Source organism: Gaetbulibacter jejuensis (assembly GCF_039524015.1).
Classification (GTDB): Bacteria; Bacteroidota; Bacteroidia; order Flavobacteriales; family Flavobacteriaceae; genus Gaetbulibacter_B; species Gaetbulibacter_B jejuensis.
The window spans coordinates 57672-115342 of the sequence record NZ_BAAAGF010000005.1; the positions used below are offsets into that span (position 1 = coordinate 57672).

General features: G+C 33.6%; 54 protein-coding genes and 2 riboswitches (2 of these 56 cut by a window edge). Of the genes, 8 read left to right on the plus strand and 46 right to left on the minus strand.

From position 1 onward, the window contains the following. The 7 genes from ABD011_RS14295 to ABD011_RS14325 all read right to left on the minus strand — a co-directional run. On the minus strand, nt 1–467 hold the 5' portion of the coding sequence (locus ABD011_RS14295; RefSeq protein ID WP_343799346.1) for an enoyl-CoA hydratase-related protein. The gene continues 313 nt to the left of window position 1, outside the view; 467 of the gene's 780 nt are visible here — the first part of the coding sequence; the start codon lies at nt 465–467; the stop codon falls past the left edge of the window. A 47-nt stretch (nt 468–514) separates the two neighbouring features. Next, nucleotides 515–1018 carry a 1,2-phenylacetyl-CoA epoxidase subunit PaaD gene (paaD, locus tag ABD011_RS14300; protein WP_425545561.1) on the minus strand — a complete coding sequence of 168 codons (504 nt, stop codon included), beginning with the start codon at nt 1016–1018 and terminating at the stop codon, nt 515–517. A 126-nt stretch (nt 1019–1144) separates the two neighbouring features. Then, nucleotides 1145–1900, minus strand: coding sequence for a 1,2-phenylacetyl-CoA epoxidase subunit PaaC (gene paaC, locus ABD011_RS14305; protein WP_278006174.1), 756 nt, complete (start codon nt 1898–1900; stop codon nt 1145–1147). 98 nt (nt 1901–1998) lie between these two features. Continuing rightward, nucleotides 1999–2289 carry a 1,2-phenylacetyl-CoA epoxidase subunit PaaB gene (paaB, locus tag ABD011_RS14310; protein ID WP_343799352.1) on the minus strand — a complete coding sequence of 97 codons (291 nt, stop codon included), beginning with the start codon at nt 2287–2289 and terminating at the stop codon, nt 1999–2001. A gap of 76 nt (nt 2290–2365) precedes the next feature. Continuing rightward, complete coding sequence (gene paaA, locus ABD011_RS14315; protein ID WP_343799353.1) at nt 2366–3322, minus strand: 1,2-phenylacetyl-CoA epoxidase subunit PaaA; 957 nt, start codon at nt 3320–3322, stop codon at nt 2366–2368. A 95-nt stretch (nt 3323–3417) separates the two neighbouring features. Then, on the minus strand, nt 3418–4491 hold the full coding sequence (gene paaE / locus ABD011_RS14320) for a 1,2-phenylacetyl-CoA epoxidase subunit PaaE (protein WP_134200949.1): 1074 nt from the start codon (nt 4489–4491) through the stop codon (nt 3418–3420). Between the two features lie 151 nt (nt 4492–4642). Then, on the minus strand, nt 4643–5221 hold the full coding sequence (locus tag ABD011_RS14325) for a TetR/AcrR family transcriptional regulator (protein WP_343799355.1): 579 nt from the start codon (nt 5219–5221) through the stop codon (nt 4643–4645). Nucleotides 5222–5268: 47 nt separating this feature from the next. On the opposite strand from ABD011_RS14325, the gene ABD011_RS14330 reads away from it, so the two are divergent. Further along, entirely contained in the window at nt 5269–5574 is a 306-nt protein-coding gene (locus tag ABD011_RS14330; protein WP_343799357.1) for a rhodanese-like domain-containing protein, read from the plus strand. Here the strand turns inward: ABD011_RS14330 and ABD011_RS14335 are convergent. The 3 genes from ABD011_RS14335 to gldB form a co-directional block, all read right to left on the minus strand. Next, nucleotides 5569–6183, minus strand: a complete 615-nt coding sequence (locus tag ABD011_RS14335; RefSeq protein WP_343799359.1) for a DUF4230 domain-containing protein — start codon at nt 6181–6183, stop codon at nt 5569–5571. The two genes, ABD011_RS14330 and ABD011_RS14335, sit on opposite strands and share 6 nt — an antisense overlap. Before the next feature lie 143 nt (nt 6184–6326). Further along, complete coding sequence (gldC, locus tag ABD011_RS14340; protein WP_129761058.1) at nt 6327–6662, minus strand: gliding motility protein GldC; 336 nt, start codon at nt 6660–6662, stop codon at nt 6327–6329. Next, nucleotides 6662–7621: a gliding motility lipoprotein GldB gene (gene gldB, locus ABD011_RS14345; RefSeq protein ID WP_343799362.1), complete on the minus strand. Its 960-nt coding sequence runs from the start codon at nt 7619–7621 to the stop codon at nt 6662–6664. Before gldB ends, gldC begins: the two co-directional genes overlap by 1 nt. A 92-nt stretch (nt 7622–7713) precedes the next feature. On the opposite strand from gldB, the gene nadE reads away from it, so the two are divergent. After that, complete coding sequence (gene nadE, locus ABD011_RS14350; RefSeq protein ID WP_343799364.1) at nt 7714–8502, plus strand: NAD(+) synthase; 789 nt, start codon at nt 7714–7716, stop codon at nt 8500–8502. A 125-nt stretch (nt 8503–8627) separates the two neighbouring features. Beyond that, nucleotides 8628–9257 (plus strand): response regulator, encoded by a 630-nt coding sequence (locus ABD011_RS14355; protein ID WP_129761061.1) that lies wholly within the window; start codon nt 8628–8630, stop codon nt 9255–9257. On the opposite strand, the gene dnaG is transcribed toward ABD011_RS14355, so the two are convergent. After that, the gene (gene dnaG, locus ABD011_RS14360; RefSeq protein ID WP_343799366.1) at nt 9254–11224 is read right to left on the minus strand and encodes a DNA primase; all 1971 of its coding nucleotides are present in this window, start codon (nt 11222–11224) and stop codon (nt 9254–9256) included. The two genes, ABD011_RS14355 and dnaG, sit on opposite strands and share 4 nt — an antisense overlap. Before the next feature lie 173 nt (nt 11225–11397). On the opposite strand from dnaG, the gene ABD011_RS14365 reads away from it, so the two are divergent. Together ABD011_RS14365 and ABD011_RS14370 are read left to right on the plus strand one after the other, a co-directional pair. Next, nucleotides 11398–12279, plus strand: coding sequence for a hypothetical protein (locus ABD011_RS14365; RefSeq protein ID WP_343799368.1), 882 nt, complete (start codon nt 11398–11400; stop codon nt 12277–12279). Between the two features lie 160 nt (nt 12280–12439). Then, nucleotides 12440–13504, plus strand: coding sequence for a hypothetical protein (locus ABD011_RS14370; RefSeq protein ID WP_343799370.1), 1065 nt, complete (start codon nt 12440–12442; stop codon nt 13502–13504). Nucleotides 13505–13535: 31 nt separating this feature from the next. Here ABD011_RS14370 and ABD011_RS14375 read toward each other — a convergent pair whose 3' ends face one another. The 4 genes from ABD011_RS14375 to ABD011_RS14390 all read right to left on the minus strand — a co-directional run bounded on the left by ABD011_RS14375 (nt 13536) and on the right by ABD011_RS14390 (nt 17045). Continuing rightward, entirely contained in the window at nt 13536–14612 is a 1077-nt protein-coding gene (locus tag ABD011_RS14375) for a hypothetical protein (protein WP_129761064.1), read from the minus strand. A gap of 37 nt (nt 14613–14649) precedes the next feature. Next, entirely contained in the window at nt 14650–15441 is a 792-nt protein-coding gene (locus tag ABD011_RS14380; RefSeq protein ID WP_343799372.1) for a hypothetical protein, read from the minus strand. Beyond that, entirely contained in the window at nt 15428–16003 is a 576-nt protein-coding gene (locus ABD011_RS14385; protein WP_243832985.1) for an RNA polymerase sigma factor, read from the minus strand. The genes ABD011_RS14380 and ABD011_RS14385 overlap by 14 nt, the downstream gene beginning before the upstream one ends. A gap of 64 nt (nt 16004–16067) precedes the next feature. After that, complete coding sequence (locus tag ABD011_RS14390) at nt 16068–17045, minus strand: polyprenyl synthetase family protein (RefSeq protein ID WP_343799374.1); 978 nt, start codon at nt 17043–17045, stop codon at nt 16068–16070. A 157-nt stretch (nt 17046–17202) separates the two neighbouring features. Between ABD011_RS14390 and ABD011_RS14395 the strand changes: the two genes are divergently transcribed. Then, the gene (locus ABD011_RS14395; RefSeq protein ID WP_262733453.1) at nt 17203–18360 is read left to right on the plus strand and encodes a T9SS type A sorting domain-containing protein; all 1158 of its coding nucleotides are present in this window, start codon (nt 17203–17205) and stop codon (nt 18358–18360) included. 56 nt (nt 18361–18416) lie between these two features. Here the strand turns inward: ABD011_RS14395 and rlmN are convergent, their stop codons facing one another. The 15 genes from rlmN to ABD011_RS14470 form a co-directional block, all read right to left on the minus strand. Then, complete coding sequence (gene rlmN / locus ABD011_RS14400; RefSeq protein WP_129761068.1) at nt 18417–19457, minus strand: dual-specificity RNA methyltransferase RlmN; 1041 nt, start codon at nt 19455–19457, stop codon at nt 18417–18419. Between the two features lie 84 nt (nt 19458–19541). Then, complete coding sequence (gene queA / locus ABD011_RS14405; protein WP_343799377.1) at nt 19542–20591, minus strand: tRNA preQ1(34) S-adenosylmethionine ribosyltransferase-isomerase QueA; 1050 nt, start codon at nt 20589–20591, stop codon at nt 19542–19544. Between the two features lie 73 nt (nt 20592–20664). Further along, complete coding sequence (locus tag ABD011_RS14410; RefSeq protein ID WP_343799379.1) at nt 20665–21891, minus strand: 3-phosphoshikimate 1-carboxyvinyltransferase; 1227 nt, start codon at nt 21889–21891, stop codon at nt 20665–20667. A 51-nt stretch (nt 21892–21942) separates the two neighbouring features. After that, entirely contained in the window at nt 21943–22269 is a 327-nt protein-coding gene (locus tag ABD011_RS14415; RefSeq protein ID WP_129761071.1) for a nucleotide pyrophosphohydrolase, read from the minus strand. Between the two features lie 2 nt (nt 22270–22271). Next, entirely contained in the window at nt 22272–24293 is a 2022-nt protein-coding gene (locus ABD011_RS14420) for a DUF3857 domain-containing protein (protein ID WP_343799382.1), read from the minus strand. A 3-nt stretch (nt 24294–24296) separates the two neighbouring features. After that, the gene (locus tag ABD011_RS14425) at nt 24297–26216 is read right to left on the minus strand and encodes a DUF3857 domain-containing protein (protein ID WP_343799384.1); all 1920 of its coding nucleotides are present in this window, start codon (nt 26214–26216) and stop codon (nt 24297–24299) included. Nucleotides 26217–26266: 50 nt separating this feature from the next. Further along, a complete protein-coding gene (locus ABD011_RS14430) occupies nt 26267–26791 on the minus strand; it encodes a metal-dependent hydrolase (RefSeq protein ID WP_343799386.1) in 525 nt (174 codons plus the stop codon). Further along, nucleotides 26791–27243, minus strand: coding sequence for a D-aminoacyl-tRNA deacylase (dtd, locus tag ABD011_RS14435; protein ID WP_343799388.1), 453 nt, complete (start codon nt 27241–27243; stop codon nt 26791–26793). The genes ABD011_RS14430 and dtd overlap by 1 nt, the downstream gene beginning before the upstream one ends. A gap of 3 nt (nt 27244–27246) precedes the next feature. Then, nucleotides 27247–28197, minus strand: a complete 951-nt coding sequence (gene rsgA, locus ABD011_RS14440; protein WP_343799390.1) for a ribosome small subunit-dependent GTPase A — start codon at nt 28195–28197, stop codon at nt 27247–27249. A gap of 80 nt (nt 28198–28277) precedes the next feature. Then, entirely contained in the window at nt 28278–29939 is a 1662-nt protein-coding gene (locus ABD011_RS14445) for a hypothetical protein (RefSeq protein ID WP_343799392.1), read from the minus strand. A 144-nt stretch (nt 29940–30083) separates the two neighbouring features. Then, nucleotides 30084–30722 carry a T9SS type A sorting domain-containing protein gene (locus tag ABD011_RS14450; protein ID WP_343799394.1) on the minus strand — a complete coding sequence of 213 codons (639 nt, stop codon included), beginning with the start codon at nt 30720–30722 and terminating at the stop codon, nt 30084–30086. A 129-nt stretch (nt 30723–30851) separates the two neighbouring features. Then, on the minus strand, nt 30852–31934 hold the full coding sequence (locus ABD011_RS14455) for a bifunctional 3-deoxy-7-phosphoheptulonate synthase/chorismate mutase type II (RefSeq protein ID WP_129761074.1): 1083 nt from the start codon (nt 31932–31934) through the stop codon (nt 30852–30854). A 13-nt stretch (nt 31935–31947) separates the two neighbouring features. Continuing rightward, nucleotides 31948–32799 (minus strand): prephenate dehydrogenase, encoded by an 852-nt coding sequence (locus ABD011_RS14460; RefSeq protein WP_131508934.1) that lies wholly within the window; start codon nt 32797–32799, stop codon nt 31948–31950. Then, the gene (locus ABD011_RS14465; protein WP_343799397.1) at nt 32796–33944 is read right to left on the minus strand and encodes a pyridoxal phosphate-dependent aminotransferase; all 1149 of its coding nucleotides are present in this window, start codon (nt 33942–33944) and stop codon (nt 32796–32798) included. Before ABD011_RS14465 ends, ABD011_RS14460 begins: the two co-directional genes overlap by 4 nt. Then, on the minus strand, nt 33941–34768 hold the full coding sequence (locus tag ABD011_RS14470) for a prephenate dehydratase (protein ID WP_343799399.1): 828 nt from the start codon (nt 34766–34768) through the stop codon (nt 33941–33943). The genes ABD011_RS14465 and ABD011_RS14470 overlap by 4 nt, the downstream gene beginning before the upstream one ends. A 282-nt stretch (nt 34769–35050) precedes the next feature. Between ABD011_RS14470 and gldA the strand changes: the two genes are divergently transcribed. Then, a complete protein-coding gene (gene gldA, locus ABD011_RS14475; protein WP_129761078.1) occupies nt 35051–35944 on the plus strand; it encodes a gliding motility-associated ABC transporter ATP-binding subunit GldA in 894 nt (297 codons plus the stop codon). A 45-nt stretch (nt 35945–35989) separates the two neighbouring features. Here the strand turns inward: gldA and ABD011_RS14480 are convergent, their stop codons facing one another. The 16 genes from ABD011_RS14480 to ABD011_RS14555 form a co-directional block, all read right to left on the minus strand. Continuing rightward, nucleotides 35990–36733, minus strand: coding sequence for a head GIN domain-containing protein (locus ABD011_RS14480; protein ID WP_343799402.1), 744 nt, complete (start codon nt 36731–36733; stop codon nt 35990–35992). Between the two features lies 1 nt (nt 36734). Beyond that, nucleotides 36735–37826 (minus strand): acyloxyacyl hydrolase, encoded by a 1092-nt coding sequence (locus ABD011_RS14485; RefSeq protein WP_343799404.1) that lies wholly within the window; start codon nt 37824–37826, stop codon nt 36735–36737. Between the two features lie 34 nt (nt 37827–37860). Beyond that, nucleotides 37861–38814 carry a methylenetetrahydrofolate reductase [NAD(P)H] gene (gene metF, locus ABD011_RS14490; RefSeq protein ID WP_343799406.1) on the minus strand — a complete coding sequence of 318 codons (954 nt, stop codon included), beginning with the start codon at nt 38812–38814 and terminating at the stop codon, nt 37861–37863. Nucleotides 38815–39009: 195 nt separating this feature from the next. Continuing rightward, complete coding sequence (gene metH / locus ABD011_RS14495; RefSeq protein WP_343799408.1) at nt 39010–41739, minus strand: methionine synthase; 2730 nt, start codon at nt 41737–41739, stop codon at nt 39010–39012. 3 nt (nt 41740–41742) lie between these two features. Further along, nucleotides 41743–42756: a homocysteine S-methyltransferase family protein gene (locus ABD011_RS14500; RefSeq protein ID WP_270005445.1), complete on the minus strand. Its 1014-nt coding sequence runs from the start codon at nt 42754–42756 to the stop codon at nt 41743–41745. 48 nt (nt 42757–42804) lie between these two features. Beyond that, a riboswitch (SAM riboswitch) is annotated at nt 42805–42922 on the minus strand. Between the two features lie 59 nt (nt 42923–42981). After that, complete coding sequence (gene cysM / locus ABD011_RS14505) at nt 42982–43872, minus strand: cysteine synthase CysM (RefSeq protein ID WP_343799412.1); 891 nt, start codon at nt 43870–43872, stop codon at nt 42982–42984. After that, a complete protein-coding gene (epsC, locus tag ABD011_RS14510; RefSeq protein ID WP_343799415.1) occupies nt 43869–44600 on the minus strand; it encodes a serine O-acetyltransferase EpsC in 732 nt (243 codons plus the stop codon). The genes cysM and epsC overlap by 4 nt, the downstream gene beginning before the upstream one ends. A gap of 134 nt (nt 44601–44734) precedes the next feature. Then, entirely contained in the window at nt 44735–45784 is a 1050-nt protein-coding gene (locus ABD011_RS14515) for an NAD(P)/FAD-dependent oxidoreductase (RefSeq protein ID WP_343799417.1), read from the minus strand. Nucleotides 45785–45786: 2 nt separating this feature from the next. Next, the gene (locus ABD011_RS14520) at nt 45787–46374 is read right to left on the minus strand and encodes a precorrin-2 dehydrogenase/sirohydrochlorin ferrochelatase family protein (RefSeq protein ID WP_343799419.1); all 588 of its coding nucleotides are present in this window, start codon (nt 46372–46374) and stop codon (nt 45787–45789) included. Nucleotides 46375–46376: 2 nt separating this feature from the next. Then, a complete protein-coding gene (gene cobA / locus ABD011_RS14525) occupies nt 46377–47147 on the minus strand; it encodes a uroporphyrinogen-III C-methyltransferase (RefSeq protein ID WP_343799661.1) in 771 nt (256 codons plus the stop codon). 2 nt (nt 47148–47149) lie between these two features. Further along, a complete protein-coding gene (locus tag ABD011_RS14530; RefSeq protein WP_343799421.1) occupies nt 47150–49240 on the minus strand; it encodes a HEPN domain-containing protein in 2091 nt (696 codons plus the stop codon). Between the two features lie 15 nt (nt 49241–49255). After that, nucleotides 49256–49882 carry a phosphoadenosine phosphosulfate reductase domain-containing protein gene (locus ABD011_RS14535; RefSeq protein ID WP_343799423.1) on the minus strand — a complete coding sequence of 209 codons (627 nt, stop codon included), beginning with the start codon at nt 49880–49882 and terminating at the stop codon, nt 49256–49258. Nucleotides 49883–50032: 150 nt separating this feature from the next. Continuing rightward, complete coding sequence (locus ABD011_RS14540; RefSeq protein ID WP_131509000.1) at nt 50033–50440, minus strand: RrF2 family transcriptional regulator; 408 nt, start codon at nt 50438–50440, stop codon at nt 50033–50035. 27 nt (nt 50441–50467) lie between these two features. After that, nucleotides 50468–51637 carry a trans-sulfuration enzyme family protein gene (locus tag ABD011_RS14545; protein ID WP_262733476.1) on the minus strand — a complete coding sequence of 390 codons (1170 nt, stop codon included), beginning with the start codon at nt 51635–51637 and terminating at the stop codon, nt 50468–50470. Nucleotides 51638–51656: 19 nt separating this feature from the next. Beyond that, nucleotides 51657–55052 carry a bifunctional aspartate kinase/homoserine dehydrogenase I gene (thrA, locus tag ABD011_RS14550; RefSeq protein WP_343799425.1) on the minus strand — a complete coding sequence of 1132 codons (3396 nt, stop codon included), beginning with the start codon at nt 55050–55052 and terminating at the stop codon, nt 51657–51659. 129 nt (nt 55053–55181) lie between these two features. Beyond that, a riboswitch (SAM riboswitch) is annotated at nt 55182–55315 on the minus strand. Nucleotides 55316–55413: 98 nt separating this feature from the next. Further along, nucleotides 55414–56958, minus strand: coding sequence for a hypothetical protein (locus ABD011_RS14555; protein WP_129761094.1), 1545 nt, complete (start codon nt 56956–56958; stop codon nt 55414–55416). Nucleotides 56959–57103: 145 nt separating this feature from the next. Between ABD011_RS14555 and ABD011_RS14560 the strand changes: the two genes are divergently transcribed. Then, nucleotides 57104–57671, plus strand: the start of a protein-coding gene (locus ABD011_RS14560; protein WP_134200873.1) for a 2-isopropylmalate synthase. Its footprint extends 608 nt past the window's final position; 568 of the gene's 1176 nt are visible here — the first part of the coding sequence; its start codon is at nt 57104–57106; its stop codon lies off the right edge, out of view.

A 57671-nucleotide genomic window follows, 5' to 3' on the forward strand; every position in this document is an offset into this window, starting at 1 on the left:
TTTTGAAAACCTATTAAGCGAGGTAAAAAAAAGGTTCCTGCGCTGTCTGGTATTAAACCTATTAAGCTAAACGCTTGAATGAAACTTACTTTTTCGTGAGCCACAACAATATCACAAGCCAATGCGATGTTTGCTCCTGCTCCTGCTGCCACACCATTTATCGCACCAATGATTGGTTTTTTAATGTTTCTAATTCTGGTGATAATTGGATTGTAATGCTCTTCTAGAATTTTCTTGAATCCTGGGTTTAATTCCGGACTTGTTACTTCTTTTAAGTCTTGACCTGCGCAAAATGCTTTTCCGTTTCCGGTTAGCACGATTGCTCTTACTTCAGAATTACTTTCGCAATCGTCAAAAACTTGCTGTAGATTTAATGCCATTTCTCGATTAAAGCTATTAAAAACTTCTGGTCGGTTTAGTGTGATATAGGCTATGTTGTTTTTTATTTTAAGCTGAATGCTTTCCATATTTTTTTCTTTTATTTTGGATTCCGCATCAAGTGCGGAATGACAAATCACTTCAAACATTTAAAATAATCAAATGGTTCTTGGCAGTCGTTGCACTGGAATTGTGCTTTACAAGCTGTTGAACCAAATTGACTTATCATTTTAGTATTTGTGCTTCCGCATTGCGGACATTTTACTAATTGTTTTCCTTCCAGTAACACGGACTTGTCGGCTTCTTCATCTAATGGTGCTGCGATACCGTAATCTTCGAGTGCTTTTCTGCCTCTTGGTGTAATCCAATCGGTTGTCCAAGCTGGATGTAAAATCAAATCTACTTCAGCGGTATAACCTGCTTTTTGCATTGCGCGTTTGATATCATCTCCGATAACATCCATTGCAGGACAGCCGCTGTAGGTTGGTGTGATTTCGATTTTTACAATATCATTTTCGATAACAGCAGAACGCACAACTCCCATATCCATAATGGATAATACTGGGATTTCTGGGTCGCTTACACTTTCCAGTATTTTATATAACTTTTGGTCTATTTGTAATTTGTCTTTTGTCAAAATTAAATCTTAAAACACCCCTAAAGTCCCCTCAAGGGGACAATTAAAATTACAATATTGATACTCTCTTCTTCGACTTCGTCTTCAGTTTCGATTTCAATTTAAGATTCCTGCTTTCGCAGGAATTTGTTACCATTCCATATTTGGATAGGTGCGTTGCATATATTGTAAATCGGCTAGCAAGTAACCCATATGTTCGGTATGAATGCCTTGCTTTCCTCCTTTTTGAAAGTATTTGCTTTCTGGAACGCTTAACGTCGCTTCTTCTAAAACTGCATTTACTTCTTCGTAATAGGCATCTTTTAATTTAGTGACATCTACTCCAACGCCTTCAGCAACCATAGCTTTATCAGCTTCGGTTTGATGAAATAATTCATCGGTATACGTCCATAAATCATTTATTGCTGTTTGAATACGACTATGACTTTCTTCAGTACCATCTCCTAACCGCTTAATCCAATCGGATGAGAAACGCTTATGGTAACTCACTTCTTTGATGGATTTTTTTGCGATAGCTGATAAGTTTAAATCGGTACTTTTTTCTAATTCGGTTAGCATTAAAAAATGATATACATCGAATAAGAATTGTCTTGCCATTGTGTACCCAAAATCGGTATTTGGTTGCTCTACCAATAACACATTGAAGTACTCGCGTTCTTTACGAAGCATCGCGATATCATCTTCTGTTCTGCCATCTCCGGCAATTTTTGTTGCATATTGATAATAACTACGTACTTGCCCTAATAAATCTAACGACATATTGGTGCACGCGATATCGGTTTCTAAACTTGGTCCGTGACCGCAAAGCTCTCCTAATCTCTGACCGAGAATTAGGCTGTTGTCTGCGATACCTAGGATGTAGTTGTATAAGTTTTCATTTTTCATTTTTAATCAAATTGAGACCTTTCGACTGCGCTCAAGGTGACATTTAACATAAATAAAGAGATCCTGAAACGAGTTCAGGATGACAAAGCCTTGCTTTGTTACATATGTTTTACGTCGTCTGGTAAATCATAAAATGTTGGATGACGATACACCTTGTCTTGTGCTGGTTCAAATAATTCGCCATTATGCTCTGGATTTGATGCTGTAATATGCTTACTTTCTACAATCCAAATGCTTACACCTTCGTTACGTCTTGTGTAAACGTCCCTTGCATTTTCTAAAGCCATTTCTGCATCTGCTGCATGAAGACTTCCGAAATGACGATGTTCTAATCCGTTTTTACTTCTTACGAAAACCTCCCAAAGTGGCCAGTTCTTTTTATTAGACATTAGATATTAGATATTAGATGTTAGACTTTATCAGAGTACTTCTCTCATTTCTCATTTCTCGAGTCTAACCTTCTGATTATACTACTTGTTTGTTTTTTCTTTCTTGTTGTTTTTCTGCATGAGCCATAGCTGCGTCTCTAACCCATTCGCCACGTTCCCAAGCACCAACTCTTGCTTTCATTCTTGCTTTGTTCATTGGTCCGTGACCTTTAACAACTTGCCAGAATTCATCCCAATCAATCTCACCGAAATCGTAGCTCTGACGCTCTTCATTCCATTTTAAATCTGGGTCTGGAATTGTTAATCCTAAAATATCAGCTTGTGGCACGGTTTGATCAATAAACTGCTGACGCAACTCGTCATTGGTTTTTCGCTTCAGTTTCCATTTCATTGATTGTTCGGTATGAACAGACATATCATCAGTTGGACCTAACATCATTAAACTTGGCCACCACCAACGGTTGAGTGCATCTTGCGCCATTTCCTTTTGTTCTGGTGTTCCATTACAAAGCTTTAGCATAATTTCGTAACCTTGGCGCTGGTGAAAACTTTCTTCTTTACACACGCGTACCATTGCTCTTGCATAAGGTCCGAAAGAGGTGCTACAAAGTGGCACTTGATTGATAATGGCTGCACCATCTACCAACCAACCGATAGCTCCCATATCTGCCCAAGTTACTGTTGGATAATTGAATATGGAAGAATATTTTGCTTTACCTGAATGCAATTGCTCATATAACTCGTCTCGCGAGATTCCTAATGTTTCGCAAGCACTATATAGGTATAATCCGTGACCAGCTTCGTCTTGTACTTTTGCCAATAAGGCTACTTTACGACGTAAGGATGGCGCACGAGTAATCCAGTTACCTTCTGGCAACATTCCTACAATTTCGGAATGTGCATGCTGACTAATTTGCCTAATATGCGTTTGGCGATATTTTTCTGGCATCCAGTCTTTCGGTTCAATTTTTTCGTCGCGAGCGATACGCGCTTCAAATTGCTCTTCTAGGCTTTTTATTTGTTCTTCACTCATTTCTTTTAGCTTTTGGCTATTAGCATTTTGCTGTTAGCTAGTGAAACTTAATTTTTCTTTTTCAATATTATGAGATTCCTGCTTTCGCAGGAATTTTACACGTCGAAATCGACCACCACTTTTTTAGTAGTTGGAACGGCTTGACAACTTAACACATAGTTTTGTGCGACTTCATCTTCTTCTAATGCGTAGTTGATTTTCATTTCAACTTCGCCTTCCATTACTTGGCACTTACAGGTACTGCAAACGCCCCCTTTGCATGCAAATGGCAAATCTGCTCCGGCAGTTAGTGCGCCATCTAAAATATTATCATCGTCTTGCTGCATTGTGAAACGGAATTCTTTTCCGCCATCGATAATAACAACTTCGACACCATCAATTTTTTGTTCTGATAAACGCTCAACACGTTTTTTATCTTCTTCGGTTAGGCCTTTTACAAATAATTCGAAATGAATTAAATCTTTTGGCAAACCGGCTTCAGCCAGATAATTACTCACGTAATTGACCATATCTTCTGGCCCACACAAAAACACTTCGCTTGTATCTGGAATATCAATGAATGTTTTGGTGAGAACTTTCATTTTCTCATCATCAAAACGACCATTGAACAACTCAATATCTCGCTTTTCTTTGGTTAGGAAATAATAGATTTCTAAACGACCGAAATAGGCATTTCTTAATTGCTCTAACTCTTCCTTAAAGATAATGGATTTTGCTGTTCTATTGACATAAAACAACTTACAAGTTGAGTTTGGCTCTGCTGCCAAATGCGCTTTAATCATTGAAAGAATTGGCGTAACACCACTTCCTGCTGCAAAAAACAAATAGTTTTTAGCATTGTCTGCATTACAATCTACGCCAAATGTTCCGCTAGGTGCCATAACATCTAGCTCGTCTCCTGCTTTTAATGTGCTATTGACAAAGGTTGAAAACTTCCCTCCTGGAATTTCTTTGACTGCCACTTTCCATTCGTTATCAAATGGACTAGAACATAGCGAATATGAACGGCGTACATCTTCGCCATTAATTAATGCCTTAAGCGTTAAATGTTGCCCTTGCGAGAATTTAAATTCGTCTTGCAATGCTTCAGGAATATCAAAAGTTACAACTGATGTGTCTTTTGTTTCCTTGTAAATATCTTTTATTCTTAATTTATGAAAATCTGCCATAAGCCCCTTCTGTCCTTCGGACATCTTCCCCAAAAGGGAAGAATTTATTTTATCTTTAATTAAGGTCTGTTTTACACAATCACCCGAAAACGATTTCGAGTCCTGATCTCAAAACTAACGCTTGTTAGTTTACCAGACAAATTTACAAAAATTAATCGATTTTTTTGTTAATACCGTTAATTAACACTTCACTTAATTGTTGAGACAACTCTTCAGTGTTTAAGTCTTCTTTTTTAGGAATCCATAGGTAGAGAGAACGCAGTGTTGATAAAATTGAAAAGAGCATGACTTCGATATTTTCATTTATTATCTCTTCCTTTTTGATGCCTTGTTGAATAATATTTCTGAATTCATCTTCATAATTAGAACGCAGTTGCAAGTAATACTCTAATTTTTCTTCAAGATGCATCCAATCGTTATTAAGAGAAGCCATTCCATAGGTATTATGAGAGGTAATATTAACATGCAGTTTAACAATATCTCTAAGCTTTTCGATATTTGACTTATTGGATTTTTGGATTTCCTGCAATCCAGTAGTAAATTCTTCTGCCAAGGAAATTATTATCTCTTTCAGAATTTGTTGCTTAGAATTTATATGATTATAAAGACTTGCCGCTTTCATACCCATTTCTGTAGCCAAATCGCGCATAGTTACAGCACTATATCCTTTTTCTTTAAATAGTTTAGCTGCAGTTTTTATGATTTCGTCTTTACGAGTTTCGTTTTTCAATTTCAAAAGTTAATATTTAACCGTAAATTTATACAAAAAGAAAAACTATGGGATTTTTGGATTTTATTTTTGGCGCAAAAAAAAGACAAGTTGACTTTTACATGAAGAATGGTGCCGAAATACTAGACGTGAGAACGCAACGTGAATGGGACAATGGTCATATTGAAGGCTCCAGACACATACCTTTAGACAACTTAAAAAATCACGTTGATGAATTAAAAGCTCTAAACAAACCCCTTGTTGTTTGTTGCGAAAGTGGTGTTCGTTCTGCTAAGGCAGCAAAATTTTTAAACCTCAATAACATTGACGCTATAAATGGAGGTGGTTGGGTTTCTTTGAAAAGCAAGCTATAATTTAAGATTATTGAAGACTTCTAAACTTTCAATTGGTGCTTGATTATACTCTAAAGCCCAACCTAAAGAGTTAGTTAAAATATAAAACTTCGAAAGTTCGCTTAGCAATCTGTTTTGTGCATTAGACTTTAAATCGGAAGCTTCAATTTTCTTCATTAATTGTTCGCGTACTGTTTTTTTAATTTCGTTATAGTCTTTTGCTTCAAATGGATTGAGATAATCAGCTTGTATATCGTAGTATTCGAAATCTGGGTTGATTTTTATTTCTTCTTTTGGGATAGTTAATATTTGAAGTGTTTTTGTAGTCTCGTCAATATTATATTCAATTTTAGACAAGTCGTAAGCTATAGTTACATCAGCATTTACAACTACCAAAGCTTTCTTTTCAACTTCAATTAAATCGCCAAACATACGCTTGGAATTTTCATAAGAAAACACTTCGCTAAAATGACCTTCGGTTACCACCAGTTTACTGACGTTTTTTAACTGCTCTTGTATTAAAGCTGAATTTTCCTTTAGGATTATTTGCTCTTCTTTTTTATCACCACAATACTTAAAGGTAAAAAGAACAATAAGCGTGATTATGACTCCAAATAAAATTTTTCTCATACCTCTAAAATACAAAAAAGCACTGGTTGCTTCGACATTGAAGCCTAACCAATGCTTTAAATACCTTAATAGATTAATAGCATTACAAACATAACTATTAACTTATTTTCTTAAGTTATAAAAAGATTAAAGTAGTATTAAATTTACTTTTTAAGCTCTAATTTTTCAGCAAAATAATCACAAAAATCTTTCATTGTTGCTGTCATTTTTTCATCTTGAGTTGCTCTATTAAAAGTATCACTCATAGCAACTAAGGTTTGATGAAAAAAGACTTTCATCTCATCAACAGGCATGTCTTTAGTCCACAAATCAATTCTTAGTGTTTCTTGAGCTTTACTATCCCAAACCGATAGCAACATTGCTTTTGCCTCTTCGTTTTCAACACCTCCATCCTTAGCAGTCCATCGTAGCGTTTCAGGAATGTGATTTTCGTCTAATTCAACATTTAACTCTATAGTTGATTTTTTATTTTCACTCATTATCTGTTCGGTTTATATTTTGCATTATTAAAAATTTCAACTGCATCTTTTTGCAGCATATCCATGAAGTCATCGTTATTATTCTCCATGTAGGATTTTACAATTTGCCAACCTATAAATTGCCCTAATTTACCAGGAGACTCAGTATCTAGTTCTAGATAAAACTTTGTAAAAGGCGCTGGAGCAGTAAATCTTGCAGGCAAGCTAGAATCGGTATTATACAATAATTCCTTTGAAATAAAATACCTCCAAATTTGGTCTTCATTAGAAATTGCCCACTCTAGTTGCTCTTTGGTGTAACCAATTTTTTCAGCATCAGTTTTAAACGGAATTATCTTATCCATAAAATACAATGTCTTACCAAAATAAATCATTTCGTCTAGTAAGGTTTTTCTTTGTGATTGATAAATATACCTGTCAGCATAAGCAGCAGCCAAATCTGGTGTGATTTGAGAAGGCTTCATGTTTTCTGAAATGTATTTTGGAATTCCACCATAAAATTCGTGGTCAGCTCCCAAATAAGTATCAAGAGCCACCAGAGCGATTGTATCAGTTACATACACTTTGTCTCTATACCTTACATAATCAGAAAAAGTTACCACTCTTGGCGCTGAAAATGTTTTGTCGTAATACTTTAAATGCTGAAATAGCTTTTTGATTTCGTGTTCCTGAGACGCAAAATTATTGAACACTTTATCAATCTCAACAAACAACTGCTGTTGTAAAGTATCAGACATTCTATGTGTTAAGACCGAATCGTTTTCGGTTTTTGAAAACATAAACGGAAAAGCCGCTTTTAGCTTAGGTAAGTCTTCGGGTTTTGAACTAGCAAACGCTTTATCAAATCGTTCTACCACAACATCAATATCTATAGCAGCAATTTCTTTTTCAACTTTGCTTTCATCTGCACATGAAAACACAAAAGCAAAACCCACAAAAAGTAAAATCAATTTCTTCATAAAAACTTAAACCTTGTTTATTTTTATTACTAATGCGATTAGTTTATTTTTGTTTGCAAAGGTACTATTCTTAGAATTAAATCGTATACAAAATGCAAACAGAAAAAGTTGTCACTCACATTGTAAATTGGTTAAAGGATTATGCAACAAACGCAAAAGTAAATGGATTTGTTGTAGGTGTTTCTGGCGGAATTGATTCTGCTGTAACTTCTACGCTATGCGCAAAAACAGGATTAGATGTTTTGTGTGTAGAAATGCCTATTCACCAAGCGCAAAGCCATGTAACTCGCGCACAAGAACATATTGCACAACTAAAACAACGTTTTTCTAATGTAAAAGACACCAGAGTAGACCTTACTCCTGTATTTGAAGAGTTTAAGACCGAAGTTTCTCTTGAAGGCAAACAAGCTACAGTTGACATGGCATTAGCAAACACCAGAGCTCGTTTAAGAATGACAACTTTATATTACCATGCTGGACTTTTAGGACTTTTGGTTGCAGGAACTGGAAATAAAGTTGAAGATTTTGGTGTTGGCTTTTACACTAAGTATGGTGATGGAGGTGTTGATTTAAGCCCAATTGCTGATTTAATGAAATCGGAAGTTTATAAAATAGGTGAATTATTACAAGTACCTGAATCTATAATGAATGCAGCTCCTAGCGACGGACTTTTTGGTGATGCTAGAAGTGATGAAGATCAAATAGGAGCTTCTTATCCAGAACTAGAGTGGGCAATGCAAATGAAAGACGAAGGAAAAACAATTGCTGATTTTGAAGGTCGTGAGCAAAAAGTGTTTGAAATCTTTATGAGATTTAACTCTTCTAATATGCATAAAATGACACCGATTCCTGTTTGCGAAATTCCTAAAAATTTAAAATAATTTTTAATGATTTAACCTTAAAAATGTTAAAGTTGTTAATTTTTTCCTTATTTTTATATCATAAATCTCCCCTTATAGAGCTTAACCATCTTAAGTTCTAACACGAATTTATAATTCAACTCATTATGATAAAGGTATTAGTTGTAGACAATCATCCTATTATTAGAACTGGCTTAAAATTACTTTTTGAGCACAGTCATGAGATTGATGTTATTGGTGGTGTTGGAAGTGGAATCGAGATTTTTGAATTTGTAAGACGTTATCCTGTTGACGTTATTATCTCAGAAATTGACCTTCCTGAGCTTAATGGTATAACTGCGTTACGCGCCATAAAAAAAGAACATCAAAACCTTAAGGTAATAATGTACAGTCATCATCCTGAAGAAATTTACGCTATAAGCGTACTTAAAGCAGGCGCATCGGCTTATGTATCTAAAACAGTAGATACTGACACTCTTAAAGAAGCTATTCTTAAAGTGCATCAAGGTGATATTTACTTAAGCAACAATATGGCTAAACATCTTACATTTGATGAAGCTAAAAAAACCACAAGCAGACTCTACAAGCGTTTATCTACAAGAGAAGTTGAAGTTTTAAAGTTATTATCTTCAGGTAAAAAGAATAAGGAAATTGCAATGGAATTGGACATTAATGAAAAAACGGTTAGCACCTATAAAGCACGTCTTTTTAAAAAATTGAAAGTTACCAACCTTGTAGATTTAATTCATCAAGCGAAACATTTGGAGCTTACTTAAATTTTACCTCCTACTACTTTCCCAAGTTTTCTAGACAGTAACATTTTAAGCCCTAAATAATCCCTAACATCTTCTAGCACACCTTTTACATTGACATCTTCTCGCAAGGTATCGTTTTTATATTCAGCTACTTTTTTATCAATTAAATAACAACGTAAACTCAAAATGGTTTGACTCACCAATTGCGCAATAGTTTCATTTTTGTCTTTAGGTACAATATGGTTTCTTTCCCAATCATGAAGATTGTAACGCTCGTCGTTCATTAAAATAGTTGTGACCTCACTAGCCATATCCTGACTAAGTTTACTCACAAAATCGCGTGTTGAAAAGTCTTGGTTTTGATGTAAATTATCAATTAAAGTATAGTACAGACTTTTAAAGTTTGGGTTAGTAAACTGCATTTCGTCTTCCTGCAAATCGAGGTAAATTTTCTCAAATACTTTACTAGTATTAATTACAGGTTCTAGCTTTAACTCATTGGTGTTTTCATCTTCCTTTAATACCAAATCTTCAAAATCTTCGGTTTCATTACCATACAAAAGTAGAATTTCAATAATCTTACGTTCTAGCTCATATTGAATATCAATTTTTTGTTTGGGTTGTTCTTGTCTTACAACTTCAAAAGCTTTTTGTTCCTTTTTGAAATCCTTATTGGCTTGCTGATGTTCTTTTTTACTTATTTGCGCCAAAGTACTAAACAGTACATTTTCGCTAATATCCATAATTCTAGAACACTCCTGGACATAAACTTCTCGCTTAATACTATCAGGAATTTTAGAGATACTATTTACAATATCTCTAATGGTTTCAGCTTTTTTTATTGGATCATTTTTAGCTTCTTCAACTAAAATTGAGGCTTTAAACTGAATGAAGTCCTTAGCATTTTCATTTAAAAACGTATTGAGCTCTTCATAAGTATTTTGCTTTGCAAAACTATCAGGATCTTCACCATTAGGAAATGTGCAAACCCTTACATTCATTCCTTGTTCAAGGATTAAATCGATACCTCGAAGCGATGCTCTTATACCTGCTGCATCACCATCAAAAAGCACAGTTATGTTTTTGGTTAATCGGTTTATAAGCCTTATTTGCTCTGGTGTTAACGCAGTACCAGAAGAAGCCACTACATTTTTTATTCCTGACTGGTGAAATTGAATGACATCAGTGTAACCTTCAACCAAAAAGCAGTTGTCTTCTTTAGCAATACTTTGTTTTGCATGATACAAACCATACAACACTTTACTCTTATGATATATGGTACTCTCTGGCGAGTTTAGGTATTTTGCAGCTTTTTTATCGTTAGTGAGTATTCTACCTCCAAACCCTAAAACACGACCACTCATACTGTGTATAGGAAACATCACACGACCTTTAAAACGGTCGAAAGTTTTATTGTCCTTTACAATGGTAAGTCCTGTTTTTTCGAGGAATTCCATTTGATAGCCTTTTTTTACAGCTTCGTCAGTAAAGGCTTGCCACTCATCTGGTGAGTATCCTAATTGAAACTTTTTAATGGTTTCGTTGGTAAACCCACGCTCTTTAAAATAGCTTAATCCAATGGCTTGACCTTGGTCTGTTTTAAACATGACTTTTTGAAAATAGTCATTCGCAAACTCGCTAACCAAATACATGCTTTCCCTTTCGTTGGCTTCTTCTTTTTGCTCATTGGTTTGTTCGGTTTCTTCAACGTCAATATTATACTTTTTTGCTAAGTATTTTATAGCCTCAGGATAAGTAAAATGCTCGTGTTCCATCAAAAATGTTACCACATTACCACCTTTACCACTACTAAAATCTTTCCAGATTTGTTTTACTGGAGACACCATAAAGCTAGGTGTACGCTCGTCACTAAAAGGACTCAACCCTTTAAAGTTAGTGCCTGATTTTTTTAAGGTAACAAAATCGCCAATAACCTCCTCTACACGAGCGGTTTCAAAGACATGTTCTATGGTAGATTTTGATATCAACGTTGAAAAAAATTTGCAGACTGTAAATGTACTATAAAACTCCTTGTCTAAAAAATTTAAGCTGAGAGTAAAAACTTGACTTTATAAAATAAAAACCGAACTTCGTTTAACTGTCGATATAAATTATTAAAACAATTCATATCTTTATTTTGTACACAATTTAACTGAACCATATGAAAAAAACCTTAACTTTAATTATTCTGATTGCATTATTTAGTTGCGAAAAAGATGATGGGTATGATTCTATTGAAATTGATAATAGTCCATTAGAGCACGCTGAATTGGGGTTTAAATTAGATGAACCCAATATAATTTTAAACGAACTCTGCAAAGGAGAGCTGAATAGACAAATAATTTCTATTTTATTAGTGAGTTATGGAAATACATACAGAAAGTGGGAATTTGAATATGTAAATAATACAGACTTATTGTCAAAAATGACATTTTATTTACCACATTATCAAGGTTGTGAACAAAACGTCTATGAATTTTTATATAATGAAAATAACCTAATTGATAAAGTAGTTTCAACAAGAGAAAATGTTTGTAATGAATATGAAGTAATTAAAACTTACACTTTCAATTATAATGACAACGGATTGTTGAAAAGTATTTTTATGGATAATGACTTTTTTGTCGAAGAAAATTATTTTGGATATTATCCAAATGGTAAAATAAAGGAAATTTACAATGACCACAGAGGTAGAGGTGTTGAACCGAGTTTTGGCGTACAAAAATTCACTTATAACGATTCATTTACAAATGTAATCAAAGTAGAATCTATTGGAACAAATACACATTACACTTATAGATATTCTTATGACAATAATATAAATCCATTTAAGAATGTTTTTATTGCAACATCAGTTTTTATGCCTTTTATTGGTCCTGCATATTTGTCGGAAAATAACGTGATTGAAGTTATCGAAAAAAACGAAAACAACATACATAATCAAGAATTTACTTATCCTTATTTCTTTGAATACTCAAATAATCAGCACCTTTTTAGATATAGAGACGGCGAAGATGATGTTGTTTACTATATTAATCAATAAAAAACTGTGTACAACAATGGCTATAAGTAATTGCTTGTTCTCGCCTACTTCTCTGAAAATCCGCGAGGATTTTCAGTTTGGTGTGTACTTGCAAAGTTTCGTGCTAAACCACGCAACTACTCATAGCCGAAACTGTTAAACGAAACCACAAAAAACTTCAATGTCGTTTTTTAAAAAAGTTATATATATTTTAACTGCTTTTATAAAGTTTATATTCTACAAGCCAAAAGCTATTGAGCAATCTAAACAGGTTTATTTTAACATTTCGGACCCAAGAATTTATAATAGATATTTATATACGCTTGTTAAAGCTTTTCTTATTGAAGGTTATACTGTTGTTTTCCCAAAAACCTTTAATCAGTTTAGGTTTTTACATCATCCAAAAGAATATTTAGGATTATTAAGTAATGAAGCACAAGTTGTTTTTAAAACCATAACGAAGTCATTTAATGGTATTGAAATTAACTCAACCAACTTAACTGCAGACTACTTCTCAAAAATTGAAACAGCACACGAGAATAGTGCTTTTTATTACATACCAATAGCTCAACATCCACTTATGTACCATAGGCAATTATGGAACAGCGACATTAACTACGTGCCGCGAAAAACTTCAATTTTTATGATTGGAAATTTTGATGCTATAGGGTATAAGCAAATTGAAAAAACATCTACAAATATTATAAGCAGAGTAGCTATTTTCAATTTTTTAAACAATCATAAACTACTAACTAATTACAAAAAACCATATGAGTTTAAATCTTTTTTAACTAGTGATGAAGACCATAAATGCATTTTGATAAAACGTGAAGATTTTTCATTACCTATGCAAGAATTAAGACCAACGTTTTCAAAGTTTCATTTCTTTTTAGCTTGTCCTGGTTACGTTATGGCTTTATGCCATAATATTAACGAGGCAATGTCAGTTGGTACAATTCCTATTTTACAGCGTGATTATGCCAACTTATTTGTCCCCAAATTAAAACATGAAGTTAACGCCATTATTTTTGATAATCTTGATGATTTAGCACAAAAAATTAAGAACAGTTACAACTATACTTATACCAAGTTAGATGAGATGCATAATAATGTATTTTACTATTACGAGTCTTATTTAACCCCCAAAAAAGTAGTTGAGAGTATTGAAAAAAATCACCCTAATACTATTTATTTATTAGCAGAAGGACATAGTGTTGCTCTTAAAAACAACAAAGCCTCCAATTAAGGAGGCTTTTTTACTAACTCAAATAATTGTTTTAATCTAAATCAAAGCGTAAACCCATTGATAAATTGTGTTGATCAAACGCTTGGTCTTTAAATAAAGGGTTTAAATCGTATTTCATATACAATCCCATACTGCCATAACCAACATAAGCGCCAAGACCATATACAAAATCGGAAGTATTGTAGTTACGCTTTATTTTTTCTTTTACTCTATCTCCATCTTGCTTGTATCTTAGTTTTTGCTGCGTACCAATGTTAAATCCTGCGTAAGCACCAACACCAATTTTAAATTTGTTGTGTGTTGAATAACGGAAATAATCGTCTTTTTCGATTTTTTTAGATGGACCAAACTCAAAATACACTGGCACTACCAAATTGGTTACTCTAAACTCTGACTCTTTTAACTCATACGGAAATTCCTCTAATGTAGTTACGTTACCATTTTGCACAAAGTACCTATCATCTTTTGGCGATAGTTTGTTCCACTGAAAAGAGAATCCGTACTTTAAACGTAAGGCATTTGAGTTTTTAAATACTCTGGTTTTCCAAGCCCAACCTAACTCTACAAATCCTGAGTTCATAAAACCGTATTCATCACCTATTTTTTGTCCGTCACCAATAGCGTTGTTAAAACCTGCAGCAAACACAAGGTCGCTAGTTGTGCGTTTGTCGTATTTTCGAAACTTTTTTCTGTTCTTTATTCTAAAACCTGCAAAGCTTTCGCCATCGCCTCCAAAACTGAATCCGAAATAATCTCCTTTATCGTCGTCCAAATTATCATAACCTATTTCATTACGCTTTAGCAACTCTATTTTGTTATCTATAATTGCAATACGATTTTCAATATTAAGCGCACGCTTTTTGGCTACTTCTTTTTTAAGCGCATCGGCTTTTTCTTGAGTGATTTCGCCATTTTCCAATCGAAGATTTATAGCCTCAACTTCTTTTTTAAGATACTCGCGTTCTTCTTCTTCAATTTTTTTCTTTAACTCATCAAGGCTCTCAATTTTAAACTGATTTTTAGACTTTTGAATTGTGTCTTGTGCGTTCATTTTACCTACAACTAGGCATAAGATTACTAGCACTACGCATTTTGTAATAGTGTTCATAACTGTTCGTTTTGTGATTAATGTTTCTTTTTAAGTGTTAATGATTTCGTTCAGCAACTGCAGTTTTTACTGTGTCGAAACTATTTTTAAGAGCATCAAATACTTTTGCTCTAAACGATTGCTCTAGCTCATCTTCAACGTCTTGAAGCAAAGCATCAGCACTTACCGTTCTTGTGGTTTCGTTGTATAATCTGTTTTTAAGTATTTCTCGTTCTGCTTGTTTTAAAAGCGAATCAATTTCGGCATTACTAACTGTAACATCTTCGAGGTTGAGCTTCTTTATTTCGTCAACTACATCATTAATTTTAGCTTTTTCAAACTCTAGTGAGTTCAAAGGAGTCTCTAAGTGCTTAACTTTTTCTTGCTCGTTAGTAGTGGTTGCAGCCACAGCTTCTTTAATTGTAACCGTTGTATTAGGACTTACAATTCTTGTTGATTTTTGTACTACTACTCCACTTTTTGGGTTAGGAATTATTTTTTCAGTTGAAGCTTTAATGTCTTCAACTTGTTCTACAGCAACAGTATTTTCTTCTTTTTTGCTTTCAACAGGATTTAAAACTTCTTCTTTTACTTGTTCTTCTTTAGTTTCAGTATCTACAATTGCTGGTGTGCTGTTTTCAAATTCTGAATTATTAAAAAACAATGTCGTTACTAAAGCAACACCTACAATGCTTGCTGCAATACCAACCCAAAAATATACTGTTTTGGGTTTTCTTTTATCTTGATTATCTAAACGTTTTGCCAAAACATCCCAACTTGCCTCAGATGGCTGTATGGTACGCTCCTCAATCTTCTCCTTAAGATTTTCCTCAAACTTAATTGGTGCCATAACTAGATGTGTTTAATTTTTTAATGTTTTCTTGAAGCATTTGTCTTGCTTTGAAGAGTTGCGATTTTGATGTTCCTTCTGATATATTTAATAGTTCTGCAATTTCGTGGTGCTTATAACCTTCTATAGCATACATTACAAAAACCATTTTATAACCTTCTGGCAATTCATCAATCAATTGTTGTAGTTCAGCCATTTCAATTTCGGTATTGATATTATTTGCATAATCGTGAGGCATTGTTACCTCTTCAACCGAAAACTCAATTTGCTTTTGCTGTCTTAAAAATGATATTGCTTCTCGTACCATTATTTTTCTCAGCCAACCTTCAAAACTTCCCAGATTTTTAAAGCTCTTTAAATTTGTAAATGCTTTAAAAAACCCATTTAGCATTACCTCTTCCGCTTTTTGAACATCTTTTATATAATACCTACAAACACTCAACATTTTAGGCGCATGTATTTCGTACAACACATGTTGCGCTTCGCGATTGTTTTTCGCAGCTTTACTGATAAGCTCAGTGTTATTATTATGCAATTGAATAACTTTCAAAATAGCTTTCATAAGGTCTTCTATTTATAAAGACGAAAGTTTTTTTAAAATGGTTGCCTGAAGTATGAAAAAAAAATTATTTTTTTCTGTCAATCACGTAATTCACCATAAGTTCTAGTGAATCTTTAAATTCAGATTTTGGATATGTATCAAGAATTTGAAGTGCTTCTGTTTGAAACTGTTTCATTTTATCAATTGCATAATCCAATCCTCCATTAGCTTTCACAAAAGCTATAACCTCTTTAACACGCTTTGTGTTTTTGTTATGATTTTTAATGGAGTTTATTAACCATTTTCTTTCCTTATCTGAACTATTGTTAAGCACATAAATGAGTGGCAAAGTCATTTTTTGCTCTTTAATATCGATTCCTGTAGGCTTACCGATAGCTTCATCTCCATAATCGAACAAGTCATCTTTAATTTGAAATGCCATCCCAATAAGCTCTCCAAATTTTCGCATGGTTTCTACTTCGGGTGAATTTGGTTTTACCGAAGCTGCACCTAAACTGCAACAAGCCGCAATAAGTGTTGCTGTTTTTTGACGGATAATCTCGTAATAGACATCTTCAGTAATATCAAGTTGTCTCGCTTTTTCAATTTGGAGCAACTCACCTTCGCTCATTTCCCGAACAGCTACTGAAATAATTTTAAGTAAATCAAAATCATTATTATCAATTGACAGCAACAATCCTTTAGACAATAAAAAATCACCTATAAGTACTGCAATTTTATTTTTCCAAAGTGCATTTATAGAAAAGAAGCCTCTACGTCTATTACTATCATCAACAACATCGTCATGCACTAAAGTAGCTGTGTGTATCAATTCAATTACCGAAGCTCCTCTGTAAGTTCGCTCACTAACTTCGCCATTTTTAATCATTTTAGCTACCAGAAACACAAACATAGGTCGCATTTGCTTCCCTTTTCTATTAACAATGTAGTGTGTAATTCTGTTGAGTAATGCAACCTTAGAAGACATTGACAAACGGAACTTTTCTTCGAAAAGATCCATTTCATAAGCGATAGGTTGTTTTATTTGTTCTGTAATTTTCAATTAAAAAGCTACTAAAATTGATAACAACAAACGTACTAAAAAAGCTTGTGATATGCTATTTTAGGTGTTTTTTAGTTTTTCTTAACATAAAAGAGTAGGATAACTATTCATTATTTGGTAGCTTTAAAAATTCTATTAATCATATAAATACTAGCTTATGAAAAAAATTACTTTATTACTTACTTTATTTTTCACTTCCTCTATAATTTTTGGACAGGTATTAATATCTGAAGATTTTGAGGGCGGACTTACAGTACCTACTGGTTGGGTTAATAATGATATAAACGGAGGAGGAAACGTATGGACCTTTGAAAACACAGGTCAAACTCCTGCTGGTTTTACAACTCCAAACAGCTACCTCTATGATCCTGCTGGCTTTTCTGGCTCTTATGCCATTTTTAATAGCGATGCTTATGGTGGTGGCCCAGAAGAAGCAGCATTAGAAAGCCCTACATTTGACTGTTCGACATTAACAACTATCAAATTAAGCTACAATCACTTTTACCTATCTGGATATAGTGGTTATGGTTATGTTGAAGTTTACAATGGATCTAGCTGGATAACAGTTGCAACATATGATGATGCCGCCGCCGCAACAGATGGATACCTTTATGGAAGTGAAATTATTGATGTTAGTACAGAATTAGCTGGCGTATCTAATGCCCAAGTAAGGTTTAGATGGGTAGGAGACTACTCTTGGTGGTGGGGTTTTGATAATGTTGTTGTACAACAACCAACTGTTTCAGCCCCTGATGCTGTTATCGAACCAAGTCCTGCAGATGAAGCAACTGATGTTCCTCTTGTACAAGATGACATTGATTATCCCAACAAAATATATTTCTCTTGGACAGAGCCTACTACTGGAGATCCAGCAACTAGCTACAGACTAGTTCTTGGTACAGAAAACCCTCCTGTACAAGAATTTAACAATTTCCCTAATGGAGATTTCATATACAATATTTCTTTCGACACAACTTATTACTGGCAAATTATTGCTGTAAATATTGGTGGCGAAACCGCTTCTGAAATTTGGAGTTTCACAACCGAAGCTGACCCTACCGCTTCTATTGATGAAGTTACAAACGATACTTTCTCTCATTTCTACAACAAAGACACAGACGTTTTAACTTTAGAATCTTCTAGCACTCCTCTAGAACATGTTGAAATATTTAACATCTTAGGTCAACAAGTAATAAATAATAACTTAAGTTTAAATAGAGAAACAATTAATATGTCTGATTTAAAAGACGGAATTTATTTAACTAAAGTTACTATAAACGGAAACACCAAAACTATTAAAGTCTTAAAGCAGTAATGTTTTAAAACCTTATGAAAAATCAAAAGAGCGACTATTAAGTCGCTCTTTTTTTTTTATGTTTTATTTGCTAATTGCCCACATGCAGCATCAATATCCTTACCTCTAGATCTCCTTACTGTAACAGTAATATTATTGGCTTCGAGCATATCAATATACATTTGCAATGCTTTATTATCTGCTTGCTGAAACTCACCATCGTCAATTGGGTTGTATTCAATTAAATTGACTTTACTTGGCGCAAATTTGCAAAACTCAATAAGTGCGTCTACATCTTTTTTAGTGTCATTAATACCATCCCAAACCACATACTCATAAGTGATTCTATTTTTGGTTTTAGCATACCAATACTCTAATGCTTCACGTAAATCTTTTAATGGAAATGTTGCATTAAACGGCATAATAGAAGTACGAACCTCATCAATTGCTGAATGAAGTGAAACGGCTAGCTTAAACTTCACCTCTTCATCAGCCATTTTTTTAATCATCTTAGGAACTCCTGAAGTAGAAACTGTAATTCGCTTTGGAGACATCCCTAAACCTTCAGGAGAGGTAATTTTATCAATTGCTTTTAGTACGTTATTATAATTCATGAGTGGTTCTCCCATTCCCATAAATACAATATTACTCAAAGGTCTATCAAAATACAGTCTGCTTTCATTATCAATAGCAACGACCTGATCAAAAATCTCATCAGGATTTAAGTTTCGCATACGCTTTAATCTAGCCGTAGCACAAAATCTACAGTCTAAACTACAACCTACTTGCGAAGACACACATGCAGTAGTTCTTGTTTTAGTAGGAATAAGAACCGACTCCACAACCAAACCGTCGTGTAAACGCACAGCATTTTTAACTGTACCATCACTACTACGTTGCATTTGATCCACCTGAATATGATTGATAACAAAGTTATCCTCCAACATATTTCTAGTGTCTTTGGAAATATTGGTCATATCTTCAAATGTATGAGCTCCTTTGTTCCAAAGCCACTCATACACCTGATTTCCTCGAAATGCTTTATCGCCTTCTTTTACAAAAAAGTCTCTAAGCTGTTCTTTGGTAAGCGCACGTATATCTTTCTTTTTAATCTCCATAGATACTGCAAAAGTAATAAAAGCTACATATAAAAAAGCCTTACATTTAGTAAGGCTTTAATAATTATCGATTTATATAATATATTAAAGAATTAACATGGCGTCTCCATAAGTATAGAAACGGTATTTTTCTTTAACAGCTTCTTCGTAAGCTTTTTTCATGAAATCATGACCTGCAAAAGCAGAAACCATCATTAATAATGTTGATTTTGGTGTATGAAAATTAGTAATCATACAGTTAGCAATACTAAAATCGTAAGGAGGGAAAATAAATTTATTTGTCCATCCAGAAAACTCATTAAGCGTACCACTAGACGATACTGAACTTTCAATAGCTCGCATAGATGTTGTACCTACAGCACATACACGTTTTTTGTTTGAAATTCCTTTATTGATAGTCTCTACAGCATCAGGACCAATAAAAATTTCTTCGCTATCCATTTTATGTTTAGAAAGGTCTTCTACCTCAACAGGATTAAATGTGCCTAAACCAACATGAAGTGTAATTTCTGGCAACTCAACACCTTTAATTTCTAAACGCTTAAGTAAGTGTTTTGAAAAGTGAAGACCAGCAGTTGGAGCTGCTACAGCACCTTCGTTTTTAGCGAAAATAGTTTGGTAACGCTCTTCGTCTTCTGGCTCTACTTCTCTTTTAATGTATTTTGGTAATGGAGTTTCACCAAGCTCAGTTAATTTATTTCTGAATTCTTTGTATGAACCGTCGTAAAGAAAACGCAATGTTCTACCTCTAGAAGTTGTATTATCAATAACTTCAGCTACTAAAGTATCGTCATCACCAAAGTATAATTTGTTTCCAATTCTTATTTTACGAGCAGGATCAACAAGAACATCCCAAAGGCGTTGTTCTTCGTTTAACTCTCTTAACAAAAACACTTCAATTCTTGCTCCTGTTTTTTCTTTATTACCATACAAACGTGCTGGAAACACTTTTGTATTGTTTAAGATCATCACATCTCCTTCATCAAAATAATCGATAACGTCCTTAAATAGTTTGTGTTCAATTGTTTGTTCTTTTCTATTAAGTACCATTAATCTTGCCTCATCTCTAATGTCAGATGGTCTGTCGGCTAGTAATTCTTCTGGGAGTTTAAAGTTAAAGTGCGATAATTTCATTTCAATATTTTATTTTTTGCAAGTGGCAAATATACAATCTCAACATAGGGTTTGTCAAGTAATTCAAAGATTATTATTGGTTTATTTGAAAACCTATAGATTTTAAATCGTCCCAAAATGTTGGATAGGACTTTGAAACTACCATAGCATCTTCAATTTTTAGCTCAGTTTTTAACGCTAATGGAGCAAATGCCATTGCCATTCTGTGGTCGTTATATGTTTGTATAGTTGCTAGTTTAAAATTGCCATCAAACGGTTTTAGGTGAAGCGTTTCATTGGTTACTTCTATATCTCCTCCTAGTTTTTCTATTTCATTTTTAAGCGCAACTAATCTATCTGTTTCCTTTATTTTTAGGGTATGCAATCCTTCTAAATCGCATTTTACACCTAAACCTAATGCTGTTACAGCAATGGTTTGCGCAATATCAGGTGATTTTACAAGGTTAAAAGCAATGTCTGGTTGATGCTGAGATGTTTTCTCTAAAACTATTGAAAGTCCTTTAAAAACGGTTTTAACACCAAAAGCTTGGTATAATTCAGCTAAAACTGAATCGCCTTGTAAAGAATCTTGTTTATATGAAGATAATTCAACTTGAGTTCCAATAGGACTTAACGCAACAATACTATAAAAATACGATGCTGAAGACCAATCGGACTCCACAACTATTGTTTTATCCCCTGAAACCGATTTTAATGGATTTACTGTAATGACATTATTTTTGAAAGATGTTTCAACTCCAATTTGATTTAACAAATTCAAGGTCATGTTTATATAAGGAATTGAAGTGATTTCGCCATTTAAAGTCAACTCTAAACCTTGCTCAAGCTTAGGTGCAATTAACAATAGTGCAGAAATATATTGGCTACTTACATTGGCTTTTAAGCTAATTTTATTTTGAGTAAGCGCTTTACCTTTTATGAGTAATGGAGGACAACCTGAGTTCTCCAAATAAGAAATATTAGCCCCTAACTGATTCAACGCTTCTACAAGAATTTGTATTGGTCGTTCTTTCATGCGCTGTGACCCTGTTAAAGTCACTTCTTTACCTTCTTGAGTGGCAAAAAACGCTGTAAGAAAACGCATTGCTGTACCAGCATGATGTATATCTATTACTGCATTCGAATTTGAACTCAGCGCTTTAGACATTACTACACTATCATCTGAATTGGATAGGTTTTCAATTTTAATTTCAGGATATAACGCTTGTAGTAGCAACAATCTATTAGATTCACTCTTAGAACCTGTTATTGTGATACTAGAAACGGTTTTTATTTGTGATTTGAGTAATTTGATGTTCATTTTGAACTGATAAAACACATCGAGAAAACTCGATGTGTCAATTATAAATTTTTATTTTAACTTTTGATTATTGTGATGTCTGTCGTGGTCTCGCTTGGTTTTTTTATCCATTTTTTTATCAAAAGCTGCCTGCAAATCTATTCCTGTTTGATTTGCTAAACATAATACAACAAAAACCACATCAGCCAATTCTTCACCTAAATCTTTATCCTTATCGCTTTCTTTTTCGCTTTGTTCTCCGTAACGACGTGCAATAATACGAGCTACTTCACCTACTTCCTCAGTAAGTTGAGCCATATTGGTAAGTTCGTTAAAGTAACGTACTCCATGTTCTTTTATCCAATCGTCAACTATTTTTTGAGCATTTTCAATATTCATTGTTATATTTTTTTAAGCACTATTTGTTCATTTTGCTTTTCAATCATTAATTGATAAAACTCTTTAAACTGCTTGTATTCGGTTGGCAAAATTAAGGTTTTATTAAGTTCAAACGTTATAACAAACTGAATATAACTTCCATTTTTATTAGCCATGTAAGTAAATACTCCGTCTGAACCATTAAACTGATACTTAACACTTTCTGGCAATACATCTAATTCATAACCTTCAGGAATCATCATATTCACCATATATTTATCTGAAATTGGATACACAAAATCTATAGGATATATTCTTGTGTCTTGCTTAAATGGGTTTTCTTTAGAAGCTAAGAATAGCATTGGCTTTAAATACAAATCTCCTCCAACATCCTCTATAGCTTCATCAATATTAAAGTCATATGATAATAAAACTGGCTTATCTACTTCGTTTATTTGGCTAAGATTTAAATCTGAAATTTCAATAAGCCCTTTATCTTTCTCTAATGTTTCTATAACTTTCTCATCACCATATCCATCATATTTATTTCTTAACCTGTTGGCTTGATAGTTCGTATATTGATGTCTTATTTTTCCATTTATTGAAAGGTCTGTTTCTAATTTGGCGTTTAAAGAAACCATTTCGCTTGAGCTTACTTCTGGTATTAGGTTAATCCAATCAGAACTCCCATCCTCTTTTATTAATCTACCTAACCAGTTAAGAGTATTTGTAGGTAAAATATCAATGGTACCATGTTTTCTTGTAGCGTCTATTAAAATTATTTTGCCATCAACATTAACAGCAGATATAACATAATTAAATCCTGATCTTGTTGGGACTAATGGAATTCCATTATTTTTTGTACTTACTAAAACCGGATTAGCATCCATACCTGCATATCTTAGCATTGAGGTTAGCATTAAATTTATGTCAGCACTATTACCAACTCCATCTTTATATGCTTTTGATACACCTTGCTCAGCAGTATAACCATAATATTCATTCCATTTTACTTTTGACTTAACAAAATCTAAAATCATGGATACCTTTTCTATTTTATCATCCGTAGGCTTACTAGACATTAATGTCTCTAAATCTTTTTTAAAGTAATTATTTTTACTTAATTGATCTCCAAAGTCTGAATCGTCATAGATTGTATTTGTTACCTTTTCCCATGTTGTAGAAAGGTATTCTATAGGCTGATTTGGAAGCTCTATACGCTCTAACTCAACTAATAATCTTGATTGGTAATTTGCCAAATTGTCCACATAATTCTCATCTTTTAATGGAGGAATATTAGACAGATTTGCTTCAACCACATTATCGTTAAAATCAATTTTTGAAGAACTATAGTTAGCTAATCCACCACCTCTTGATTGAGATCTTTCTCTACTTGTTATAGTAACACTTCTACGCTTTTTTGTTTCAGTTAATTGCGGAATATAAGTTGCTCTTGGGTTTAAAAACGTCTTATAAATTAAATACTCAGGTGTGTTTAGTGACAGTTCAAAATTTTTGGTTGGTATCATTTGTTGAAATGCAATATCATCTATAGAAAACAATTGTGATTCTATAGTATATTCTAACTCTATAACACAGCCTTCTTTAAGGTTTGGCATTGTAAACTTGGTTGTTTTACGATACTTATTGGTGTCTTCATCAAAAACATCACTATTCTTTAGTTTATCTTTTATGATTTTACCTCCTTCAATATTGTATGTGTAAGCTTTTAGTCCTATTAACTTTTCAGAGGAAGCACTACTTGCTCCATCATAAAGACTTATCATTTTTGTAGCATAATCAAAACCTTCTTTATTATAAATCTTTATTCGCTCTTGTATTTCTGTGCTTTGAATAAATCCCTTACCTTGTATGTAGTCAAACATTATCTTTTGTTTCTTATAGAGAATAGCTGCAGTTGCTTCAGGATATTCTGGGTGTTGAGTTTCTAAAAGTTCTTCTTCACTAACTTTCCCAAACTTATAGTTTTGACAATACGTTAATTGTCCTATAAATAACAAGAAAATAATAACTGTTTTTTTCATTTTTTATAAATTAGGTTTTAATACTATTTTTGCTTTATCATTTTTAGTTACTTCTATCCAAAAATCTCTATAATCATTATACTCACTTTGTGAATAAATCCCTTTATTTAGCTTAAGTTCTCTTTTGTAGAACAGCTCACTATCTGAATGTTTTGAAATTGACATTGTATAACTTCCAAATTTAGTTTCAATAGATACCGAATCAATTAATGCATCAGCCATAAAACCATTTGGGATAGTAATTATGTATGAATCCCTGTTAATGTAGCCTCTTTCAATTTCAAAAGGAAGCTTTCTTTTAGAATAACGCTTCGGAATTGATTGTTCTCTATTAAAAAAATTTGGTTGCAATAAGAGTCTATTCCCAACCTTAGTAGCATAACGCTCAGCTTTCATTTGAATAGTTTCAGTAAAAACAATGCTATCTCTGTCATCATTATAGCTCATTGAGTCTATAGTCAAATCGCCTAAATATCCCCATTTTTCTTTATAAAAAAGCTTTTGGTCTTTTTCTAAAAGTCCACGAGTATGAGCCAGATAATCGTATCTAGCACCAAATGCTTTAGAAGTAATTTTGGCATCAATAGATCCATTAGGGCTTAAATTGATGGTAGAGTTTGTTTCTAAAAGATTTTTTTCTGCATCATAAACCTGAGTATGAACTATTTTTCCTCCTTCTGGTGTAATGACAAATACATCTCTATCATCAGTAAAATTTGCATTATAACCAAATGGAGAGGTTTGACTTGTACATTCTAACCAAATGTCTCCATTTGGCGTTGGAAGATTTAATATTACATGATTTGTTTGACCCAAAAAAGTCACAAACTCCTTATCAATATCAACAGTACTTCTAGAAGCATATACTCTTGAATAATTTGTTTTTACACCCACTACATCCATAAGAGCTTTGGTGTAATTGGTTAGCCCTTTACAGTCACCATACTTAACCTCATCTACTTTTGAGGCTTCAATGGGCTGTATGCCTCCAATACCTTCTTGCACGCTTATATATCTTGTTCTTTGCTGAACAAAGTTGTATACTACTTTGGCTTTTTCAATAGGATCATCTATTCCCATAACCAATGCTTTTATTTCAGATTTTGTTGTTTCAGGAAGTTCAGTTCTACCTACTAACAATTCATCATACATCCATTTCCCTAAGCTTGTCCAATCATTAGACTCTCCATAAAAACCTTCATAGTGAAACTTATTTAAAGCAACCCCTAAATGAGGGCTAATATTTTTAAAATCAGGACTATAAGCCTCTGATTTAATCGCTTTTATGTTATCTACTTCGTAAAGTAAATTATTGTCTTGGCTATTGTTTACTATTTCATAACCCTTAAAATTATACTCTTTTTGTTTAATATCAATCCCTGTTTCATAAGCAATTTCGTATACACTTTTTTGCGTACTTACATAATACCCTTCTAATGGATACCAACTAGGTATAAATGCAGTATTATTTGTGTTAGTCTCATAATAAAACTCTATGGTATATGGATATTCAGTTGGTGTGTAGTTTAAATATTTAACTCTACTATCTTCATAAAGTGAAAAATCGTTTGCTGCAGAAACATCTTCAAAATCAGATTTTTTAAACTTTTTTATTTGATTTCCAAATTGGTCATAAACTTTAGCTTCAATTTTTTTAATATCTATTCCTTTATCATAACTCACATAAGCTTCAACATTACGGTTACCAGCTTTATTTAAAATTGTAACTATTCTTTTATGAGCTACACTTAAACTTTTCAAAGAAGAAATCTCAATCTTTTTATGATTATATCTAACAACCGCATTTGCTTCAGTTGTAAGTTCAGATGGAATAGTTGCTACAACCAATAAGCTTTCGTCCTGCGCATTTGAAAAAAATGAAATAGAGAAGAAGGCAATGGCAAGAAGAATTTTTGTAGGCATAATAAATTGTTAAAAACCAAAAATATAAATATTTACCAAAGCGCAAAAGATTAATCTTCTTTTAATAACCTATTTATTAATAATTTAAAAATCAGTATTAAAGCACATGGTAAAAACACATATTTGAGTTCGCTAAAAATGACTTGTAATCCCCATTCTGAAAAAAATCTTTCCACTCCTATTGGAGATACTTTTATCACTTGATACGGAAAAAAATAACGCTCATTATCAAACGGAATAAAAAACCCAACACCTTTTCCACTTGTTGTTAATGCATCTAAAATCCCATGAGACAATGTACTGAAGAGTATCACTAAGAAATACCGCATTTTCCATTGCTTACCAAACAACACGCAAATACATAAAGCCCAAATAATTGCAAATAAAATGGAATGAGTAAAACCTCTGTGTCCAAAAGGCGATTCGTATGGAACTCCGAAATTAAAAGCCAACACATCTATATCTGGAAGAATTGAAGACAATATTGCTAAAACCACCAAGCCAATTGAAGCTTTCTTGGAAGCTACTTTTGCAATTGTAAATGCTGCAATACCATGCCCAAATACTGAAGCCATTACTCTTTATTCTTAGTATCTATAATAATTGTAACAGGACCATCATTGAGCAGTTCTACTTTCATGTCTGCACCAAATTCACCTGTTTGAACTGTTGTTCCTAAATCAGTTTCTATTTGTTTTACAAACTCCTCATACAAAGGAACAGCCACATCAGGTTTCGCTGCTTTTATATAGCTTGGTCTATTTCCTTTTTTTGTGCTTGCATGCAAGGTAAACTGGCTCACAACAATTACATTACCTTTAACATCCATGACAGACTTATTCATAACGTCATTTTCATCTGCAAAAATGCGAAGGTTAGCAATCTTTTTAGATAACCAATCAATATCTTCTTTGGTATCCTCATCAACAATTCCTAACAGAATTAAAAGTCCTTGATTTATATTGGCAACTTTTTCTCCTTCAATCGTTACACTTGCTTTAGATACTCTTTGTATTACTGCTTTCATAAGCTATTCGTTATCCCAGTTATCAGTTCGGTAATGTTCGTCTTCACCTTCTAAAATCTGTAAATAACTTCGGTATCTTGAGTAGGCAATCTCATCGTTTTCAAGCGCTTCCTTTACAGCACATTTAGGCTCTTCGAGATGTAAACAATTATTAAACTTACAGTCTTGTTTCAACTCAAAAAACTCAGGAAAATAATCGCCAACTTCTTCTCTATCCATATCTACAACTCCAAACCCTTTGATACCTGGAGTATCGATAATTTTAGCCCCAAAACTTAAATCGAACATTTCAGCAAAAGTTGTAGTATGTTGCCCTTGCATGTGCTGTGTTGAAATTTCTTTGGTTTTCAAATCCAAATCAGGTTCAATAGCATTAACTAATGTAGACTTACCAACACCAGAATGACCAGCAAACATGCTTGTTTTGTCTTTCATTAAGGATTTAACCTTATCAATATTTTTTCCTGTAGTTGCCGAAATACCGATACATTCATAGCCTATTTTTCGGTACACATGCGCTAGGTATTTTACTTCGTCTAGTGTGTCGCCACTATAAGAATCAATTTTATTGAAGAGTAAAATAGTTTTTACTGAATAAGCTTCGGCTGTTACCAAAAATCGATCTATAAAACTTGTAAATGTTGGTGGATTATCAATAGTCACTAATAAAAACACTTGGTCAACATTTGACGCTATAACATGTGTTTGTTTAGACAGGTTAACCGATTTACGGACAATATAATTTTGCCTATCGTGAATGTTATTGATAATACCTGTAGTTTCGTCGTTATTGGTTTCCAGTTCAAAATCTACAACATCGCCAACAGCTATTGGGTTAGTACTTTTTATCCCTTTTATACGAAATTTACCCTTTATGCGACATTGATAAGCTTCGCCTAAATTGTTTTTTACGGTATACCAACTACCTGTAGATTTGTAAACTGTTCCTGTCATTAATACAAAGATAATCTATTCGTGTATCATTTTAATAAAGAAAGACTGCCAAATGACAGTCTTTATTAAGTAATGTGATTTTAATCAACTATCATTCTTCCTAACTTGTCTTTAGATTTTCTTGAAGAGTAAATGATATATTCTTTATTGTTTTTTAAATAAAAAACTCCAGGTCTTAAAATTAACTGGTCCTTTTGTAATTCTTCAGGATCAACTCTATTGATGTCTCCATTATCTTTATCAAAGACAAAGGCTGTTGGTATTGCTTTATTATAGTTTCCTAAGGCTCTTATTTTTTCAATATCGGTAATTCCCATATTTTTTTTATTATCATTAAAAACAACTATAAGCTCACCATTAGTATAAATAGGAATTGCTCCTAAATATTCAGGACCTTTACCTAATACAGCTACTGGTATCATAACACCAACACCAACAGTAAAATTAGAATTTCCTGAAAAGCCATACACACCAACTGACATAGTCGTAAAACTTGCTTTTTGATCTTTTGCAATTACATTAGCCCACTCTACTGAACCATCAGCATTTAAAGATGTTACAATAATTTCATTTGTTATAAATGTAATAGGCGTAAAATTAACACCTAAACCTCCTATACCAATCCCTGAAGAACTTCCTATAATAGACTGCCTGTACTCAGCTAGAAAAATTAAGCCTCCATCTTCCTTTTCAATCAAACTGTGTGTAACATAAAATGGCGGAATGTCTTTATCCTTTTTAGCTCTTCGCTCACCTATAAGTTTTACTTTAGTATCAAAATCGAAAACATTAAACTTTAAATTGGTTACTGTATTTGAAGACATATCAATTGTACCAGAATAAACACCTTTTAATTTCCAATTTGCTCTTCCTCTTTTATTAACACTAGAATAAAACCCTACAAGATTTAAAGTGTTATTTGCAGTCATTAACATTTCACAATTAATAACTTCTTTGCCTTCAAAGTCTACATTAATTACTTCTTTAGTATAAGCATTTTTCTTTTTGTATGCGTGAACTTCAAATTTTTCAATATTCTTTTTTGCCTTTTTATCTCTATAACTTTCGTTAATTACTAGAAATATATCTTCATCAAACGTCACATCAAAATCTGAAATTGTAAACTCTAAATCTCTTCTATCGGTAAACTCTACTTGTTCCAAATGAGACGTCACAACATGCATGTTTTGGTCAATTAGCTTAATTTCATATTGCATAATTTCTTCTTTATCGAACAATGATGCATGCATGATTAATAATTTATCTCCTAAAGGCGCATGTTTAAAATAAAACGCTCCTTTTTCTCTATTTTTAGTAACTTGAGTTGAAAATAATTTTTTCTTGTTTTTTGTCAACTTACCATCTTCAGAGATTTCAACTGATAATAAATTATATACTTTACTTTTTTTATCGTAAACACTTCCAATGATATATACTTTATTATTTAAAACCGCAATCTCTTCAAAAACAGGCTCCTTATTAATAAAATCATCCATTTCAATTTCATTTACAGAAATTAAAGCCATATCAGCTGAGTCAAATACTTTTATATAGAAGTTTTTCCCTTTTGTAGCTAAAGTGTAAATTTTACCATTTGTTTCACCAGCGATCCTAACTATTTTTTCTTTATCAGCTTCAATTTCTTTTCCATGAGTAATAGTAATAGGCCCTAATTTGCCTTGTGCATTTACTGAAAAACTAATGATAGCTAACAGCAAAAAAAGCATGTTTTTTTTAATCATAATGTGTAAGTCTAGTTGTTGAGTAGAAAGATTTTTCTTTCAGAGTTTCAAAAATAGTTTTTTTATTGAACTTAACAAGTTGAACAAAAAATAGTGCTTTGCTACATATTTCAATTAGCTGAAACGTAATTTTTAAGGTCTTTTTTATCCTTTAATTATCTTTTTGGTTTCTAGCCAAGTTCCATCGGCTTTTATGTTTACTAAATAAATTCCTGATTGATATCCTGATAAGTCGATTTGCCCTTTTCTGTTAAAGTTACTCCATTGTAATTTTTGTATTTGCCTTCCAGAAAAATCATGAATTAAAATTTCAACGGTTTGATAATCTTTTTGAGAAACAAAATTAAAAACACCAGTACTTGAAGGGTTTGGATAAATTTTTGGTTCAATACCCTTAGCTTCTTCACAAATGTACTCATAAATCATATCCACTCCGATTCCACATCTTAAGATATGTGTGACACTATAAGAATCAAATGCAATTACTACAACCTCATCAAGAGATTCATAACCATCTAAAACCACATCAAGGTCTTTAATGTTTTGCAAATGCACATCTTTAGGTGTATAGCCTAAAAAGGAAACCTGTAATGTATCAGTAGGTTTAGCTTCAATTGTAAATTTACCGTTTTCATCTGCGATAACACCTTTGGAAGTGTGCTTTACTATAACATTGGCAAAAGGCAATACTCCTTCAGTATCATAAACGGTTCCGCTAATACTGTTTTGACCAAAAAATGAGAAAGAAAGACTGAAAAATAAAAAGAACACTGTTGGTTTCATAATAGTGATAGTTTGATTAATGATTCAAACCTAATTGATATTACAACTATCTAAAACCCATAATGAGTAAACACTACTTTTGAATGAGAAAACGCATAAAAAAAGCCTCTTAATGAGGCTTTTTATTAATTATCCGTTAATGATTTTTTCCTGATGGTTTATCGATTCTTGGTGAATGGCTTTAAATACTCTTAAGATAAATTCTTCACTAAGATTCTTTTCTTCGCCTTGTAAAATCATTTTTCCTAGTATTTCGTTCCATCGTTTAGATTGAAGTACTGCCACGTTTTTAGATTTTTTAAGTGCTCCAATTTCATCAGCAACCTTCATACGTTTACCTAACATTTCAATAAGTTGATGATCTACCACATCTATTTGCGTACGCAAGGTATTAAGCTTATTATTAAACTCCGCAGCATCTTCAGATTCCTTTCTTATTTTAAGATCTTTTGTATACTGAACAAGCGTCTCAGGTGTAATCTGTTGTGCAGCATCACTCCAAGCGTTATCTGGGTCGTGATGCGTTTCAACCATAATTCCGTCGTAATTAAGATCTAATGCTGTTTGGCATAAATCGAAAATAATATCTCTTCTTCCAGCAATATGCGAAGGATCTAAAATTAATGGCAAATCAGGGAAGCGATTTTGTAAATCTACAGCCAATTGCCACTCTGGATTGTTTCTGTATCTTGTTTTTTCATAAGTTGAAAATCCTCTGTGAATTACACCCAAGTTTTTAACATCCGCAGTGTAAAAACGTTCAACAGCTCCCAACCATAAAGCCAAATCTGGGTTTACAGGGTTTTTTATCAATACGGTTTTGTCAGTTCCTTTTAAAGCATCAGCAATATCCTGAACAATAAAAGGGCTAACAGTTGTTCTTGCTCCAATCCATAAAATATCAACATCGTGCTTTAATGCTAAATCAACATGGTGTGCGTTTGCAACCTCAGTTGTGGTTAACATTCCTGTTTCTTCTTTAGCTTTCTGTAACCATTTAAGACCCAAAGCTCCAACACCTTCAAAGTTTCCTGGTCGCGTTCTTGGTTTCCAAATTCCTGCTCTAAGCACTGTTGCATCACTATCTTTAAGTTGGTGTGCAATTTTTAGTACTTGCTCTTCGGTTTCTGCGCTACATGGTCCTGCAATTACTAACGGATGGTCTAATCCGAAATTATCTAACCACGATCTTAATTCTTTCTTGTTTTCCATAACATTTCCTTTTTTATATAATTCCGTTTAAAATATCTTTTATATGATTTGTATTTTTCATTTCGCTGTGAATAGCCTCAAAATCGTCAGCTTCCATAAATTGTTTGAATTTTGACAGGTTGTTGATATACTCTTCTAGAGTTTCAACTACGTTAGCTTTGTTCTGCTTAAAAATGGGTGTCCACATATCTGGTGAACTTTTTGCTAAACGCACAGTACTTTCAAAACCACTTCCTGCCATATCAAAAATATCGCGTTCATTCTTTTCTTTTTCAATAACTGTTTTTCCAAGCATAAACGAGCTAATATGAGATAAATGCGACACATAAGCTATGTGTTTGTCATGCGCTTTTGGATTCATATAACGAATACGCATACCAACATTAGAAAACAATTGCAATGCTTTTTCCTGTAGCTTAAATGCTGTTTTTTCTACTTCGCAAATAATCATAGTTTTTCCATTGAATAAATGCTGTTTTGCAGCCTTAGGTCCTGAAAACTCAGTACCAGCAATTGGATGTGCAGCCAAAAAATTTCTACGATTTTTATGTGTATCTATAACTTCACAAATGGCTTCTTTGGTAGAACCTACATCAATAACCAATGTGGTATCTGACACTAAATCCAGCACCTTTGAAATATGCTTTACAGTAGCATCAACAGGAATTGAAACAATAACCAAATCGGCATTTGAGATTTCATTTAATTCTGCTTTTTTATCAATTACTTGAAGTTCTAATGCTTCGTCTAGATGCGTATCACTTTCATCAACGCCATAAATAACAGCATCTTTGTAAACACGCTTTATATCTAGCGCGAAACTACCTCCTATTAATCCTACTCCTATTACAACTATTTTTTTCATTTTACTCTTGCAATTGCTTCTTCAATTTCTTCGGTTTCTGCACATAACGAAAACCTTATGTATCCTTCTCCATTACTTCCAAAAATGGTTCCTGGTGCAATAAAAATGGAATCGTTTTTTAAAACTGTGTCTATAAATTCTTCTGACTTTACAAACTCTGGTAATTTTGCCCAAACAAACATTCCTGTTGCGTTTTTATCATACGTACAGTTCAATGCTTCGGCTAGTTCCCAAACTAGTGTTCTTCTTTTTTCATACACACTATTTAGGCTTAAGTACCACATATCAGAACAGTTTAACGCTTCAATAGCGCCTTTTTGGATACCATAAAACATTCCTGAATCCATGTTACTTTTCACTTTTATGATACTGTCTAAATACTCTGATTTTCCCATAACCATTCCTACTCGCCATCCAGCCATATTAAACGTTTTACTCAACGAGTTAAGCTCCAAACAATGGTCTTTGGCATTTTTATACTTAAGAATGCTTCTTGGAAATTGGTTTAAAATAAAGCTGTAAGGATTATCATTAACTACAAGAATATTATGACGTTTTGCAAACTCAATAACATCTTCATAAAACTTATTAGGCGCAACAGTTCCTGTTGGCATGTGTGGGTAATTAATCCACATGATTTTCACTTTACTTAAATCGTACGTTTTTTCAAGTGCAACAAAATCTGGCAACCAATTATTTTTTTCCTTTAAATCATAAAACAAAGGTGTAGCTCCTACAAGTTTAGTTACCGAAGTATATGTAGGATATCCAGGATTTGGTATTAACACGCCATCGCCTTCATTTAAAAATGCCATTGAAATGTGCATAATCCCTTCCTTACTTCCCATTAATGGTAAAATTTCGGTTTTAGGGCTTAACGACACACTAAAGTATTTTTTATAAAAACCTGCCATCGCTTGTCTTAACTCTGGCAAACCTTGATAGCTTTGATATTTATGCGCTGTAGCGTCTTGCATACTATCAACAATAGCTGATACCACTCTAGATGGTGGTTGCAAATCTGGACTACCAATTCCTAAATTAATGATAGGCTTACCATGCTCTTTCAAAAGGTTAACTTCCTTGAGTTTTCTAGAGAAATAGTACTCTTCAACGGTATGCAATCTATCAGCTACTGAAATCATAACTTTGCATTTTTATATTCTCCTAATATTTTTAAATCCTGTGCCATAATCTGTAAAATAGATTTTGCTTTTTTAAAGTCTTTATAAGCATCAAAAGTTACATCCACAAAAAAGGCGTATTTCCAAGGTGAATTTATTTTAGGCAACGACTGTATTTTGGTTAAATTCAATTTACAATCGCTCATTACATTAAGCACAGTTGCCAAACTACCTCGTTTATGATCCAATTCAAATTTGATAGACGCCTTATTGATATCACTTTCAGAAATCTCAGAGTTTTGCGTCTTTACAATCACAAAACGTGTTTCGTTATGTTTTATGGTTTGTATACTTTCTGCTAAAATTTCCAATTCAAACAATTCAGCAGCCAATCCACTAGCAATAGCTGCAACGCCTTTTAAATTTTGTTCTTTTATGCGTTGCGCAACCTCAGCTGTATCTTTATCTTCAATAAGCTTTATATGAGGATATGCTTTAAAAAACTCTTTACACTGCAACAACGCCATAGGATGCGAATACACTTCTTTAATAGCACTTAACGATTGGTTAGGTAATGCCATAAGGTTGTGTTGCACATCAAGATAATGCTCTCCAATAATGTGTAAATTATGAGTATCAATTAATGCATAATTGGGTATAATTGAGCCAGCTATAGAGTTTTCAATAGCCATAATAACCGTATCGCTCTTTCCTGAAAGCAAGCTATTTACTGCTATATCAAACGACAAGCACTCATCGATAGCCACAGTATCATCAAAAAATTGTTTAGATACAATATGATGAAATGACCCTTTAATACCTTGTATTGCTACTGACTTTATCATAAAAAAAAATCCCGATTTTCATCGAGACTCATATTAAATTTAGTTACCTTAAATTATACATACAACGTCTCGCTCTTTTCGCTAAAAAAGAAATAAAACCAGTTGTAATATGTATAATTGTTTGTTTTCATTGTGTTTATGAAGTTGCTAATGTAATTAATATTTTCACAAATCAAAATACTTAAAAAACTTTTTTGCAGTTATTATTTAACTTTTTAAAGATTATACAGTAATGTATTACATAAATTATATAATTGCTATTTTTGAATAAACATTTCTTTTATGTCTATAGAGGTTGAACACATTTCAAAAACTTACGGAAACCAAAAAGCGCTTAACGCAGTGTCTTTTAAAGTCAATAAAGGTGAAATTGTTGGTTTTTTAGGTCCTAATGGAGCAGGAAAATCGACGATGATGAAAATCCTTACGACATATATTGAAGCTTCTGATGGTGTTGCTAAAGTGAGCAATTTTGATGTAAACACAGCTTCTAAAGAAGTTCAAAAGCGCGTTGGATACTTACCTGAGCACAACCCTTTATATTTAGACATGTATGTAAAAGAGTATTTAAGTTTTAATGCAGGTGTTTATAAAGTTGAAAAATCTAGAATTGACGAAGTTATAGCACTTACAGGTCTTACTCCCGAAGCGCATAAAACAATAGGTCAACTTTCTAAAGGTTACAGGCAACGTGTGGGTTTAGCCAATGCATTGTTGCATAACCCTGAGGTTTTAATTTTAGATGAACCTACTACAGGATTGGACCCAAACCAATTAATTGATATACGTCACCTTATCACGTCTTTAGGTAAAGAAAAAACAGTTTTCCTATCTACTCACATTATGCAAGAAGTTGAAGCAATGTGCGATAGAGTTATTATTATCAATAAAGGTGAAATTGTAGCCGACAAAACACTTAAAGACCTAAGAGACGAAAAAGTTCAAACGGTTATTGTTGAATTTGATTACAGAGTTGAAGAAGCGTTTTTGTTGAAGCTCCCAAAGGTTACTAAAGTTGAAAACACTTTTGATTTTATTTACGAAATCACGTTTTCAACTACTGAAGATATGCGCTCTCATGTATTTGACTTTGCGCATGATAACCAGCTGAAAATCCTTCAGCTTAACCAAAAAAATGCGAGTCTGGAAAGTTTGTTTAGGGAGTTGACGAGTTAAAAAAGCCCTTCCTAACCTTCCCAAAGGGAAGGAATTTAATACTACTCAAAAAATAAGCACTCCTGTATACAACGCCTCCACCTCAACAATTGGTGGTTGATTTACTGAAATCAAATTTCCTGTACCAAGTAATTTGCCTGTTAACTCTACTTGCGGATTCACAATCATATCATTGCTACCACGATGATACACATCAACATTTTGAGCTATAAGTTGTTCACCTTCAAAACGACCAGCTCCAGAATAAAAACCTACAAATAAATTGTTAGTTACTCCTGAAAGGTAAAAAGACGCGATATTGTTAGATGTAACTCTAACTTGGTTGCTATTAAGTTCCATTCTAAAATCGCCAACTGTAAACGTTCCTGGCGCGTTAAAATCTTCTGACAACAGCGATAAATTATTATAATTTAAAACACCATCAGACTGTATTTCAAACTGAGTTGAACTTCTTATTTCAGTAATATTTGGTGCTGTAACATACACTTTTGTTGCAGCGTAGTCTCTTACAAAATTACAGGTGTTATTATCTGAAAGTATAAGTTGTGCGTTTTCAACTTTTACTTCAACATCAGACAGTAAGTTTTCACCAGTTTCAATAATAATAGTGGTTTCAGCGTCTTGTTTTAAAATCAACTGCACATTTCTATTCACCAAAATTTTATTAAAAGTTGCAACTTCTACAACTTCTTGCACAATGGTTCCTGTGGTTTGAAAACAGTCGCTCGCATCCTCGCTATCACAAGCAAAAAGCATTATAAAACTTACTATGTAAACTATTTTTTTCATCTTACAATCGTATTCCTACACCTAACTCAACAGCTTCGGCTTTTGCACCATGAGATTTTAAAGTTAGTGCTCCAAATATTTTATCTCCAAAATAACGCTTCATTCCCACTCTAAAATAGGTTCTACCTTCAAAATCGTATGGATAATAAACATAATACCCTAACTGGGTTACTACAGACAGTTTATTAATAAACAACTCATGACCAGCAAAAACACCAACACGTTTCCAGTCTTCATCTCCACTAACATTATCTTCAGGAAAAGCAACAGATTTATAGTAAATCAATTCTTCCAAGAATTGCGAGAAAAACACATCTGCTCCCAGCTGCACTGCACTTTTATGGCTTAAACGTTTATCAGCATAAGCAGACACAACTAAAAAAGGATATTGACCACTACCAACTACATCACTTTCGTTTATTCCACTTCTTAAAGCAAAATTAAACTTTATGGGTTCTGTGAATTTTTCTTCTGAAAGGTTATAGATATACTCAGGAGTTTCTTCTTCTAAATTATACGTCAATCCAACATTAAAGGTTATGGAATTAACACTAGTATTTGGTGCTTTTACATTAGCGTTTGAATAATGAATAAGACTTAACCCTGTTTGAAACCCAAACCTATCAAACAAGCGTTCTTTTTTATAGTTGAGCATTAAATAGGTACTACTCAACAAACGAGAACCAAACACTATATTTTTATGATTATCAACCTTATCATAAGGGTTGGTTGTATAGGCTAACCCTTGACCAATTCGCAACATTAAATTCCTTTTAAAAAAGTAAAAATTATAATGCGCGTACAAGGAATAATTATCTCCTAAGACCTCATTTTTTAAATTTTGATAAGCAAATGACACACCATAATCAGGATAGTTGTAACGTTGCTCCCAAGCTTGATGACCAAAGGTTTTTTTATTCCAACTTAAAATAAAACCTTCGGGATGCCCATTGATTAAATGAAGAATATCATCATTATGAAGCGCAATATTACCTTTAAAATAATTGACATCAAAAGTAGATGTTGTTTGCTTTTCCTGTGCAAAAATAAAAGCACAACAAAACAAAAAAGTATAGGTAACAAGCTGCTTCATAGTTTAATTTAGTGAAGCAAAAATAACAGAATATTTAGAACAACCGCTCAGCAATGGCTTTTATATTGTCACTTTTACCCATTGAGTAATAATGTAATACTGGCACACCTGCATTTTGTAATTCTTTAGATTGATTAATTGCCCATTCTACACCTACTTGTCGCACAGCTTTATTGTCTTTACAATCCTCAACAGCATCAATTAAGTCTTCTGGTAAATCTATTTTAAATACTTGCGGTAATAATTGCAAGTGCTTTTTAGTCGCAATTGGCTTTATTCCTGGAATTATTGGCACTGTAATTCCTGCTTGTTTCGCAGCTTCAACAAATTCAAAGTATTTTTTATTATCAAAAAACATTTGTGTTACGACGTAATCTGCACCACAATCTACTTTGTGTTTTAAGCGTTTTAAATCGCTTTGTAACGAAGGTGCTTCAATGTGTTTTTCAGGATAACCAGCAACACCTATGCAAAAGTCAGCTTTATCGCTAGCTTCAATAACATCGTGCAAGTATTTTCCTTTATTCAAATTTTGAATTTGCTCAACCAATTCGCTAGCATATTGATGACCTCCTTTTGAAGGCTCAAAATACTTTTGATGACTCATAGCATCACCTCGTAATGCCATAACATTATCAATTCCTAAATAGTGGCAATCTACAAGTAAATATTCGGTTTCTTCTCTACTAAAACCGCCACATAACACATGCGGAACTGTATCAACGTTGTATTTATATTTTAAAGATGCACAAATACCAACGGTTCCTGGTCGCATACGCGTGATTTTTCGATCTAACAAACCGTCTTTTTCTATATAAACATGTTGCTCCCTAGACGTTGTTACATCAATAAATGGTGGCTTGAACTCCATTAAAGGGTCAATATTGTTGTATAACTCTTTAATGTTACTTCCTTTTTGTGGAGGAATGATCTCAAAAGAAAACAAGGTTTTTCCTTTGGCTTGCTTTATATGTTCGGTTACCTTCATAGTCTATGTTTGGCACCAATCTTATCAAACTTTAAGCCGATAAATATGCAACCAACAAAGACAATCCAGTGATTAAAATCAACTGAAAAGCAAATCGTATTTCTACTTTAAATTTTGTCATTTTTATAGCAAATTTGTTGCTGCAAGATTAGTGATTTATTTAATATCGAATATTAATTTATTTGTAATTATTAGTTAATTTTCTGACAAGTTTGGATTCAGCCACTTTTGAGCTTCCTCGGTTGACATACCACGTCTTTTGGCATAATCTTCTAATTGATCTTCGGTAATTTTTCCTAACCCAAAATATTTAGCTTCTGGATTTGCAAAGTAATAACCACTTACACTTGCTGCTGGCCACATTGCAAGACTTTCGGTTAGTTTTACACCAATAGTTTCTTCGACTTTTAAAATATCCCAAATGGTTTGTTTCTCTAAATGATCTGGACAAGCTGGATAACCTGGCGCAGGACGAATACCTTTATAACTTTCGGCAATTAAATCTTCGTTGGTTAAATGGTCTTCGGAAGCGTAATTCCAATGTTTTGTTCGCACTTCTTTGTGTAAATATTCTGCAAAAGCTTCGGCTAATCTATCGGCTAATGCTTTTATCATTATGGAATTATAATCGTCGTGATTCGCTTCAAATTCTTTTGCTAATTGCTCGGTTCCAAAACCTGTAGTCACACAAAAACAGCCGATATAATCTTGAATTCCTGTGTCTTTAGGCGCGATAAAATCGGCTAATGCAAAGTTTGGAACACCTTCACGTTTTTTAAGTTGCTGACGCAGTGTTAGGAATTTTGCAGTGTCAGATTGAGCGCAGTCGAAATCTTTTTTAGGTGCTGAATCAAGTTCAGCATGACACTCTTCGATTATCACCTCAATATCATCATCATTTACAGTATTTGCAGGAAATAATCCAAAAACTGCTTTTGCTTTCAGCAGCTTTTCATCAAAAACTTTTTGAAGCAAAACTTTAGCGTCTTTGAACAATTCGGTTGCTTGTTTGCCAACGATGTCGTCGGTTAAAATATCTGGATATTTTCCGTGTAAATCCCAACTTCTAAAAAATGGTGACCAATCGATATAATCTTCTAAAATCGTAATATCAAAATCTTGAATATCTTGTATTCCTAATTGTTTTGGTTTTACAATGTCGGTTGTTTTCCAATCGATTTTAAACTTTCGGTCACGTGCTTCTTCAATTGAGACATATTCCTTTTGTTTACCACGTTTTAAAAACTGCTCACGGAATTTTTCGTATTCCTCACGAATCTGTTCTTTATACACTTTGTTATCTTTCTGCAGCAGATTTCCTACAACCGTTACAGCTCTAGACGCATCGTTGACGTGCACAACAGTATTGGAATAATGTGGTGCAATTTTTACCGCAGAATGCGCTCTAGACGTCGTTGCGCCACCAATTAACAACGGAATATTAAACCCTTGTTTTTCCATTTCTTGCGAAACGTAAACCATCTCGTCTAACGATGGTGTAATTAAACCGCTTAAACCGATAACATCGACGTTTTCTTTTTTAGCAGTTTCAATGATTTTTTCTGGCGGAACCATGACGCCTAAATCCACAATCTCGTAATTATTACAACCCAAAACTACACTCACAATATTTTTACCAATATCGTGTACATCGCCTTTTACGGTTGCCATTAAAATTTTACCATTAGAGCGTTGCGAATCGTCTTTTTCTGCTTCAATATAAGGTTGTAAATAAGCGACTGCTTTTTTCATCACTCGAGCCGATTTTACTACTTGAGGCAAAAACATTTTTCCACTTCCAAACAAATCGCCAACCACATTCATTCCGGTCATTAAATGACCTTCGATTACTTGAATAGGCTTGTTTACCGTTTGTCGCGCTTCTTCAACATCTTCAACAATAAAAGCATCAATACCTTTTACCAAAGCGTGCGTAATACGGTCTTGCAAAGGTTCGCTTCGCCATTCTTGTACTTTTGCTACATCGTCTTTTTTCTGCCCTTTTACGGTTTCGGCAAATTCTAGTAAACGTTCGGTTGCATCGTCTCGTTTGTCAAAAAGTACATCTTCTACGTGTTCCAGTAAATCCTTCGGAATTTCATCATAGACTTCCAACATTGTTGGATTAACAATTCCCATATTCATTCCGTGTTGAATCGCGTGATATAAAAATGCTGCATTAATAGCTTCACGCACGACATTGTTTCCTCTAAACGAAAATGATACGTTACTTACGCCACCAGAAACGCTGGCATAAGGTAGATTTTCTTTAATCCATTTTGTAGCATTAAAAAAGTCTAAAGCATTTAAACGATGCTCTTCCATTCCGGTTGCTACAGGAAAAATATTTGGATCAAAAATGATGTCTTCTGGTGGAAATTGAACTTGATTTACCAAAATATCGTAAGAACGCTTACATATTTCTATCCTACGCTTGTAGGTATCGGCTTGACCATCTTCATCAAACGCCATAACGATTACTGCTGCACCATAACGTTTGATAAGTTTTGCGTGATGGATAAATGTCGCTTCGCCTTCTTTTAAACTGATAGAATTCACAACCGATTTACCTTGTACGACTTGCAAACCAGCTTCGATAATGTCCCATTTAGAGCTATCAATCATAATAGGTAATCGTGCAATATCTGGCTCTGATGCGATAAGATTTAAGAAGGTTACCATTGCGTGTTTTCCGTCAAGCATACCTTCATCCATATTGACATCTATAATTTGCGCGCCACCTTCCACTTGGTCTCTCGCAACATCTAATGCTTCGGCATAGTTTTCTTCTTTTATTAATCGTAAAAATTTACGCGAACCAGTAACGTTAGTACGCTCGCCAACGTTTATAAAATTACTTTCAGGTGTTATGATTAATGGTTCTAGACCTGATAATTTTAGATATCGGTTTTTGTTCTCTTTCATACATTAAAAGTTCTCGACTGCGCTCGAACCGACAGTTCTAGGTTTATATTTTGAAGCAACTTCAGCAATCGCTTTTATGTGTTCTGGTGTTGTACCGCAACAACCACCGATGATGTTTATTAAATCATCTTTTAGGTAGTTTTCAATTAGCTGTTGCATTTGTTTGGCTGTTTGGTCGTACTCACCAAAAGCATTCGGCAATCCTGCGTTTGGATGTGCTGATGTGTAAAAATCGGTCTCGTGAGATAAGCGTTTTAAATACGGTTGTAATTGGTCTGCACCAAGTGCACAATTAAAACCAACACTTAACAATGGTATATGTGATATTGAAATTAAAAATGCTTCTACAGTTTGCCCAGACAAAGTTCTACCAGAAGCATCAGTAATGGTTCCAGATACCATAACCGGAATGTCAATATTACGTTCTTCCTTAACTTCTTGAATGGCGAATAATGCTGCTTTGGCATTTAGTGTATCAAAAATAGTTTCGACTAATAAAATATCGCTTCCACCATCAATTAAAGCTTCAACTTGTTGTTTGTAAGCTATGCGTAATTCGTCAAAGGTTACTGCGCGATATTCTGGTCTGTTTACATCTGGACTTAAACTTGCGGTACGGTTTGTTGGACCAATACTTCCTGCTACAAAGCGCGGTTTTTCAGGATTGGCTTTTGTGAATTCTTCAGCAACTTGTTTTGCGATTTTAGCCGATTCAAAATTTAACTCGTACACCAAATCTTCCATATGGTAATCTGCCATACCAATGGTTGTTCCAGAAAAAGTATTGGTTTCAACTATATCTGCACCAGCTTCGAAATACTTTCGGTGTACTTCTGCAATAGCTTCTGGTTGGGTTAGCGATAATAAATCGTTATTTCCTTTTAATGGATGTTTAAAATCTTTAAATCTTGAACCACGAAAATCGTCTTCAGTAAAATTATAGCGCTGCAACATGGTTCCCATTGCGCCATCTAAAACTAAAATTCGGTGTTGTAATATTTTGAAAATGTCTGACATTTTATAATTTTTAAAATGTCATCATGAAAAGAGAGAAGAATAATTCTCGGGTTATCTGTCCCAAAAAATGGGTAGAATTTAGCACCTTCTTAAATTTCTTATCAAAGAAAATTAAGGGTTGCTAAGGCTTCAACGGGTCTATTCCCTCTGCCTTTCGTGATAACAAACAATATTAATTATGAACTATGGGACAAAGTAACGTAATAAATAATTGAATCGCAATATTTATTCAAATAAATCTGAAGACAAATATCTATCACCTATATCGCAAATGATTGCCACAATAACACCTTTATCTATAGTTTGCGCTATTTTTAAAGCCGATGCTACAGAACCACCACTACTCATACCTGCAAAAACACCTTCTTGAGTTGCTAGTAAATTAGCTGTTTTTTTTGCGTCTTCTTCACTTATTTCTACAACTTGATCTACTTTTTGAGGATTAAATATTTTAGGTCTGTAAGCTTCTGGCCATTTTCTAATTCCCGGAATTTTTGCACCATCTTTAGGTTGCGCACCAACGATAGTTATGTCTGGATTTTGCTCTTTTAAGTAAGTAGATACACCCATAATTGTACCTGTTGTACCCATTGCAGAGACAAAATGCGTGATTTGCTGATTGGTATCGCGCCAAATTTCTGGACCTGTAGTTTTGTAATGTGCTTTCCAGTTATCGTCATTTGCAAACTGGTTTAACATAAAATAGCCCTTTTCTTTATGGAGTCTTTCGGCTTCGTCACGAGCGCCTTCAATACCAACTTCGGAAGACGTTAAAATTAATTCGGCACCATAAGCACGCATGGTTTTTATTCGCTCTTCGGTAGAATTTTCAGGCATTACTAAAATCATATTTACGCCTAATAATTTCGCAATAAAAGCTAATGCAATACCAGTATTACCACTAGTTGCTTCAACCAAAGTATCGCCACGTTTAATATCTCCGCGTTTTAAAGCTTCGCTTATCATATTAAATGCAGCACGATCTTTAACGCTTCCACCTGGATTTTTTCCTTCAAGTTTTAAAAACAGTCTTACACCATCTTTTTTTAGGATGTTTTGCACTTCAATTAACGGCGTATTTCCTATTAAATTAGTTATTGATTGACTTTGTATCATGATGGTCTTGTACTTATATTAATTTCTGACTTATAGGTCACTAATGAGTTTGGTGGAACGGATTGCGTAATCCACACATTGGCACCAATAACACTGTTTTTGCCAATTACAATATCGCCTCCTAAAATAGTTGCGTTTGCGTAAATTGTTACATTGTCTTCTATGGTTGGATGACGTTTGGTTTGCGATAAACTTTTTTTAACCGATAATCCACCTAAAGTAACACCTTGAAAAATCTTGACATTGTTTTTGATAATACTAGTTTCTCCAATTACAATTCCTGTTCCGTGATCTATAAAAAATGAATCGCCAATGGTTGCTCCTGGATGAATATCGATACCTGTTTTACCATGAACACACTCGCTCATCATTCTAGAAATAATAGGTAAATCCATTTTAAATAATTCGTGACTCATCCTATAAATTGCTATGGCATGAAAGCCTGGATATGCTAGATAAATTTCTTGCAAACTCTTACAAGCTGGATCATTTTTTTCGGCAGCTTTGGCATCTAACTCAATTTTCTTTTTTATCGTTGGAAGCATACTTTCAAAAGTACTCCAAATGATTTCAGAGTCTTTATCTGTAATGTCTTCAACAACTGTTTTAAATATAGGCTTTAGCTGTTTCAGTTGTTCTTTTTGTCTTACTTCATCATCAAACAATGCATAGAACAATTGCTTTGTTACATCTGAAACGGTCTCTTTAATTCGTAAATTTATCTGCATGTTTTTCTTATGAATGCTAAAATTACTATTCCATTTTTAGTTTATCACAAGCTTTAAGATTTTATTAAAATAAAACCTCGTAGTAAAAAAATTTCACCACGAGGAATTACAACTAAATATACAGCAACTAATCATTAATCTATTGCTTGCACAACTGCTTTTGGCGCTTCTTTTCTGGTTCCATCAAAACCATCAACACCACTAACGGTTGTATACTTTAAAACATATTTTTTACCAGGATTGATAATTTTATAAGCTGATTGACACATTAATGTTGCCTCGTGGAAACCACATAAAATCAGCTTTAATTTACCTTCGTAGGTATTAACATCGCCTATAGCAAAAACTCCAGGAATATTGGTTTGATAATCTAACGTATCAACTTTTATGGCGTTTTTTTCAATCTCTAATCCCCAATCTGAAATAGGTCCAAGTTTTGGTGATAGACCAAACAGCGGAATAAAATGATCAGCTTCTAAAAGTATGTTTTCACCTTCTTTTTCGATAGTTACACCTTCAACATTTTGATCACCATGTATGGCTGTAACTTCAGCTGGTGTAATTAAATTAATCTTTCCTAAAAGTTTTAACTCTTTTACTTTTTCTACAGAATCTAAAGCGCCACGAAACTCGTTTCTTCTGTGAACCAAAGTCACTTCAGACGCAATATCAGCAAGAAAAATACTCCAGTCTAAAGCCGAATCACCACCACCAGAAATCACCACTTTCTTGTTGCGATACACTTCTGGGTCTTTAATCATATATTCAACACCTTTGTCTTCATAAAATTCTAGGTTTTCAATTTTAGGCTTTCTAGGTTCAAAACTTCCTAATCCACCAGCAATTGCTACTACTGGTGCATGATGTTTTGTGCCTTTATTTGTTGTTACAATAAACGAACCGTCTTCTAACTTTTCTATGGTTTCTGCACGTTCTCCTAACGTAAAACCAGGTTCAAACTGTTTGCCTTGTTCCAATAAATTTTTGGTTAAATCGCCTGCTAAAATTTCAGGAAATCCAGGAATGTCATAGATTGGTTTTTTGGGGTAAATCTCTGAACATTGTCCACCAGGTTGTGCTAATGCATCTATTAAATGGCATTTTAATTTTAATAATCCTGCTTCAAAAACGGTAAATAATCCGGTTGGTCCTGCGCCTATTATTAATATATCGGTTTTAATCATGTTTAAATCTGTTTGTTTGAAATTAATGTTTTAGTCACATTGTTTAGGGTTTGAACTTTATGCTCAAAGTCGCCTTTAATTGTTTTTCTAAATCGGTTTAAATTTTGCACCAAATCGTCTATGTTTTCTGGAATGACGTCTTCAAAAAACTGTCTTAAACGTTTTGCTGTTGTTGGCGATTTTCCGTTGGTAGAAATAGCTACTTTTACATGACCTTTAGTAACAATACCTCCTAAATAAAAATCGCACAACTCTGGTGTATCTGCGACGTTTACCAAAATATGATTAGCTTTTGCATCGTTGTAAATTTGTTTATTTACTTCTGGGTTGTCTGTCGCTGCAATGATTAAATCTTGATCCAATAAAAACGAATTGTGATAAGACATCTTGATTAACTTAACATCAAACTGCTTTGCTAATGTTATAACATCTGGTCTAAAAAAATTAGCTACCATTGTCACTTTAGCGTTTGGACTAGATTTTAGTAAAAACGTTAGTTTTTCTAAAGCCACATAACCACCACCAACAATTAGCGTATTAATGCTATGCATTTTTATAAAAATTGGATATAAATTATTTCTTTCATTCATAATTATGCTACTTTTAAAGTTTCTACTTGTTTAGCGATTGAATTAAGCGCAACACGCTGTTTTACAACATCACCAACTACAATAATTGCTGGATTAGACAGTTGCTGCTTTTTTACAACATCGCAAATTGTATCTACGGTTCCAATGCCAAATTTTTCATCTTTTGTTGTTCCGTTTTGAATAATTCCTACTGCAGTATTTGCTTTACCTTCGGATGAAAACACGTCCATAATTTGCTGTAGTTTTCCCATTCCCATAAGGATTACCACAGTTGCGGTAGATTTTGCTGCAAGTACAATATCATTAGACATATTATGCGATTTGGTTGTACCAGTAATGACCCAAAAACTTTCTGAAGCACCGCGTTTTGTTAACGGAATACCTTGAAATGCTGGCACTGCCAATGCTGACGAAATACCTGGCACCACAAAAGTTTCTAAACCAAAAGGCTTCACATAATCTATCTCTTCTGCTCCACGACCAAACACAAAAGGATCGCCTCCTTTTAACCTTACAACATGTCCTTTTGTTTTTGCTCGCTGAACGATTAAATCATTAATTTGTTCTTGTTGATAAGCATAACAACCTTTGCGTTTACCAACAAAAATCAGTTCTGCTTTTTTTGATGCATAGTCAAGCAAATCTTTGTTTATTAAAGCATCGTAGAGAATTACATCTGCTGACTGAATAGCTTTAATAGCCTTAAGCGTTATTAATTCTGGATCGCCAGGTCCTGCACCAACAATGGTTAATTTTGGAATTATTGTCTTCATCATCATGCTACTTTTTGATCGTTTTCACGATAGGTTTTTACTGTTTTTAAAAAGGCTTCAGCACTTTTAAAATATTGCTCTGCAAATGCTTTACTTGGAGCGTTTTCTTTAATCTGAAATACTAACTCTGAAAATGATACGTCTAGCGGAATACGTTTTGTTGCTACAAAATCTTCATCAAACTGCTTAATAATTCCTGCTTGAGAATTGGTTGATTTATTTTCTGTTAGCAATATTGCTTTAGCTGAATTTACAAACGCATTATACGTGTGATAAATGGCGTGAGAATACACATTGTTCTCTAACGCTTCTTTTGCTAGCTCTAGTTTTTCTTCGCTTTCTAAAAATAAAGTTGAAATTAAATCGATAACTACGCCAGCGCATTCACCAATACCTATTGCTTTTTCATAAACTTCGGTATTTCCCCAATCGATAAAATCGTCTTGAGTTAAATTACTAACATCTGATAAGTCTGTAAGCATATCATAAAAATACATTTGTCCTTTGTCTTGGTAGTAATCTTCAAACGACAAGTTATTTGCATTAATTTGAAAATCGTCTAATAAACGACGTAGCGCTATTGGCGCACGACGACTTGGTACTTTTACTACTTTGTCTGCAAAAACACCTTGACCGTTACCTTTGTTTGCACCACCTAAAAGTACTTGTAATGCTGGCGCAACTAATTTATCTGGTGTACGAATTGACATACCTTGAAATCCAATATTTGCCATATTGTGTTGCCCACAAGCATTCATACAACCACTAATTTTAATTACAAGATCTTTGTTATTTAAGTATTGTGGATATTCAGTTTTAATGACTCGCTCTAATTCTTCAGCAATTCCTGTACTACTTGCTATTCCTAAATTACAAGTATCTGTTCCTGGACAAGCTGTAATATCTACCGCTTTGTTATAACCTGCTTCTGCAAACCCTAATTTGGATAATTCTTGATAGAAATATGGCAATAAATCTTCCTTAACAAACGGAATTAATATGTTTTGGCGTAAGCTTAATCGTATTTCTCCTGCTGCATAATCTTCGACTAAATTAGCTAACAATCGTGCTTTGTCTGTATAAAAATCACCTAACAACACCTTTATTCCTATCGCTACATAACCATCTTGTTTTTGTTTGATAACATTGGTGTTTTTCCAAGTTTGAAATGCTTTTTCGTCTTTTATATCAACTTCTGGTGCAGTAACATTTACTGGTTTTGAAACTGGATAATTTTCTGCATCAATTGGAATAGATGCAAATTCAATTGCTTTTTGCTCTTCTGCTACAAGGCGCTTAAATTCTTCTAAACCAATATCTTTTATTAAGAATTTCATACGCGCTTTTGCACGACTTTTACGTTCGCCATAACGATCAAAGATGCGCAAAACACCTTCCATTACTGGAATAATTTTATCACTAGGCAAAAATTCATAAAACACATCGGCATGTCGTGGTTGCGAACCTAATCCGCCACCAAGCATCACTTTAAATCCTCGTACATTGTTTTCAACTTTTGCGATAAAGCCTAAATCGTGCATGTAAGACAATCCTGTATCTTCGTCTGATGCTGAAAAAGACACTTTAAACTTACGTCCCATTTCTTGACAAATTGGATTACGCAAAAAGAACTTAAATAAAGCATCTGCATAAGGAGACACATCAAAAGGTTCGTTTAAGTCAATTCCGGCAGTTTCGCTTGCTGTTACATTTCTTACCGTATTACCACAAGCTTCACGAAGGGTTACATCGTCACGTTCTAATTCTGCCCAAAGCTCTGGCGTTCTATCAAGATCTACGTAATGAATTTGTATATCTTGTCTAGTAGTGATGTGTAATCTGCCACGAGAATATTCGTCTGAAACATCTGCAATTCGGCGTAATTGTTTACTTAACACCTTTCCGTAAGGCAATTTTATACGAATCATTTGAACACCTTGCTGTCTTTGCCCATAAACACCACGAGCAAGACGTAAGCTTCTAAACTTTTCTTCATCAATGTTTCCATTATGGAATAGCTCAATTTTTCTAGCTAATTCTATAATGTCTTTCTCTACAACTGGATTTTCTATTTCTGTTCTAAAACTCTGCATGGTGCGTCGCTTTTTTTATTGTAAATGAATTCCGCACTCTCTACTTTGAAGTGCTTTTATTGGGTCGAAATAATCGACGTTTTTGGTTAAATTATGCTTTGTTACGTAAGCGTCTAAATCAGCATCTGTCCAATAGTAAAATGGACTCACTTTTAAAATGCCGTTTTTACTTAAGCTTAAAATATCTTTCTTATTTCTTAACTCGGTTTGTCTTACACGAATATTCGTAAACCATACTTCAGGATTGTGTTCTTTTAAAGCTCTTTTGAAGGGTTCCAATTTTACAACTTCTGAAAACTGATCGAAATTATCATCTTCTAATGATGGAAAACCTATAGTTTTTTCAACCTCTTCTTTACTCAATAACGATTGATACTTACGAAGATTTAAATGATACTTCTCTGTAATATTTTCAGCATGCTCATAAGTACTTGGTTGATTGTATAACGTATCGCACCAAATAACCTTTATGTCGTTACTATGCTTGGTTATGGTACTTAACAAAACTTCAGAGTATACGCCAAAACTTGTTGTTACTATGTTATTGTTTGTTAATCGCAATGCCCAATCAATAATTTCATCAGGTGTTTTATCTTTTAATACTTGGTTCCAATATGCTATATCTATCGTTTGTCCTATCATCTATTTTTTTATTTTTACTATATTCCTATCGGAATAGTAGGAATTAAAAACAAAACTATATAAAAATATTTACCTAGCAGGTATTATTTAGGTTAAAATTTGAATAAAATCGTTAAAGTTATCCTTTGCGTTAATTAAAAAAGTGTTAATTTACAGTAAATCTGCCAATGATTTATTGTTGAAAATTTGCAGTGTGCTATCCCTAACTTCAATCATTAAGCTATGAACAGCACAAGCTGTTTCGTCTGGACAATCGTCGCATTTTTCATAAAAATTCAAACTCACGCATGGTACCATAGCAATAGGACCTTCAAGGATTCTCATGATTGGTGCCATTTTAATATCCTTGGGATCTTTAAGAAGATAATAACCTCCATTTTTACCTTTTTTAGACCCTAAAAACCCATTCTTACGAAGCGTTAATAAAATACTCTCCAGAAATTTTCTGGAGATATTTTCACTTTCGGAAATAGCACTGATTTGAACAGGTTTGTTTCCTTCCTGTCGTGCTAAATACGTTAGCGCTTTTAGACCATATTTGGTTTTCTTTGAAAGCATAAATTCAAAGATAACCAAAATCTGTTATCAACCTAACGCTTGGTTTAAATCGGCAATAATATCCTCATAATGCTCCAACCCTACTGACACACGTACCAAGCCATCAGAAATTCCAACTTCAAGTCTATCAGCTTCATTCAATTTACTATGTGTTGTTGATGCTGGATGCGTCGCAATACTTCTGGTATCTCCCAAATTTGCTGATAATGACAATAGTTGCAATTTGTTTAAAAACTGTCTTCCGGCTTCAATACCTCCTTTTATTTCAAAAGCAACAATATTACCGCCTTTTTTCATTTGCTTTTTAGCTATGTCATATTGCGGATGCGATTTTAAAAACGGATATTTTACCAATTGCACATTTTTATGCGACTCTAAAAACTCTGCTACTTTTAACGCATTTTCACAATGTCTATCAACACGAACAGAAAGTGTCTCCAAGCTTTTTGATAATACCCACGCATTAAATGGTGATAATGCTGGACCTGTATTTCTTGAAAACAGATAAATTTCTCTAATCAAATCAGCTTTACCAACAGTAACACCTCCTAAAACACGACCTTGACCATCTATTAATTTAGTTGCTGAATGAATAACCAAATCTGCTCCAAATTTAATAGGGTTTTGTAAATATGGCGTTGCAAAACAGTTATCTATCACCAATAGTAAATTGTGTTTTTTAGCTATGTTTCCTAGCAACTCTAAATCTAAAATATCAACCGCTGGATTGGTTGGCGTTTCGGCATAGAGAATTTTAGTGTTTGGTTGAATAAGGCTTTCAATTTTATCAATTTCATTTACTTTGAAATAGCTCGTTTCAATATTCCATTTTGGTAAAAATTTGGTGAACAAACTATGTGTTGACCCAAAAACGCTTCGGCAAGACACCACATGATCGCCAGCATTTAGCAAAGCAGCAAATGTTGAAAACACAGCCGACATTCCTGTTGCGTAAGCATAACCAGCTTCAGCACCTTCTAACTTGCAAATTTTATCTACAAACTCTGACGTGTTTGGGTTGGTAAATCGGCTGTAAATATTACGCTCTTTTTCTTCGGCAAATGAAGCACGCATATCTTCGGCATCTTCAAACACAAAACTACTGGTTAAGTGCAATGGTGTTGAATGCTCTAAATACTGCGAACGCTCCATTTGTGTGCGTATCGCTTGGGTTTCAAAATGGTTTTCTTTGCTCATTATCTTTAGTTTTTTTCTTTTAGTTAATATGTTTTGAAAGGCGTAAAATATCACCAAAAACACCTCTTGCAGTAACTTCAGCGCCTGCTCCAGCTCCTTGAATTACAATAGGATGTTCGCCATACGATTCGGTGAAAATTTCAAAAATAGCATCAGCTCCTTTTACTTGCCCTAAAGCACTATCTTCAGGAATTGACACCAATTTCACTTCTAGATTGCCTTTGTCTTGTTGTAAATCTCCAGATAAATCACCAACATATCGCAGTACATGATTTGGTTGTTGAGTATCTTTTATATTTTGAAATTCTGAATCAAGAACATCTAATTGCTGTAAAAATTCTGCAACCGAAATATCACGATATGCTTCAGGTATTAAATTTTGAACAGCAACATCATCAAACTCGTTTATTAAATCCAATTCGCGAGCTAGAATAAGTAGTTTCCTTGCCACATCATTTCCTGAAAAATCTTCACGTGGATCTGGTTCGGTAAAGCCTTTATCAATCGTTTCTTGAACAATGGTGCTAAATGGTTTATCCTGAACTGAAAAGTTATTGAACAAGTAACTTAACGTTCCTGAAAACACACCACGAATACGTGTAATATTCTCACCAGATTCATGCAACAATTTGATAGTATCAATTAGCGGTAAACCTGCGCCAACCGTCGTTTCATATAAATATTGCTTGTTATTTTCTTTTAAATGTTGACGTAAATCTGCATAGAAATCATGCGAAATGGTATTGGCAATTTTATTAGACGATACCAAGTCGAAACCTGCTTCTACCAATGGTTTGTAATTCTCATGAAATACTTTACTTGCTGTGTTATCAACAGCAATAAGATTTTCAAAATGATGCGCTTTAGCAAACTCAATAACATCTTGAATGCTATAATTTTCTTCAGCTGAAGTAATCTCGGTTTTCCAGTTTTCTGAAACGCCATGTTTAGCCAATAATAGTTTTTTAGAATTGGCAATGGCGAACACATTTAAGTTAATGCCTTTACGCTTTTCAATCTCTGTTTTTGATTTTAAAATTTGATTAATCAAAGCGCCACCAACCAATCCGTGACCAAAAATAGCGATGTTTATCTTTTTTGAAATTCCGAAAATTTCACCATGAATTACATTTACAGCTTTATGTAATTGTGTCTTTTTAACCACCAAACTCACATTACGTCCTGTAACCGTATTGTTGAACAACAACGGTGTAATTTGATTTTTAATTAACGCATTGAATGGCTTGTGAAACGAACTTAATTCGATACCAATAATAGAAATCACCGCAACGTCATCTACCACTTCAATTTTATTGACATCTTTTGAGTAGAAATCGGTTTCAAACTCACGTTCTAAAGCAATAACCGCTTGTGTAGCTTGTGTGGAATTTATCACCAAACCAATACCTCTTTCAGAAGATCCTTGAGATACAATACTCACACTAATTCCGTAATTGCTCAACGCCTTAAAAATCCTCGCATCAACACCAACTTTACCTAACAAACCACGACCTTCTAAATTTATAAGCGCAACATCTTCTAGAACTGACAAAGACGTAACCTCTTTGTTGCTTGATTTTGATGTGATTAACGTCCCTTCATCTTCTGGATTGAACGTATTTAAAATACGAAGGTTGATATTCTTTTCAACTAGCGGAATAATGGTTTTAGCGTGTAAAACGCTTGTACCGAAGTTCGCTAATTCGTTAGCTTCGTTAAAGGATAATTCTCTAATTTTTTGTGCATCTTCTACCAAATCTGGATTTGCTGTATAAATACCATTTACATGTGTGTAGTTTTGTAATTCTTCGGCATCTAAATAGTTTGCCAATAATGACGCTGAATAATTGCTTCCATTTCTGCCCAACAAGGTCGTTTCTCCATTTTGATTAGAGCCGATAAACCCAGTTACAACGTTTACAGTTGTACCATTATAGCTTTTAAAATGCGCCAAAACATTGTCTTTAGATTGCTTATCTTGAGGTTGTGCATTTATATAATCAGCATCTGTTTTTATCAAAACTCTGGCATCTGTTGGGTTAGCATTAATATCTTTTGATTTTAATAATTCTGAAATCAATTTCACAGATAATAATTCGCCATAGGATAGTACTTGCGCTTTAATTTTATCGCTATAATCACCAAGCAGCTTAACGCCTTCAAAAATATTGTTCAATTCTGAAAATTCTTCAGTAAAATCAATACTTGATAAAGGTTCTGTTTGATAACTTTTAAACGTTTCAAAAGCAGCTTGATAGTCTTGTTTTTTGGCAGCTTTCTCCAAAATGGCTTCCAAAGTATCAGTTGCTTTTCCTCTAGCCGAAACCACAACCGCAATACGCTCGCCTTCATTTACTTTATGCTCTATAATTGACAACACGCGGTTTAATCCGTCGCCATTAGCAAGCGATTTCCCTCCAAATTTTAATACTTTCATTCTTTTATTTTTGGTTTCAGGTCTAAAAATGCCTTCTATAATCTGTTCTAATTGTTCAAATTCTATTAAAAATGCATCGTGTCCGTGACTGGAATGAATTTCACTATAGGTCACATTAGGATGCGTTAATGCCAATTGGCGTTGTGTTTCGCGGTTTTCTTCAGCGGTAAAAAACAAATCAGAATCTACACCAACAATGGCAATGTTAGATTTTATAATATCCAATACATTTACATTATCGCCTCTACCACGCGTAACATCAATGGTTTTTAGTAATTGATTCATGAGTTTGTAAGCCGATAGTTGAAAACGCTCTTGCAGTTTTTTTCCGTGATGCAACAACCAACTTTCCACATTAAAGATTTCTAAATCGTCATTTTTACTACGTTGAAAACGCTCTTTAAACGATTGTGGCGTTCGGTAACACAACATGGCATGCATACGCGCATCGTGAACCGGATTGTTTGAGTTCACCAAGAATTGCTCTTGAATTTGACAGTTGGCAATCAACCAATCGGTAGATTTCCAGTCGGTTGCCACAGGAATTAAATATTCGGCTAGATTTGGTGACAAAAACGCCATTTCCCAAGCAATTCCACCACCAAGCGAACCTCCAATTAGCGCAAAAAGTTTATCAATTTGTAATGCTTTTAAGCCTAAAAGAAATATGTTCGCGATATCTCTTGCTACAAAATCTTTATAGTTTTCAACCGCAAATCCGTCGTAACCATTTCCTGGTATATTGAATGCTAAAATGGTATATTTTTGAGTATCGATAACTTTGTTATCGCCTATTAAATCTGTCCACCAACCATCTTTACCAGCAACATTACTATTTCCGGTAAGTGCGTGATTTACCATTACAATGGGTGCTTCTCCTAAAGGTTTTCCAAAGGTTTGATAAGACAATTTAATTGTAATGCTCACATTGCTTTCTAGCAAGACATTGTCTAATAAAACATATTTAAGTTTGCTCATGTTTGATTTATAAATTTTAAAAAATCAAAAAGTCAAAACACCTCTTTTGTGAGGACTTAAATAGAATATGTTAAAAAGAAATTACGTAATTACAGGACTGTAATTAGTTTTGTGTTATCTATCTAATTGAAATTTTCGATTATACTCAAAATAACAAAAAGTAGAATTTAGCACCTTCTTAAATAAAGATTCCTATTTCCACAGGAATTTAAGGGTTGCCAAGGTTTCATAGGGTCTATTCCCTCCACCTTTCTTGATAACATTTCAATAAGTAATTTGAACTTTGTGAGTGCAAATATTCAGTTAGAAAATTTTAATATCCAAATAATTTTGATTTTTTTTATAAAATCTCTTTAAAAAATCAGGCGTATTGTTCTAAATATTTCTCTTTAATAATCTGTGCTACAGGCTTGTTTTCAATCTTACTTTCTAACCAAGAAATAATATCAAGATACAAAAATGCACGACGCTCATAAGGATGATTTTCGTATTGCTTAAGCTGTTTATGAAACTTAACAAATGCTTTTTTAATATCATGCGGAAAAATATCTTGAAGCCCTCGAATAAACCTAATCATTTCTTTTTGAACCTCGTTTAAATCATTAATCTTCAAAAGATATTTATAAGTATCTCTTAATAAACGCTCCAAATGATAATCTAAACCTTCTTCATAATGCGCCACAACGTTTAAAACACGTGAGAAACACTGTAAATCCTCACGCATAGAAAGCGATTTATTAGAAATTATCTTATTTAAATAATGAATACATTCTCGATTATTTCCTGCCCCAAAATGCATACTCGCAAACTTGTAATAGAAAATCATGGTATGGTGTTCATCTATTCTATCTTGATATTTTGGTAGTGCTTTTTCAATTTTAGGAATTAACTGCAAGCCTTCGTGAAAACTACCATCTACAAAATAGTAATTCACACTATTTACATTGTAATACAAGAATGATAAGGCTTCTACATTTTCATCTTTATTAAATGATGGTGTATTGATAATGTCTTCAAATTTATCGAGGTATTCTTTAAATTTATCTTTGTTTTTTATGTAAAAAAGTGACTCCAACAAATAGTTATTTCCTTTTATAAAAAACACAGGATTTAGGTGAATCATTTCTGGATTTTGTTCAAAAAGAGACACCCATTTTAAAGCAAATTTATAGCAGTTTAAAAAATCTTGCATTAAAAAACTATACCACAAATAGGCTTTATACAACCATAGTTTTTCTCTAAAACCTAACTGTGAAATGTCATATTTAGGTAATCTGGCGTTAAAATAATCTTGTATTTCTTTAGCATCATCTTGGTTTTTGGCGTAACCAAATTTTAGGAAAAGTCCGTATAACTGCAAAGATAAATTTGAGAGTTTACTGGCAATCACATTGGCTTGACTCAACTCTTTGGCTTGTATTGTAAGTTCATCTGCACGACCACTTATACTACGTGTAATATACTGTGATTCAATAACCTTTTCCAGCTCTACAATTTCATAAGCTAGATTTTTCTCTTCATGCTGTATCGCAACATCTTTAGCTTTATCTAGAATTTTCAATGCCTGCTTGTACAAACCTTTATGATACAAAATAGACGCAAAATCCAGCTGTTCTCTTATTTGAGAACGTGTGTTTTGGTGCGATGGACTCAAACGCAAACTAATTAAAATTTGCTTGTACAAATGCGCTTTTACATTAGCTAATTGCTGCTTTTTAATATTGGCATTTTTTAAAATAGCAACCTCATCATACGATGACAACTTATCCATAACATTAAACAAATTCAAAAATTTTGAATCATCATTCACACCCAATCTGCCAACATACAATTTAAATTGGCGTTTTTCAGATTTGGTCATGGATTTTACCAACGAAAACAAATTATCTTTTTGGTCTTTAGTCATCAAACAAAATAAATATTAACTAATTGAAATACAGTGTTGTAAATTAAAATAATGCGTTTGAACATCGTAAACAAAGTTGCGAGTTTATACGCTATCATAAATCCAAAGTATAAATTCGTAAGACAATACAAAAATTTATTTTTTAATGTCTAAAGATAAAGTACAAATTTTCGATACAACACTTCGCGATGGTGAGCAAGTACCAGGTTGTAAATTAAACACAAGTCAAAAACTGGTTATTGCTGAACGATTAGACATGTTGGGTGTTGATATTATTGAAGCAGGTTTTCCTGTGTCTAGCCCTGGAGATTTTGAAGCTGTTGCTGCCATAGGAAGAATTGTAAAAAACGCTACCGTTTGCGGATTAACACGTGCTGTTGAAAATGATATTAAGGTCGCTGCCGAAGCTTTAAAAACAGCTGTTAGACCAAGAATACATACAGGAATAGGCACATCAGACTCACATATAAAATTCAAATTTAACTCTACGCGCGAAAAAGTTTTAGAACGCGCTTATAATGCTGTAAAATATGCCAAATCGTTTGTAGAAGATGTAGAGTTTTATGCAGAAGATGCTGGACGAACTGATAACGAATTCCTTGCTAAAGTTTGTGAAGTTGCCATTAGTGCTGGAGCAACGGTTTTAAATATTCCTGATACTACAGGCTACTGCTTACCTAGTGAGTATGGTGCCAAAATAAAATATTTAAAAG

What these genes read in the sequence shown, in the direction of transcription:
- paaC (WP_278006174.1), bottom strand. Translation starts at nt 1,900, where the DNA reads ATGAAAAATGAAAACTTATACAACTACATCCTAGGTATCGCAGACAAC.
- paaB (WP_343799352.1), bottom strand. Translation starts at nt 2,289, where the DNA reads ATGTCTAATAAAAAGAACTGGCCACTTTGGGAGGTTTTCGTAAGAAGT.
- paaA (WP_343799353.1), bottom strand. Translation starts at nt 3,322, where the DNA reads ATGAGTGAAGAACAAATAAAAAGCCTAGAAGAGCAATTTGAAGCGCGT.
- paaE (WP_134200949.1), bottom strand. Translation starts at nt 4,491, where the DNA reads ATGGCAGATTTTCATAAATTAAGAATAAAAGATATTTACAAGGAAACA.
- ABD011_RS14330 (WP_343799357.1), top strand. Translation starts at nt 5,269, where the DNA reads ATGGGATTTTTGGATTTTATTTTTGGCGCAAAAAAAAGACAAGTTGAC.
- ABD011_RS14335 (WP_343799359.1), bottom strand. Translation starts at nt 6,183, where the DNA reads ATGAGAAAAATTTTATTTGGAGTCATAATCACGCTTATTGTTCTTTTT.
- gldC (WP_129761058.1), bottom strand. Translation starts at nt 6,662, where the DNA reads ATGAGTGAAAATAAAAAATCAACTATAGAGTTAAATGTTGAATTAGAC.
- gldB (WP_343799362.1), bottom strand. Translation starts at nt 7,621, where the DNA reads ATGAAGAAATTGATTTTACTTTTTGTGGGTTTTGCTTTTGTGTTTTCA.
- nadE (WP_343799364.1), top strand. Translation starts at nt 7,714, where the DNA reads ATGCAAACAGAAAAAGTTGTCACTCACATTGTAAATTGGTTAAAGGAT.
- ABD011_RS14355 (WP_129761061.1), top strand. Translation starts at nt 8,628, where the DNA reads ATGATAAAGGTATTAGTTGTAGACAATCATCCTATTATTAGAACTGGC.
- ABD011_RS14365 (WP_343799368.1), top strand. Translation starts at nt 11,398, where the DNA reads ATGAAAAAAACCTTAACTTTAATTATTCTGATTGCATTATTTAGTTGC.
- ABD011_RS14370 (WP_343799370.1), top strand. Translation starts at nt 12,440, where the DNA reads ATGTCGTTTTTTAAAAAAGTTATATATATTTTAACTGCTTTTATAAAG.
- ABD011_RS14375 (WP_129761064.1), bottom strand. Translation starts at nt 14,612, where the DNA reads ATGAACACTATTACAAAATGCGTAGTGCTAGTAATCTTATGCCTAGTT.
- ABD011_RS14380 (WP_343799372.1), bottom strand. Translation starts at nt 15,441, where the DNA reads ATGGCACCAATTAAGTTTGAGGAAAATCTTAAGGAGAAGATTGAGGAG.
- ABD011_RS14385 (WP_243832985.1), bottom strand. Translation starts at nt 16,003, where the DNA reads ATGAAAGCTATTTTGAAAGTTATTCAATTGCATAATAATAACACTGAG.
- ABD011_RS14395 (WP_262733453.1), top strand. Translation starts at nt 17,203, where the DNA reads ATGAAAAAAATTACTTTATTACTTACTTTATTTTTCACTTCCTCTATA.
- rlmN (WP_129761068.1), bottom strand. Translation starts at nt 19,457, where the DNA reads ATGGAGATTAAAAAGAAAGATATACGTGCGCTTACCAAAGAACAGCTT.
- queA (WP_343799377.1), bottom strand. Translation starts at nt 20,591, where the DNA reads ATGAAATTATCGCACTTTAACTTTAAACTCCCAGAAGAATTACTAGCC.
- ABD011_RS14410 (WP_343799379.1), bottom strand. Translation starts at nt 21,891, where the DNA reads ATGAACATCAAATTACTCAAATCACAAATAAAAACCGTTTCTAGTATC.
- ABD011_RS14415 (WP_129761071.1), bottom strand. Translation starts at nt 22,269, where the DNA reads ATGAATATTGAAAATGCTCAAAAAATAGTTGACGATTGGATAAAAGAA.
- ABD011_RS14420 (WP_343799382.1), bottom strand. Translation starts at nt 24,293, where the DNA reads ATGAAAAAAACAGTTATTATTTTCTTGTTATTTATAGGACAATTAACG.
- ABD011_RS14425 (WP_343799384.1), bottom strand. Translation starts at nt 26,216, where the DNA reads ATGCCTACAAAAATTCTTCTTGCCATTGCCTTCTTCTCTATTTCATTT.
- ABD011_RS14430 (WP_343799386.1), bottom strand. Translation starts at nt 26,791, where the DNA reads ATGGCTTCAGTATTTGGGCATGGTATTGCAGCATTTACAATTGCAAAA.
- dtd (WP_343799388.1), bottom strand. Translation starts at nt 27,243, where the DNA reads ATGAAAGCAGTAATACAAAGAGTATCTAAAGCAAGTGTAACGATTGAA.
- rsgA (WP_343799390.1), bottom strand. Translation starts at nt 28,197, where the DNA reads ATGACAGGAACAGTTTACAAATCTACAGGTAGTTGGTATACCGTAAAA.
- ABD011_RS14445 (WP_343799392.1), bottom strand. Translation starts at nt 29,939, where the DNA reads ATGATTAAAAAAAACATGCTTTTTTTGCTGTTAGCTATCATTAGTTTT.
- ABD011_RS14450 (WP_343799394.1), bottom strand. Translation starts at nt 30,722, where the DNA reads ATGAAACCAACAGTGTTCTTTTTATTTTTCAGTCTTTCTTTCTCATTT.
- ABD011_RS14455 (WP_129761074.1), bottom strand. Translation starts at nt 31,934, where the DNA reads ATGGAAAACAAGAAAGAATTAAGATCGTGGTTAGATAATTTCGGATTA.
- ABD011_RS14460 (WP_131508934.1), bottom strand. Translation starts at nt 32,799, where the DNA reads ATGAAAAAAATAGTTGTAATAGGAGTAGGATTAATAGGAGGTAGTTTC.
- ABD011_RS14465 (WP_343799397.1), bottom strand. Translation starts at nt 33,944, where the DNA reads ATGATTTCAGTAGCTGATAGATTGCATACCGTTGAAGAGTACTATTTC.
- ABD011_RS14470 (WP_343799399.1), bottom strand. Translation starts at nt 34,768, where the DNA reads ATGATAAAGTCAGTAGCAATACAAGGTATTAAAGGGTCATTTCATCAT.
- gldA (WP_129761078.1), top strand. Translation starts at nt 35,051, where the DNA reads ATGTCTATAGAGGTTGAACACATTTCAAAAACTTACGGAAACCAAAAA.
- ABD011_RS14480 (WP_343799402.1), bottom strand. Translation starts at nt 36,733, where the DNA reads ATGAAAAAAATAGTTTACATAGTAAGTTTTATAATGCTTTTTGCTTGT.
- ABD011_RS14485 (WP_343799404.1), bottom strand. Translation starts at nt 37,826, where the DNA reads ATGAAGCAGCTTGTTACCTATACTTTTTTGTTTTGTTGTGCTTTTATT.
- metF (WP_343799406.1), bottom strand. Translation starts at nt 38,814, where the DNA reads ATGAAGGTAACCGAACATATAAAGCAAGCCAAAGGAAAAACCTTGTTT.
- metH (WP_343799408.1), bottom strand. Translation starts at nt 41,739, where the DNA reads ATGAAAGAGAACAAAAACCGATATCTAAAATTATCAGGTCTAGAACCA.
- ABD011_RS14500 (WP_270005445.1), bottom strand. Translation starts at nt 42,756, where the DNA reads ATGTCAGACATTTTCAAAATATTACAACACCGAATTTTAGTTTTAGAT.
- cysM (WP_343799412.1), bottom strand. Translation starts at nt 43,872, where the DNA reads ATGATACAAAGTCAATCAATAACTAATTTAATAGGAAATACGCCGTTA.
- epsC (WP_343799415.1), bottom strand. Translation starts at nt 44,600, where the DNA reads ATGCAGATAAATTTACGAATTAAAGAGACCGTTTCAGATGTAACAAAG.
- ABD011_RS14515 (WP_343799417.1), bottom strand. Translation starts at nt 45,784, where the DNA reads ATGATTAAAACCGATATATTAATAATAGGCGCAGGACCAACCGGATTA.
- ABD011_RS14520 (WP_343799419.1), bottom strand. Translation starts at nt 46,374, where the DNA reads ATGAATGAAAGAAATAATTTATATCCAATTTTTATAAAAATGCATAGC.
- cobA (WP_343799661.1), bottom strand. Translation starts at nt 47,147, where the DNA reads ATGAAGACAATAATTCCAAAATTAACCATTGTTGGTGCAGGACCTGGC.
- ABD011_RS14530 (WP_343799421.1), bottom strand. Translation starts at nt 49,240, where the DNA reads ATGCAGAGTTTTAGAACAGAAATAGAAAATCCAGTTGTAGAGAAAGAC.
- ABD011_RS14535 (WP_343799423.1), bottom strand. Translation starts at nt 49,882, where the DNA reads ATGATAGGACAAACGATAGATATAGCATATTGGAACCAAGTATTAAAA.
- ABD011_RS14540 (WP_131509000.1), bottom strand. Translation starts at nt 50,440, where the DNA reads ATGCTTTCAAAGAAAACCAAATATGGTCTAAAAGCGCTAACGTATTTA.
- ABD011_RS14545 (WP_262733476.1), bottom strand. Translation starts at nt 51,637, where the DNA reads ATGAGCAAAGAAAACCATTTTGAAACCCAAGCGATACGCACACAAATG.
- thrA (WP_343799425.1), bottom strand. Translation starts at nt 55,052, where the DNA reads ATGAGCAAACTTAAATATGTTTTATTAGACAATGTCTTGCTAGAAAGC.
- ABD011_RS14555 (WP_129761094.1), bottom strand. Translation starts at nt 56,958, where the DNA reads ATGACTAAAGACCAAAAAGATAATTTGTTTTCGTTGGTAAAATCCATG.